Annotated in this window: 50 protein-coding genes (1 of these 50 running past the window's edge); 31 read left to right on the plus strand and 19 right to left on the minus strand. The window is 63.3% G+C overall.

Going from position 1 to position 57,671, the window contains the following annotated elements:
- From hpnI to U5768_RS03500, 3 genes are all read left to right on the plus strand, one after another.
- Positions 1-1,258 (plus strand): bacteriohopanetetrol glucosamine biosynthesis glycosyltransferase HpnI (hpnI, locus tag U5768_RS03490; protein WP_415913844.1); only part of this gene is annotated, 1,258 nt, incomplete at its 5' end.
- Between the two features lie 59 nt (positions 1,259-1,317).
- Positions 1,318-2,328 (plus strand): lysylphosphatidylglycerol synthase domain-containing protein, encoded by a 1,011-nt coding sequence (locus U5768_RS03495; protein ID WP_322029005.1) that lies wholly within the window; start codon positions 1,318-1,320, stop codon positions 2,326-2,328.
- A 93-nt stretch (positions 2,329-2,421) separates the two neighbouring features.
- The gene (locus U5768_RS03500) at positions 2,422-3,321 is read left to right on the plus strand and encodes a YopT-type cysteine protease domain-containing protein (RefSeq protein WP_322029006.1); all 900 of its coding nucleotides are present in this window, start codon (positions 2,422-2,424) and stop codon (positions 3,319-3,321) included.
- Between the two features lie 51 nt (positions 3,322-3,372).
- Here the strand turns inward: U5768_RS03500 and U5768_RS03505 are convergent, their stop codons facing one another.
- The 3 genes from U5768_RS03505 to U5768_RS03515 form a co-directional block, all read right to left on the minus strand.
- Entirely contained in the window at positions 3,373-3,732 is a 360-nt protein-coding gene (locus tag U5768_RS03505) for a BON domain-containing protein (protein WP_322029007.1), read from the minus strand.
- Positions 3,733-3,772: 40 nt separating this feature from the next.
- On the minus strand, positions 3,773-4,189 hold the full coding sequence (locus U5768_RS03510) for an organic hydroperoxide resistance protein (protein ID WP_322029008.1): 417 nt from the start codon (positions 4,187-4,189) through the stop codon (positions 3,773-3,775).
- Between the two features lie 194 nt (positions 4,190-4,383).
- Entirely contained in the window at positions 4,384-5,220 is an 837-nt protein-coding gene (locus tag U5768_RS03515) for a hypothetical protein (RefSeq protein WP_322029009.1), read from the minus strand.
- A gap of 42 nt (positions 5,221-5,262) precedes the next feature.
- Here U5768_RS03515 and tssA point away from each other — a divergent pair, with 42 nt between their 5' ends.
- Genes tssA through tagF form a run of 14 tightly spaced genes read left to right on the plus strand, consistent with a single transcriptional unit; the run spans position 5,263 to position 24,899 of the window.
- On the plus strand, positions 5,263-6,327 hold the full coding sequence (tssA, locus tag U5768_RS03520) for a type VI secretion system protein TssA (RefSeq protein ID WP_322029010.1): 1,065 nt from the start codon (positions 5,263-5,265) through the stop codon (positions 6,325-6,327).
- Positions 6,328-6,370: 43 nt separating this feature from the next.
- Positions 6,371-6,886 (plus strand): type VI secretion system contractile sheath small subunit, encoded by a 516-nt coding sequence (gene tssB, locus U5768_RS03525; protein WP_322029011.1) that lies wholly within the window; start codon positions 6,371-6,373, stop codon positions 6,884-6,886.
- A gap of 10 nt (positions 6,887-6,896) precedes the next feature.
- Positions 6,897-8,411, plus strand: coding sequence for a type VI secretion system contractile sheath large subunit (tssC, locus tag U5768_RS03530; RefSeq protein WP_322029012.1), 1,515 nt, complete (start codon positions 6,897-6,899; stop codon positions 8,409-8,411).
- Between the two features lie 50 nt (positions 8,412-8,461).
- The gene (locus U5768_RS03535; protein ID WP_322029013.1) at positions 8,462-8,953 is read left to right on the plus strand and encodes a type VI secretion system tube protein Hcp; all 492 of its coding nucleotides are present in this window, start codon (positions 8,462-8,464) and stop codon (positions 8,951-8,953) included.
- A 7-nt stretch (positions 8,954-8,960) separates the two neighbouring features.
- Complete coding sequence (tssE, locus tag U5768_RS03540; protein WP_322029014.1) at positions 8,961-9,470, plus strand: type VI secretion system baseplate subunit TssE; 510 nt, start codon at positions 8,961-8,963, stop codon at positions 9,468-9,470.
- The gene (tssF, locus tag U5768_RS03545) at positions 9,467-11,305 is read left to right on the plus strand and encodes a type VI secretion system baseplate subunit TssF (RefSeq protein ID WP_322029015.1); all 1,839 of its coding nucleotides are present in this window, start codon (positions 9,467-9,469) and stop codon (positions 11,303-11,305) included. The genes tssE and tssF overlap by 4 nt, the downstream gene beginning before the upstream one ends.
- Complete coding sequence (tssG, locus tag U5768_RS03550) at positions 11,290-12,306, plus strand: type VI secretion system baseplate subunit TssG (RefSeq protein WP_322029016.1); 1,017 nt, start codon at positions 11,290-11,292, stop codon at positions 12,304-12,306. Before tssF ends, tssG begins: the two co-directional genes overlap by 16 nt.
- Before the next feature lie 4 nt (positions 12,307-12,310).
- Positions 12,311-14,914, plus strand: a complete 2,604-nt coding sequence (gene tssH, locus U5768_RS03555) for a type VI secretion system ATPase TssH (RefSeq protein ID WP_322029017.1) — start codon at positions 12,311-12,313, stop codon at positions 14,912-14,914.
- Positions 14,901-16,886, plus strand: coding sequence for a type VI secretion system Vgr family protein (locus tag U5768_RS03560; RefSeq protein ID WP_322029018.1), 1,986 nt, complete (start codon positions 14,901-14,903; stop codon positions 16,884-16,886). Before tssH ends, U5768_RS03560 begins: the two co-directional genes overlap by 14 nt.
- Positions 16,883-18,226, plus strand: a complete 1,344-nt coding sequence (tagH, locus tag U5768_RS03565; protein WP_322029019.1) for a type VI secretion system-associated FHA domain protein TagH — start codon at positions 16,883-16,885, stop codon at positions 18,224-18,226. Before U5768_RS03560 ends, tagH begins: the two co-directional genes overlap by 4 nt.
- Positions 18,227-18,234: 8 nt before the next feature.
- Positions 18,235-19,569 (plus strand): type VI secretion system baseplate subunit TssK, encoded by a 1,335-nt coding sequence (tssK, locus tag U5768_RS03570; RefSeq protein ID WP_322029020.1) that lies wholly within the window; start codon positions 18,235-18,237, stop codon positions 19,567-19,569.
- A gap of 25 nt (positions 19,570-19,594) precedes the next feature.
- Positions 19,595-20,917 (plus strand): type VI secretion system protein TssL, long form, encoded by a 1,323-nt coding sequence (gene tssL, locus U5768_RS03575; RefSeq protein ID WP_322029021.1) that lies wholly within the window; start codon positions 19,595-19,597, stop codon positions 20,915-20,917.
- Complete coding sequence (gene tssM / locus U5768_RS03580) at positions 20,914-24,342, plus strand: type VI secretion system membrane subunit TssM (protein WP_322029022.1); 3,429 nt, start codon at positions 20,914-20,916, stop codon at positions 24,340-24,342. The genes tssL and tssM overlap by 4 nt, the downstream gene beginning before the upstream one ends.
- Complete coding sequence (tagF, locus tag U5768_RS03585) at positions 24,339-24,899, plus strand: type VI secretion system-associated protein TagF (RefSeq protein WP_322029023.1); 561 nt, start codon at positions 24,339-24,341, stop codon at positions 24,897-24,899. The genes tssM and tagF overlap by 4 nt, the downstream gene beginning before the upstream one ends.
- On the opposite strand, the gene U5768_RS03590 is transcribed toward tagF, so the two are convergent.
- The 6 genes from U5768_RS03590 to U5768_RS03615 all read right to left on the minus strand — a co-directional run bounded on the left by U5768_RS03590 (position 24,896) and on the right by U5768_RS03615 (position 30,749).
- A complete protein-coding gene (locus U5768_RS03590) occupies positions 24,896-26,233 on the minus strand; it encodes a serine/threonine-protein kinase (protein ID WP_322029024.1) in 1,338 nt (445 codons plus the stop codon). The genes tagF and U5768_RS03590 overlap by 4 nt on opposite strands.
- 11 nt (positions 26,234-26,244) lie before the next feature.
- On the minus strand, positions 26,245-27,057 hold the full coding sequence (locus U5768_RS03595; RefSeq protein ID WP_322029025.1) for a c-type heme family protein: 813 nt from the start codon (positions 27,055-27,057) through the stop codon (positions 26,245-26,247).
- Between the two features lie 100 nt (positions 27,058-27,157).
- Positions 27,158-27,994, minus strand: a complete 837-nt coding sequence (locus tag U5768_RS03600; protein WP_322029026.1) for a hypothetical protein — start codon at positions 27,992-27,994, stop codon at positions 27,158-27,160.
- A gap of 72 nt (positions 27,995-28,066) precedes the next feature.
- Positions 28,067-28,963, minus strand: coding sequence for an anti-sigma factor (locus U5768_RS03605; protein ID WP_322029027.1), 897 nt, complete (start codon positions 28,961-28,963; stop codon positions 28,067-28,069).
- Positions 28,960-29,505: an RNA polymerase sigma factor gene (locus U5768_RS03610; RefSeq protein ID WP_322029028.1), complete on the minus strand. Its 546-nt coding sequence runs from the start codon at positions 29,503-29,505 to the stop codon at positions 28,960-28,962. Before U5768_RS03610 ends, U5768_RS03605 begins: the two co-directional genes overlap by 4 nt.
- 152 nt (positions 29,506-29,657) lie before the next feature.
- Positions 29,658-30,749, minus strand: coding sequence for a catalase family peroxidase (locus U5768_RS03615; RefSeq protein ID WP_322029029.1), 1,092 nt, complete (start codon positions 30,747-30,749; stop codon positions 29,658-29,660).
- A gap of 420 nt (positions 30,750-31,169) precedes the next feature.
- Between U5768_RS03615 and U5768_RS03620 the strand changes: the two genes are divergently transcribed.
- From U5768_RS03620 to U5768_RS03650, 7 genes are all read left to right on the plus strand, one after another.
- Complete coding sequence (locus tag U5768_RS03620) at positions 31,170-31,553, plus strand: DUF3331 domain-containing protein (RefSeq protein ID WP_322029561.1); 384 nt, start codon at positions 31,170-31,172, stop codon at positions 31,551-31,553.
- Positions 31,554-31,883: 330 nt separating this feature from the next.
- Positions 31,884-32,540, plus strand: a complete 657-nt coding sequence (locus U5768_RS03625) for a response regulator transcription factor (protein WP_322029030.1) — start codon at positions 31,884-31,886, stop codon at positions 32,538-32,540.
- A 129-nt stretch (positions 32,541-32,669) separates the two neighbouring features.
- Positions 32,670-33,137, plus strand: a complete 468-nt coding sequence (locus U5768_RS03630; RefSeq protein ID WP_322029031.1) for a RidA family protein — start codon at positions 32,670-32,672, stop codon at positions 33,135-33,137.
- A 197-nt stretch (positions 33,138-33,334) separates the two neighbouring features.
- Positions 33,335-35,191, plus strand: coding sequence for a PAS domain-containing protein (locus U5768_RS03635; protein WP_322029032.1), 1,857 nt, complete (start codon positions 33,335-33,337; stop codon positions 35,189-35,191).
- Between the two features lie 246 nt (positions 35,192-35,437).
- Entirely contained in the window at positions 35,438-35,797 is a 360-nt protein-coding gene (locus tag U5768_RS03640; protein ID WP_322029562.1) for a response regulator, read from the plus strand.
- 38 nt (positions 35,798-35,835) lie between these two features.
- Positions 35,836-36,531 (plus strand): response regulator transcription factor, encoded by a 696-nt coding sequence (locus U5768_RS03645; RefSeq protein ID WP_322029033.1) that lies wholly within the window; start codon positions 35,836-35,838, stop codon positions 36,529-36,531.
- A 165-nt stretch (positions 36,532-36,696) separates the two neighbouring features.
- A complete protein-coding gene (locus tag U5768_RS03650) occupies positions 36,697-37,062 on the plus strand; it encodes a cupin domain-containing protein (protein WP_322029034.1) in 366 nt (121 codons plus the stop codon).
- A 34-nt stretch (positions 37,063-37,096) separates the two neighbouring features.
- On the opposite strand, the gene U5768_RS03655 is transcribed toward U5768_RS03650, so the two are convergent.
- The 5 genes from U5768_RS03655 to U5768_RS03675 form a co-directional block, all read right to left on the minus strand.
- On the minus strand, positions 37,097-38,299 hold the full coding sequence (locus U5768_RS03655; protein WP_322029035.1) for a cytochrome P450: 1,203 nt from the start codon (positions 38,297-38,299) through the stop codon (positions 37,097-37,099).
- A 15-nt stretch (positions 38,300-38,314) separates the two neighbouring features.
- Complete coding sequence (locus U5768_RS03660; RefSeq protein ID WP_322029563.1) at positions 38,315-39,220, minus strand: 2-dehydropantoate 2-reductase; 906 nt, start codon at positions 39,218-39,220, stop codon at positions 38,315-38,317.
- A 58-nt stretch (positions 39,221-39,278) separates the two neighbouring features.
- The gene (locus U5768_RS03665) at positions 39,279-40,256 is read right to left on the minus strand and encodes a quinone oxidoreductase (RefSeq protein WP_322029036.1); all 978 of its coding nucleotides are present in this window, start codon (positions 40,254-40,256) and stop codon (positions 39,279-39,281) included.
- Positions 40,257-40,315: 59 nt separating this feature from the next.
- Positions 40,316-40,645 (minus strand): DUF4148 domain-containing protein, encoded by a 330-nt coding sequence (locus U5768_RS03670; protein ID WP_322029037.1) that lies wholly within the window; start codon positions 40,643-40,645, stop codon positions 40,316-40,318.
- 209 nt (positions 40,646-40,854) lie between these two features.
- On the minus strand, positions 40,855-41,646 hold the full coding sequence (locus U5768_RS03675; protein ID WP_322029038.1) for a response regulator: 792 nt from the start codon (positions 41,644-41,646) through the stop codon (positions 40,855-40,857).
- 334 nt (positions 41,647-41,980) lie between these two features.
- Between U5768_RS03675 and U5768_RS03680 the strand changes: the two genes are divergently transcribed.
- Together U5768_RS03680 and U5768_RS03685 are read left to right on the plus strand one after the other, a co-directional pair.
- Entirely contained in the window at positions 41,981-43,261 is a 1,281-nt protein-coding gene (locus U5768_RS03680) for an epoxide hydrolase (RefSeq protein WP_322029039.1), read from the plus strand.
- Positions 43,262-43,502: 241 nt separating this feature from the next.
- On the plus strand, positions 43,503-44,546 hold the full coding sequence (locus U5768_RS03685) for a sensor histidine kinase (RefSeq protein ID WP_322029040.1): 1,044 nt from the start codon (positions 43,503-43,505) through the stop codon (positions 44,544-44,546).
- Between the two features lie 14 nt (positions 44,547-44,560).
- Here the strand turns inward: U5768_RS03685 and U5768_RS03690 are convergent, their stop codons facing one another.
- The 3 genes from U5768_RS03690 to U5768_RS03700 form a co-directional block, all read right to left on the minus strand.
- Positions 44,561-45,010, minus strand: a complete 450-nt coding sequence (locus U5768_RS03690; RefSeq protein WP_322029041.1) for a universal stress protein — start codon at positions 45,008-45,010, stop codon at positions 44,561-44,563.
- A 202-nt stretch (positions 45,011-45,212) separates the two neighbouring features.
- A complete protein-coding gene (locus U5768_RS03695; RefSeq protein WP_322029042.1) occupies positions 45,213-46,124 on the minus strand; it encodes an anti-sigma factor in 912 nt (303 codons plus the stop codon).
- On the minus strand, positions 46,121-46,672 hold the full coding sequence (locus U5768_RS03700; RefSeq protein ID WP_322029564.1) for an RNA polymerase sigma factor: 552 nt from the start codon (positions 46,670-46,672) through the stop codon (positions 46,121-46,123). Before U5768_RS03700 ends, U5768_RS03695 begins: the two co-directional genes overlap by 4 nt.
- A 345-nt stretch (positions 46,673-47,017) precedes the next feature.
- On the opposite strand from U5768_RS03700, the gene U5768_RS03705 reads away from it, so the two are divergent.
- Complete coding sequence (locus tag U5768_RS03705) at positions 47,018-48,286, plus strand: condensation domain-containing protein (protein ID WP_322029043.1); 1,269 nt, start codon at positions 47,018-47,020, stop codon at positions 48,284-48,286.
- A 50-nt stretch (positions 48,287-48,336) separates the two neighbouring features.
- Here the strand turns inward: U5768_RS03705 and U5768_RS03710 are convergent, their stop codons facing one another.
- Positions 48,337-48,699, minus strand: coding sequence for a BON domain-containing protein (locus U5768_RS03710; protein WP_322029044.1), 363 nt, complete (start codon positions 48,697-48,699; stop codon positions 48,337-48,339).
- 160 nt (positions 48,700-48,859) lie between these two features.
- Positions 48,860-49,207 (minus strand): response regulator, encoded by a 348-nt coding sequence (locus U5768_RS03715; protein WP_322029045.1) that lies wholly within the window; start codon positions 49,205-49,207, stop codon positions 48,860-48,862.
- Positions 49,208-49,512: 305 nt separating this feature from the next.
- Between U5768_RS03715 and U5768_RS03720 the strand changes: the two genes are divergently transcribed.
- The 4 genes in view from U5768_RS03720 to U5768_RS03735 are tightly spaced (at most 33 nt apart) and all read left to right on the plus strand, a layout consistent with a single transcriptional unit that may run on beyond the window.
- Positions 49,513-50,229: an XRE family transcriptional regulator gene (locus U5768_RS03720; protein WP_322029046.1), complete on the plus strand. Its 717-nt coding sequence runs from the start codon at positions 49,513-49,515 to the stop codon at positions 50,227-50,229.
- Entirely contained in the window at positions 50,226-50,939 is a 714-nt protein-coding gene (locus tag U5768_RS03725; RefSeq protein WP_322029047.1) for a response regulator transcription factor, read from the plus strand. The genes U5768_RS03720 and U5768_RS03725 overlap by 4 nt, the downstream gene beginning before the upstream one ends.
- A 25-nt stretch (positions 50,940-50,964) precedes the next feature.
- Complete coding sequence (locus tag U5768_RS03730) at positions 50,965-51,621, plus strand: response regulator transcription factor (RefSeq protein ID WP_322029048.1); 657 nt, start codon at positions 50,965-50,967, stop codon at positions 51,619-51,621.
- Between the two features lie 33 nt (positions 51,622-51,654).
- On the plus strand, positions 51,655-57,671 hold the 5' portion of the coding sequence (locus U5768_RS03735; RefSeq protein WP_322029049.1) for an AAA family ATPase. It continues 16 nt past the right edge of the window; only the first 6,017 of its 6,033 coding nucleotides appear in the window; its start codon is at positions 51,655-51,657; the stop codon falls past the right edge of the window.

Consider the following 57,671-nt stretch of genomic DNA (forward strand, 5'->3'; position numbering starts at 1 on the left):
CGGCCACGCGACGGGGCGAACGGGCGCCATCGTTGCGATGGCCGTGACGGCACTTGCCGTCGCTTCGGCGGCAATCGAAGTCATGCGCGCCGAATGGCCTGGATTCTTGCCCCTGCTTTTCGATTCGCTAGCAGTGCTAACCGGTCTTTGCGCCGTGATCGGCATTATCTATACCTGTGCAGCCAGCGCGTTGGTTGGCCGTTTCTTCGCGCGTGAGGTGGCAACGCCATTGCACTTTCCGGCAATTACGCTAATCAAGCCGTTGCACGGCGACGAATGGCATCTGGAAGAACACCTCGCCAGCTTTTTCGAGCAGGACTATCCCGCACAAGTCCAGTATCTCTTCGGTGTTCACGATGCGCGCGATGAAGCCCTCCGCGCCATCGAGCGGCTACGCGTGCGTTATCCCGATGCACACATCACGGTGGTCGCCGATCTGCGTCTGTACGGTCCCAATCGCAAGGTCGCCAATCTCGTGAACATGCTCGAACAGGCCGAGCACGACGTGCTGTGCTTTGCCGATAGCGACGTGTTCGTCGACCCGAACTATTTGCGCCAGGTAGTCGGGGCGCTGCAGCAGCCGGGCGTCGGCCTCGTGACCGTGGTGTATCGCGGCCTGTGCGCGCCTGGTTTCTGGCCTCGCGTGGCGTCGGCATTGACCAACTACCATTTCCTGCCCGGTGTGATTACGGGGCTCGCAATCGGGCGCGCGAGGCCTTGCTTCGGACAGTCCATCGCGATGACGCGCGAAATGCTCGAACGCATTGGCGGTCTCGCGCAATTCGCCCATCACCTCGCCGAGGATCATGCGATTGGTGAAGCCGTGCGCCGCGCCGGGGCGCAAGTGTCCATTCCGCCCATTCTTGTGCGGCACGCATGCGTGGAGAACACGTTCGCTCAACTCTTTGTGCATGAATTGCGCTGGAGCCGCACCGTACGCGCCGCCGACCGCGCGGGGCATCTGGGCGCAATACTGATGCATCCGTTCGCGCTCGCCATGCTTACCGCGGCATTGTCCACGGGAGCCGCGCCCGCATGGGTTCTGGCCGCGGTGGCGCTGTGCACGCGCGCGTGGCTGATCTGCCGCATCGATCGTGCGACCGGCGAGCGGTCCAGCGGACTGTTATGCTTACCCCTTTGGGAAATGGTCCAGTTCACGATCTATATTGCGAGCTTTTGCTCGTCTGGCGTCGTTTGGCGCGGCACGCGCTTTCGCGTCGACAGGAACGGCATGCTTTCGCCAGTCCACGAGACCTGAGCGTCATAGTAGATGGGGGAGACAATGAGACGGGAGCATCCACAAGCGAGCACCCGCAGATGAAGCACATGGGACGTATCGCAGCCCTGATCGGTCTTGCGATTGCCGTATGGCTCGTATGGCGCGAGCATCCCGCGACGGTGCTGCAACTGTTGCGCGGCGCGGGCATGGGCCTCGTGCTGGCGGCCGCTGTGCATATCTTCCCGATGTGCGCGAACGCCTGGGACTGGCGCACGCTCATTCGAGCGGCGCAGCGTCCGTCGTTTGCGGTAATGCTCAAAATCGTATGGATTCGCGAGTCGATCAACGGCTTGCTGCCCGTTGCGCGCGTGGGCGGGGAACTCGTTTCGTTCCGCCTGCTGGGCCGTGCGGGCGTGCGGCCGCCCGTGGCGGTCGCGAGCCTCGTCGCCGATATGCAACTTACGCTGATCAGCCAGGTTCTCTTTGCGCTGGTCGCCGCGGGCTACCTGCTCGAACATTCGTCTTCCGATACCGCGCGATTCGTTGGCCGCCTCGCATGGGGCCTTGCAGGCTTCATACCGCTGCTCGTGCTGTTCGCGCTCGTGCAGCACGCGCGGCCGTTCGAACGGGCGGCGCGCACGCTCAACCGCGTCACGAGCGGCAAGGTCGTGGATCTCGTGGGCAAGTCCGCGCGCGTCGACCTATCCCTCAAACTGATCTGGCGGCAGACCGGTGTGGTCGTGCGCTATGTGCTCATCTGGCAGACGCTTCAATGCCTCGGCTACGCGCTTGAAATCTGGATCGCGCTGCGCGTGCTGGGCACGGATGCGACCTTCATGCAGGCGTTCGTGATCGAAGCGCTGATCCAGATGTTGAGCAGCATCGCGTTTCTCGTCCCGGCCGGCCTCGGCGTGCAAGAGGGCGGTTTCGTCGTGATAGGCGGCGTGCTCGGGTTCGACGCCCCCACATGCCTGGCGCTCGCGGGCGCAAGGCGCGTACGCGATCTGTTGTTCTATTTGCCCGGGCTGCTCGCCTGGCAGGCAGCCGAATACGGCTGGCCGTTAAAGCGTCGCCCGGAACGCACCGCCGCGCGTGCCCGCACGGAATAATTCCCGGTAGTGACCTGTTATCGAATACAGGTCGCTTCACATTGCCTCGTTTTATACTGCCTTACTGTCGGCAAACTCCCGAAAGGACTCGACATGACAAGGGATTTCCGTGCGCTGAACAAGTATGCCCACCGGGAATATAAATTCGTTCAGCGCGAATCTTATAGCCAAGTCGAGGCGAATTACGGGAAAACGATGTCGAACGGGGTATGCATGGGCGTCGTATTGAATTGGGTGAAGGAAAAGTTGACCACGTCAAACGGGCTGCGTCGTTCGGACGGCCCCTTGTTAAATCCGGCCACCAGGCGGTTTTCGAATTCCCTGAATCCGCTTTCCCGCATCCGTAACGGAATCTCTCCGCCTACGCATTCTGTGCTGGGTAAATTAATGGGAAAGCAGCCGGACGAACCGCGCGGCAGGAAGAGCGGTCCGCGCAATGAAACGGCCATGCTGGAGGGCGCGCATACACAAAAGGATTACCGGCACAAAGCCTTTGATCAACTGGTGAGCGATCTCAAGCTCGTGCGGGGCGCCTATAAGCCGGACGAAAAAACGCGCCAGGTAGTGTACTCAGGAAAAAATGAACATACAGGCCGCCCCAACCGGCTATACCTCTCTGAGCGCGCGCACGACGAGATGATCGCAATGGCCGGGCATGATTTACCCAAGGGCAATGCGATTGTGCTCGACTTGAAGCAACAGGCGGAAGGACCGGGGCACGCGGTCGCGTTTTACAAAAGCCGGGGAGGGACGCTGTACTTTTTCGATCCCAATGCCGGCGTGTACGAGATATCTCGTCCGCACGGGAAGAACCTTTCAGGATTCGTGCAAGCGTGGCTGGAAGTGTATACGAACGATAGAGATGCGAACGGAAACGCAACCCCCAGACACTGGATGACAAGAGAGGGGGAACGCTGGTATTCCGTTTATATCCGTACCGGAGACAAACGTTCAGAAAATCAGGCCGAAGCCGACGCACGCGCCGGGAAATGAAAATTCGACAGATGCCGGCGCGTGCGCAAACACACAAGTCAGTACGCAATATCAGTGGGCTTCGTACACGGTCAGCTTGCTGGTGACCGACTGAACGCCCGGCACCTTCGCCGCGGCGTCCTGCGCGATCTGCTCCTGCGAGGCGTCCATGATCATTCCCGCGAGAATGACCTTGCCCGTACGCGCTTCGGAAAACACGGCGATATCCGTGTCTTCGAGACCCTTCGTCTTGTAGACGGCCTGCCAAACGGTTTTGGAGAAAGCCTTGTTCGCGGCCTTGTCAGCCTTCATTTGCGCGCGGACTTGGTCCTTGGTTGAAGCCGCCGGGGCGGACGCCGCGGTTTGCGCGAGAGCGGAGGAAGAAAGCAGCACGGCGAATACGCCCGTGAGCGCCTTGTTGCGAAGGGTCATGATGCACCTCTTGACATAGGGATTGGATAAAGCTGTTTCGTCAAACGACCGTGACGACGACGTCGATGTTGCCGCGCGTGGCCTTCGAGTAGGGGCAGGTCTGATGCGCCGCGTCCACAAGCGCCTGTGCGAGTTCGGCTTCGACGCCCGGCACGCTCACGTTCAGGCGCGCCTGCAGCGAATAGGCGCTGTCGGCTACGGCCAGATCGATCTCTGCGTCCACCGCCGTGTCGGGCGGCAGCGCCACTTTCATCTTCTGCGCGGCGAGACCCATTGCGCCAATGAAGCACGCCGACCAGCCGGCGGCCAGCATCTGCTCGGGATTGGTGCCGGGCGCGGCCGAGCCGGGCGCTGAGAGTTTCACGTCCAGACGGCCGTCGGCGCTACGTGCGGCGCCGTCGCGGCCGCCGGTGGTGTGAGTTTTGCCGGTGTACAGCACTTTTTTTTCCTGGCTCATGAGCGGTATCCGTTTGAACACGTTGAAGAATTGGCGTGGAATGCATTAGAACCGCGTGACGTATCGCGCATGTGTCCAGAGAAGCGGCCTGTGCAATCTTGCGTATCAAAAGCGGCCCCGTACACATTGGGATACAAATCAGCGATGGCTCGTACGTAGCTGAAAACGCCAACGTTCGAGATTCGAGTGTTCATTCATGGTCTCTTTCTCGATGTCGCCGCGAATGAGGTGATGAATCGTGAGCCGCCCCTGCTGCGTTTCCAGGATCTGCACGAGCCGCGCTCGCTCGCGTTGGCCTTCGAAGCCAAGATCGAAATAGACGACACGGCGCGCGTATCTCCGGTGACGAGGCTCAGGCCGCCCCCGCCGCCAGTTCCGGCAAGAATGCCCATTCGAGGCTTGTCCCGAATGTGGAGATTCCAGCTAAAGCCGTTACGCGCAATCCACTTCTTTGCGTCTTCCTCGCTCTTCATCGCCGCGAGTGCGGCGGGCGGACGGTTGGTCACGTCGGTCGCGATCATATAACGCGACCTTTGCCAGTTCCAGAAGGTTTGCGAGTCCCGATTGTGCGCGTACATGTTTCTCGCGATTTCGCCTGCGAACGCCCATTGCTGGTTCGAGGTGTCGAATCTGAACCATTCGATGCGTTCATTCCACTGGAGTTGAGGGCATTCGATGTCGTTGGCGACGAGGCGGCCGAGCACGGGCGCCTTCACCTCCACGCGAAACGTCAGGTCGAATTGATGACCTGCGGCGGTGGTGGAAAAGCGCCCGCCAACAGGTTTGATGCGCTCCAGTGGCACGGAAAGATTCGATATCGTCATGCGGGATTTCATGGCTGGCCTCAGTGCAATCGCGGATGCAGCCATAACAGCCTGGCGTTTCCCGCTATTCCACGCATCCAGGCGAAAAGCGGCCAGGCAAATGGAATAGTTCCTCGCGCCGGGCTGTTGTGGAAGGGCGGATCGAACTGGAGCGACGCGTTTGGCCAGGGAGAACCATTGAACGGCGGTTTCGCTGAAGCCATTCATTATCAATTGATATGGAATGCGAAATAAACTATCCGGCTTGCCATGACCATCGAATTCATCGCCTGTGAGGACTGGGCGGCGTGGCTCGAACCCCTCAGCCATGCGCAGCCTTGCGGGCCAGACCTTGAATATGACGCGCAATTCCGCGAACTCGAAGAGGCGGTACGCGGCCAGCCGGAAGCGGAGTACGGCGCTACGCTCGTGGCTGCGGTGCCGCCCGACTGGGAAGCTGCCGATGCGCTGGCCAGCGCGTTGATGACCCGCACGCGCGATCTTCGCGTGCTGATGCATCTGGCGCGAGCGCGCTGGGTTCGCGAGGGCGTCGCCGGTCTCGCGGACGGGCTCGTCCTGACCGCCGCGCTGCTGGAGCGCCATTGGGACTACGTGCATCCGCAACTCGACGCCAGCGAAGGCGACGACGAGATCGACGCCACGGCGCGCATCAACGCGCTTGCGGCGTGGACGGAGGCGGAGGGCGTGCTCGCAGCCCTCATGGACACCCCGCTACTGCAGGGCCTTTCCACGGTCACGCTGCGCGAGTGGTCGTACGCGAATGGCGAAGCCGTCGCACCGGCGGGACACGAGGTAATGAGCATCGCACAGATCGAAGCGTCGATCGCCATGTCGCCTGACGCGGCGCGGCGCGCGAAGAAAACATTCGATGCCGCGTATCACGGCGTGCGCGCAATCGAAGCGACGCTCGCCTCGCGTGTACGCGCAACGCAATCGCTCGATTTCGCCGCATTAAAGGCATTGCTGGCGCGCGCATCGTCGCTGCTCGAAACAGACGTGGGTGTGCATCGGGAGGAACCCGTGGGCGGGGCCGCTGCCGCAACACCTGCCGCTGCCGACGGCAATGTAACGCCCTACGCAACCAGCGCAACCAGCGCGATAGGCAGCCGCGCCGACGTAGCCGCGGCGCTCAACCGGATCTGTGCCTGGTACGCGAAACACGAGCCCGCGAGTCCGGTGCCGTTATTGCTCGAACGGGCGCGCGGTCTTGTCGACAAGTCCTTTGTCGATCTGTTGAAGGACCTTGCGCCAGAAGGGCTCGCGCAACTGACTCAGGTAGTCGGCGCGGCTGCCGTCGAAACGCCGGCGCAATGATCGAGCCGCACGGCAACGCAAACTCAACCAGGAGAACGGTCAAATGGCCAAGGAGAGCAGTCAGAAGTTCATTGCGCGCAACCGCGCGCCGCGTGTGCAGATCGAGTACGACGTCGAGGTGTACGGTTCTGAAAAGAAGGTCAGCCTGCCCTTCGTGATGGGCGTGCTGTCCGATCTCTCGGGGCAACCTCATGAAGCGCTGCCGCCTGTTGCGGAGCGCAAGTTTCTCGAGATCGACATCGACAACTTCGACGAACGGTTGCGCTCGATGAAGCCGCGTGTCGCGATGCAGGTAGACAACACACTGACCGGCGAAGGCAAGATCGGCGTTGACATAACCTTCGCGAGCATGGACGACTTCGAGCCGGCCGCGATTGCGCGCAACGTCGAACCGCTCGCGAGGCTGCTCGAAACACGCAGTCAGTTGCAGAACCTGTTGACCTATATGGACGGCAAGACCGACGCGGAAAAGCTCGTCGCCCGTCTGCTCGACGACCCCGCGCTGATGAACGCGCTTGCCGCCGCGCCGAAGCCCGTGGGCGCGGCCGCCTCCGAATAAAGGACTCCTGATGGCAGATACCCAACTCGACCCCGCCGCGCTCGCGCAACCGGCAACGCACGAAGCCGAAGCGGCGGATGCTTCCGGCGAGTTTCAGGCGCTCCTGCAGAAGGCATTCCGCCCGCGCACGGAGAAAGCGCGCGAAGCGGTGGAAGGTGCAGTACGCACGCTCGCCGAGCAAGCGCTGCTCGATACGCACCGTGTCTCCGACGACGCGCTCGCCACCATCGAAGCGTTGATCGCGCGCATCGACGAAAAGCTGAGCGCGCAGATCAACGTCATCCTGCACGCCGAGCCCTTTCAGCAGCTCGAAAGCGCGTGGCGCGGGCTCCATTACCTCGTCACCAACACCGAGAGCGACGAGAGTCTGAAACTGCGCGTGATGAATATTTCGAAGGTCGACCTGCACCGGTCGCTGCGCAAATACAAGGGCGTGGCATGGGATCAAAGCCCGCTTTTCAAGCGCCTTTACGAAGAAGAGTACGGTCAGTTCGGCGGCGAGCCCTACGGCGCACTGGTGGCCGATTACTACTTCGACAACAGCGGTCCCGACGTCGATTTCCTCACGCAGATGGCGAGGATTTCCGCGGCCGCGCACGCGCCGTTCATCGCGGGCGCGGACCCTGCCGTCATGCTGATGGACTCGTGGCAAGAACTTGCGAATCCGCGCGATCTCACGAAGATTTTCCAGACGCCCGAGCACGCGGCATGGCGCTCGCTGCGCGAATCCGAAGACTCGCGCTATATCGGTCTTGCCATGCCGCGCTTTCTCGCGCGCACACCCTATGGCGCGAAAACGAGCCCCGTAGAAGAATTCGATTTCGAGGAAGACACGGCGGCTGCGGACGCATCGAAGTATGCATGGGCCAACGCGGCCTATGCGATGGCGGTGAATATCAACCGTTCGTTCAAGACGTGGGGATGGTGCTCGCGCATTCGCGGCATCGAGTCGGGCGGGGTGGTGGAGAATCTGCCGGTCCACGCGTTTCCCACCGACGACGGCGGCGTCGACATGAAGTGCCCGACGGAGATCGCTATTAGCGATCGCCGTGAAGCCGAACTGGCGAAGAACGGTTTCATGCCGCTCGTGCACAAAAAGAACTCGGATGTCGCGGCTTTTATCGGCGCGCAGTCGCTCAACAAGCCAATCGAGTACGAAGACGCGGACGCTACGGCGAACGCGAACCTGGCCGCGCGCCTGCCTTATCTGTTCGCCTGCAGCCGCTTTGCGCACTACCTCAAGTGCATCGCGCGCGACAAGCTGGGAAGTTTCAAGGAGAAGGACGACATGCAGCGCTGGCTGCAGGACTGGATTCTCCAGTACGTGGACGGCGATCCCGCCAATTCGTCGGAGGAGACCAAGTCGCGCCGGCCGCTCGCGGCGGCGGAAGTCGTGGTCGAGGAAGTGGCGGGCAATCCGGGCTATTACACGTCGAAGTTCTATCTGCGTCCGCACTATCAGCTCGAAGGCCTAACGGTTTCTTTGCGGCTCGTTTCGCGGCTGCCGTCTGCAAAAGCCGCCTGAATTCGACCCGCCAGTTAAATTTGCACCAATTCGATCAATAAGGAATCCAAATGGCAGTCGATATATTTCTGAAGCTGGGTACGGTCACGGGCGAGTCGCTGGATTCGACGCACAAGGACGAAATCGACGTGCTTTCGTGGAGCTGGAGCATGGAACAGTCGGGCACGATGCACCTCGGAACGGGCGGTGGCGGCGGCAAGGTCGACGTGCACGATCTTTCGGTCACCAAGTACACGGATCATGCAACGCCGGCCATCATGACCGCCTGCGTGACGGGCAAGCACTTTCCCACCGGCAAACTTACCGTGCGCAAGGCGGGGGGCACCAAACCATTGGAGTACTACACGATCGATCTGGAAAAGGTGCTCGTCACGAACTATTCGACTGGCGGGTCGGACGGCGAAGACCGCTTCACCGAAACGGTCACGCTCAACTTCGAGAAGTTCCACGTGACCTATCAGCAGCAGGATCCGAATACCGGATCGGCGCTTGGCGGGGTGGTCGAGTGCAAGTGGAATATTCCGGCGGGCGCGCCGGCGTAAGCGGATCATGCGCACGAAAAACGCCGAACGCGTGCAGCCCTCGCTGCTGGAGCGGTTGACAGATCACGCGCCTGAAGCAACGAGCGAAGTCCGCGAGCAGCGCGCCAGTTCGACGCGCGCGCAACGCTTGAGCGTCATGCGCGATATCGGCTGGCTCCTCAATGCGCGAGGCATCGCTTCGGCGCAGGAGATCGCGCGCGATCCGTGGGTGGCGGCCTCGGTGCTGAACTTCGGCTTCGCGGACCTTGCGGGCAGGAGCGCGTCGGATGTGGAAGTCACGCGGATCGAACGGCTGATTGCCGAGGCCATCGGCGCGTTCGAACCGCGCATCGTGCGCGGCACCTTGCGCGTGCGCGCCATCCAGTCCGATGGCGCGGCTATCGCACACAACGCGCTGGCGTTTATCGTCGAGGGCGATTTGCATGCGCATCCGGTTCCCGAGCGGCTCTATTTGCGAACGGAACTCGATCTGGAAGCCGGCAAGGCAAACGTGTACGAGGAAAGTGCGCCAAGATGAACCCCGATTTTCTCCAGTATTACAGCCGCGAATTGCAGCACGTTCGCGAGATGGGCGACGAGTTCGCTAAAGCATTTCCGAAAATAGCGGGGCGCCTCGGGCTCGAAGGATTCGAATGCGCCGATCCCTATGTGGAACGCTTGCTTGAAGGTTTCGGCTTTCTCGCCGCGCGCGTGCAGATGAAAATCGAGGCGGAATTCCCGCGTTTTACGCAGCATCTCGCCGAACTGGTGTATCCGCACTATCTCGCGCCGACGCCTGCGATGACAGTCGTGCAACTTCAGCCCGATCCCGCTCACCCCGCGCTCGCCGATGGCGTGGCGGTGCCGCGCGGCACGGCGCTGCAGGGACGCTTCGACGGCGAGGGCGCCACACGCTGTGAATTTCGCACGGCGCACGCGCTCACGTTGTCGCCGCTTGAACTGGTGGAGGCGCGGCTCTTTACGCATACGGGCGCCGCCGCGACGCCGCGCGGCGTGAAAGCAGGGTTACGCCTCAAACTGCGCGCGCTCGGCGAGCGCACCATCGGCGATATCGCGATCGACCATCTGCCGATTTACGTGCGCGGCAGCGACGGCGTGGCGGCGAAGCTTCACGAGTTGCTGATCGGCTCGACGCTCGGCATTGCGACGCCCGGTGGCGTGCTGCCGCCTTCCTCGCTGCGCCCGCTCGGCTTTTCCGACGAAGAAGCGCTGCTGCCCGTAAGCGGGCAATCGTTTCCCGGCTATCGGCTGCTTCAGGAGTACTTCGCGTTTTCTCAGCGATTCATGTTCTTTGGAATCGATGGGTTGCGCCCGCATTTCGCTCGTTGTAACAGCAACGAAATCGAGCTTGTCATACTGCTTTCGAAGGGCGACACCGCACTCGAACAACGCATCGACCATGAGAATTTCGCGCTGCATTGCACCCCGGCGATCAATCTCTTTGCGCGCCGCGCCGATCGTATCGCCGTGACGGGCGAGCAGTTCGAGCATCACGTCGTGGTGGATCGCACACGTCCGCGCGACTTCGAAGTGTATCGGGTGCAGAGCGTGACGGGCTATCGTTCGGGCGGCAGCGCGCCAATCGAGTTTCAGCCCTTCTACCGGATGAACGATATTGGCGCAGGCGACGCCGATGCCGCGTTTTATCAGGTGCGGCGCGAAAAAAGGCTGCCGTCCGCCCGCGAGCCGGAGCGCGGCGCACGGTCGTCGTATGCGGGCAGCGAAACCTGGATCGCACTGGTGGACACGCGCGAAGCGCCATATCCCGGCGATCTGCATCAACTGGGCGTGAGCGTGCTGTGCTCCAACCGCGATCTTGCGCTGACGCTGCCGCTCGGCCGCGGCGAGACCGACTTTACGCTGGAACTGGAGGCACCGCTTTCGGGCGTGCGCTGTGTCGCCGGGCCGAGCCGTCCGTTGCCTTCCTATGCGCAAGGGGAAACCGCGTGGCGGCTTTTGAGCCACCTGTCGCTCAACTATGCGTCGCTCGTAGACGATGCAAATGGGGCAGGTGCGTGCGCCATGCGCGACCTGCTCACGCTCTACGCGCCCGAAGGCGACGGCGCGGCCATGCGGCAGATCGAAGGCTTGCGCTCCATTCGTTCGCGCGCGGTCACGCGACGCCTGCCTTCGCGTGGGCCAATCGTGTTCGGGCGTGGTCTGGCGCTCGATCTCCTGATCGACGAGACGGGCTTCGAAGGGGCGAGCGCATTTCTGTTTGGCGCGGTGCTCGCGCGTTTTTTTGAGCAATACGTGTCGATGAATTCGTTTACCGAAACCTGTGTGTCTTCCACCACACGCGGCGAAATCATGCGCTGGGCGCCGGCGAGCGGGCAATGCGGGACGCTGTGATGCTATTCGAGCGTTTCTCTGCCAATGCGAACCGCTTCGACTTCTTTCAGGCCGTGCGGCTGGTGGAATGCGCGCATCGCGGATTGCCGCGCGTGGGGGCGTCGCTGCGTCCGCGCGACGACGCGTTGCGATTCGGTCAGGAACCCGAATTAGTCTTTTTTCCAACCACGCTACGCCATTTTGCCGTCAAGCAGGATGCCCCGCCGAAGCTCGCCGTGAACTTCTTCGGATTGCTCGGCCCGAATGGTCCGATGCCAACCCATCTGACCGAATACGTGCGTCACCGCGCGCGTAACGCGGGCGACCCCACGTTCGCGCGTTTTCTCGACGTATTTCATCACCGCATGGTTTCGCTGTTCTATCGTGCGTGGGCCACGGCGCAACCGGTGGTGAGCCTCGATCGCGGCGACGACGACCGGTTTTCCGCTTATGTGGGCACCGTGTTCGGGCTCAACGAAGGCGCATTGCGAAACCGGGACACCGTGCCCGATTTCGCCAAGCTGCATTTCGCGGGACTGCTCGCGGGACCCACGCGCCATGCAGCGGGCCTGCGCATCGTGCTGTCGCGCTTTTTCGGCTTGCCCGTGGAAGTCCTGCAAAACGTCGGGCACTGGATGAAGCTGCCTGAATCTTCGCTCACGCGGCTCGGCTCGCGCGATGAAGACGCCCGCTTGGGTATCGGCACGATGCTCGGCGCCCGGGTGTTCGATCGGCAGCATAAATTCCGCGTCGTTCTTGGGCCGCTTTCACTGCGCGATTACGAGCGTTTCCTGCCGGGCGGCGCAAGCCTCGCGCGGCTCGCGGACTGGATTCGTCTGTACGTTCGCGATCCGCTCGAATGGGACGTGAACCTGCAATTGCAGCGCGCGCAGGTGCCGTTTCTTGCACTGGGCCGTAGGCAGCGCCTCGGCTATACGACCTGGCTGCACGCGCGCCCGGCGACGGCCGACGGGGCGCAACTCAGGCTTCGTCCGTTGGCCCCCTCTCACGCAAAGGACTAGTTCAATGGCAGACATCAGCCGCGCCGTCATGTTCGGCAAGCTCGATACGCTCAGCTTTGGCGCGATGGAGAGCGCGACCACGTTTTGCCGTTTGCGCGGCAACCCGTATGTGGAACTTGCGCACTGGCTGCATCAGTTGCTCCAGTTGCCCGACTCGGACCTGCATCGTGTGATCCGGCATGCCCGCATCGAGCCCGCTGCGCTTGCGCGCGACCTGACCGGCGCGCTCGATCGGCTGCCGCGCGGCGCGTCCTCCGTCAGCGATATTTCTTCGCAACTGGAGGAGGCCGTTGAACGCGGATGGGTCTATGCCTCGCTACTCTTCGACGCCAGGAAAGTGCGAAGCGCGCATGTGCTCGTCGGCGTGTTGCAAACGCCTGCGCTGCGCAACGTATTGCGCGGCATTTCACGTGAGTTCGACCGCGTGCGGCTCGATGATCTGGTTGCCAACTTCGCCGATGTTTTGGACGGTTCGCCGGAAACTTCGACGCAGGCTGCGATAATCACTCAGGATGTCGAATCAACCCGGCGCACGGACGACGCATTGCAGCGCTTCACCGTCGATCTCACAGCGCAAGCGCGTGCGGGCGAACTCGATCCCGTGGTGGGGCGCGACCCGGAAATTCGCCAGGTCGTCGATATCCTCATGCGGCGCAGGCAAAACAACCCGATCCTCACGGGCGAGGCGGGCGTCGGCAAAACGGCGGTGGTCGAAGGGTTTGCGCTGCGCATCGCAGCGGGCGACGTGCCGCCCGCACTGCGCGACGTGAGCCTGCGAGTGCTCGACGTCGCGCTCCTGCAGGCCGGTGCGGGCATGAAGGGGGAATTCGAAACGCGGTTGCGCCAGGTGCTGGAAGCCGTGCAATCCGCATCGCGTCCCGTCATGCTGTTCATCGACGAGGCGCACACGCTGATCGGCGCGGGCGGCGCGGCCGGCACCGGCGATGCGGCGAATCTGCTCAAGCCCGCGCTCGCGCGCGGCAGCGTGCGCATCATTGCCGCGACGACGTGGTCGGAGTATCGCAGGCACATCGAGAAAGACCCGGCGCTCACGCGGCGCTTTCAGGTGGTGCAGGTTCACGAGCCCGACGAGGCGCGCGCGGTGACGATGATGCGCGGACTCGCCGCCGCGCTGGAAGCGCATCACGGCGTGCAGGTGCTCGACGAGGCGATCGAGGCTGCGGTAAAGCTTTCGCAGCGCTATTTACCCGCGCGGCAGTTGCCGGATAAATCGGTGAGCCTGCTCGATACCGCTTGCGCACGCGTGGCGGTGAGCCAGCGCGCCACGCCGCCCGCCGTGGACGACGCGCAACGGCGCATCGATGCGCTCAACACCGAGCTGGAGGTGATTGCGCGCGAGGCGGCTATCGGCGTGGATACGGCGGCGCGTCGCGAAGCGGCTGCCGCAGCATTGCAGGCCGAAACCGCGCGCCTGGATGCGCTACGCGAACGCTGGCGCATCGAGCGGGAGATGGTCGAGGACATCCTTGCGCGCCGCAAGGCGCTGCGCGCCGACGCTCCGCACGCCGACCTCGCCGCATTGCGCGAACGACAAGCGCAACTCGCCGCCTGCCAGGACGATGCGCCGCTCGTGCTGCCAGGCGTGGACCGTCATGCGGTGGCGGCTGTCGTGCAGGACTGGACCGGCGTGCCTGTGCTCAACATGCTGAAGAACGAGATCGGCAATGTATTGCGACTTAACGAGGTGCTCGACCGCCGCATCGTCGGTCAGCAACACGCCACGCAAATGATCGCGCGGCGCGTGCAGACTTCGCGTGCCGGTCTTGACGATCCGGACAAACCCGTGGGCGTGTTTCTGCTCGCGGGCACCTCGGGCGTGGGCAAGACCGAGACGGCGCTCGCGCTCGCCGAGGCGCTCTATGGCGGCGAGCAGAATCTCATCACCGTCAACATGAGCGAATATCAGGAAGCGCACACGGTGTCGCTGCTCAAGGGGGCGCCGCCGGGATACGTGGGCTTCGGCGAAGGGGGCGTGTTGACCGAAGCGGTGCGCCGCCGGCCGCATAGCGTCGTGCTGCTCGACGAAGTAGAGAAAGCGCACCCCGACGTGCACGAGCTGTTTTTTCAGGTCTTCGATAAAGGCCGTATGGACGACAGCGAAGGCCGCTCCATCGACTTCCGCAATACGCTTGTTTTGCTCACGACCAACGCGGGCGCGGAATGCATTGCAGACTTGTGCCGCGACGCGCGCGCTTGCGCGCCGATGGAAGTCATCGAGCGGGAACTCCATGCGCAGTTGCTGGACACCTTCCCGCCCGCGTTGCTTGGGCGCATGGTTAGCATTCCCTATTACCCGCTTTCACCCGAAATGCTTGGCGACATTATCCGGCTGCAACTCGACCGCGTTGCCGAACGCGTGACGGCGACGCACGACGTGCCGTTCACGTATGACGAGAGCGTGGTGACGCAAATCGCGTCGCGCTGCACGCGCATGGAAAGCGGCGGCCGCATGATCGACGCCATTCTCACCAATAGCGTATTGCCGCGCATCAGCACGGAGTTTCTCTCGCGCGTGATGGACGGAAAAACGCTGGCACGCGTACACGTGAGCGTGGAGGGCGAGGAGTTCACCTATGCCTTCGACTAATAGGCATGTGCGTCTGACCTGTGCGGCGCTCGGCGACGATGCGGTGTTTCTGCGCATGTCGGCGAGCGAGGCGTTAGGACGCTTGAGCCGCTTCGAGATCGCATTTCTTAGCCTGCGCAACGATATCGATCCCGGCGCGGTGATCGGGCAGAATATTTCTGTCACGCTCGATTATCCGGCGGGTGGATCGCGCGAGTTCAACGGCATCGTGACGACGCTGCGTTTGCTCGCCCCCGGCGATACCACGAAAAACCGCATGGCGCGCTATGAGGCGATCGTCCATCCGCGACTGTGGCTGCTCACGCGCGCCTCGCATCGGCGCTTTTTTCATCTGCGCACGGCGCCGCAAATCGTCGCGCAGGTCGTGGAGGCGTATGACATCGATTTTCGCAATGCGTGTACGGCGAGTTATCCGCCGCTCGACCATTGTGTGCAATACCGCGAGACGGACTTCGACTTCGTCAGCCGCCTGATGGAGCGCGAAGGTATGCATTATTTTTTCGAGCACGCGGGCGGCAAGCATACGCTCGTGCTGGCCGATTCCGGTGCCGCGCACCGGCCTGTTGCGCGCTACGAATCGGTGCCGTTTCAGGGCTGGGACACGCCGCGACCCGACGAAGAATGCGTGTACCGCTGGCATGCGGGCGCGACGCTCGAAACGGGGCGCTACGAAGTCAACGATTACGACTTCGAAAAGGCTTCGGTGAGCAATAGCGAAGGGCTCGTCTCTCGCGCCACACGCAGCGCGCCCTACGACACCGCGCGGTACTTGATGCAGGAGCATTTGAGTGGACACGTGAACGCGAGTGACGGCGAACGGCTTGCGCGCGTCAACGTGGAGATCCATCAGACGCAAAACGACGCCATGGAAGGGCGCACTACCGCGCGCGGCATCGCGGCGGGCGGCTTGTTCCGGCTGCGCGATCATCCGGGAAGCGCGCAGAACCGGCAGTATCTGGTGATCGAGAATCAGGCGGAAATCGTATCGGACGCCTATGTATCCACGAGCGACCCCACGCAGCCGCTATTCGATTGCCATTTCAAGGCGATTCGCAGCGACAACACATTCCGTTCGCCGCGCGTCACGCCCGTTCCCCGCACGGCGGGCCCCCAGACCGCGGTCGTGATCGGGCCGCCCGGCGAAGAGATACTCACTGACAAGTACGGGCGCGTGAAAGTGCAGTTCCACTGGGAACAGCTATCGCAAACGAGCGGCGCGAACCGGCTCGATCGCTGCTGGGTGCGCGTGGCGCAGGGCTGGGCGAACCGGCGCTGGGGTGCGATGTGCCTGCCGCGCGTCGGTCAGGAGGTGCTGGTGGAATTCATCGAAGGCGACCCGGACCGGCCCGTGATTGTGGGCGCCGTCTACAACTCGACCAACATGCCGCCGTACGAGTTGCCCGCGCACAGCGCGGTGTCGACGCTCAGGAGCCAGTCGACGAAGGGCGGCAACGGCTTCAACGAAGTCCGTTTCGACGACCGCAAAGGCGCCGAGCAGATGTTCTTTCACGCCGAACGCGATCACGAAACATGGATCAAGCACGACGCGCTGACGAACGTCGCGGGCGAGAAGCATCTGCGCATTGGCGGGAGTGAGTTTAGCGAGACACGCGGCGCGCGCAACGATTCGGTGCTCGGCGGCAGCACCTTGCGCGTAGGGGGCCCCGTCTCGGCGGCCAGCATGACCACGCACGAGCAGTTCGTGGGCGAGGCGTATTCGCTGGATGCGGGCGCGGCAGTGCGCATCAAGGCGGGCGCTGCGGTGGAAATCGAGGCAGGGGCAACCATCGCGCTGCGCGCGGGGGCGTCGTACATCCTGATCGGACCCGAGACGATCGAGATGTCGAGCTTCCCGATTCCGCTGGGCCCGGGCGTGCCCCCAGTGCCGCTTTCGGTGCCGCCCGCGCCGCCCAGGCCGCCCCGCGACGCCGACGACGGCGCGCGCAAGACTCGCAACCAGGAGGCCCCGTGACATTGACGCTGACTGTAAAGGGCGGCGAAACGCCCGCGCCACACGCAATCGAAATTGATGATCGCGCAACGATTGGCCGCGCGCCGGAAAGCACGGTAGTACTAACGGACACGCAGCGAGGTATTTCGCGCGTGCAGGCAAGCATCGAGCGCCGCGGCGACGCGTACGTGCTAATCGACGCGGGCAGCAACCCGACACTGCTGAACGGCGAGGTGCTGACGGGCGCGCGCGAGGCGCTTTTGTCCAGCGGCGACCGGATCGGAATTGGCGCTTATACGCTCGCCGTTTCGATCAAAACGAGCGCGGCGCCGTTCGATCAAACGCTGATGACGCAGCCTGCACCGCCCGCTCAGCCATTTGCCGCGAGCCTGCCGGATACGCTGGAGTTCGAGGCGCGGCCTTCCGCCCCGCTCATTCCCGACGACTGGGACGCGCCGCGCGATTCCCGCGATCAGCAGCCCAGACGCGACGACGCGCCATTCACGCCCGATCCGCTCGCGGCGACGCCCCTGCTGCACGACGCGGGCCATTTCGGCGGCGACGCGAATCAGGCGCTGATGGACGCGTTGGGCTGCGCCGACCCATTGCGTGACGATCAAGCGCAAGTGACGCGCGAGCCTGCCGCGCCGTCGCGGAGTTTGGAGCACGTGTCGCCGGAGAAGGTGTTCGTCGCCATACCGTCGCAAGAGGTGGAGGTTTCGCACTCCGTATCGACCGTGCCTCGCGACACCGCCCCGCATACGGCCGATTCCGCCGTGCTCGATGCATTGCTGGATGGCCTCGGCATCTCGCCTGCCGACGTCGCTCACCTGAGCGCACAGGAAGTCGCGCGCCTGACTGGTGCGCTGCTGCGCGAAGCGACGCAAGGCACGATGAGCGTGTTGCGCTCGCGTGCCATGGCGCGGCGCGAGGCTCGCATGGCGATGACGATGATCGAGGCGCGCGACAACAACCCACTCAAATTTTTTCCCGACGCGGACCGCGCCCTGACGCAAATGCTCGGCGCGCGCGGGCGCGGCTATCTCGCGCCGGACGAAGCCTTGCGCGCCGCCTACCGGGATATCCAGGCGCACGAACTCGCGCTCGTCGCGGGCATGCGCGCCGCGTTTGACGACGCGATGTCGCGCATCGACCCCGCCGCGATCGAACGCTCGCTCGATGCGCCCGCGGGCCTCGAAGCGCTGGTCGGCAATCGCCGGGCGCGTCTGTGGCAACGCTTCGTGAAGACGTGGGAGCAGGTATCGCGCGACGCGGGCGACGAATTCAAGCAGCGCTTTGGCGAACCGTTCGGCCGCGCCTATCAGGCGCAGCTCGACGCGCTGCAATTTCCGAAGGATTGAGTCACAGCATGCACTGGAACAACAAAGTGATCTGGTCGGAGGGCATGTTCCTTCAGCCGCAGCATCTCCAGCAGCACGACCGCTATGTCGAAACGCTCGTCGCGGGCCGCGTGAACGGCCTGCGCGGCTACGGCTGGGGCTTTACGGCGCTGGAGATCGACGAGGCGCTGCTCAAGCTCGGAAAACTGGCGTTGCGCGCGGCGGCGGGCGTGTTGCCCGACGGCACGCCGTTCAACCTGCCCGCCGACGACGATTTACCCGAACCGCTCGATATTCCCGAAAACGCCGCGAGCGTCACGGTGATGCTCGCGCTGCCGGTGCGTCGTGCCGGTGCGCCGGAATCGGGTGTCGAGGAGCACGCCGACAATCTTGCGCGTTACGGCGCGAGTGACTTCGAAGTGCACGACAGCAACGACGCAGATGCGCCCAGCACGCTCGTTCAGGTGGGCAAGCTGCGATTGCGCCTTGCGCTCGCAGCCGAGGTTGCAAACGCACATGCCTGCGCGGGCGTGGCGCGTGTCGTCGAACGGCGCAGCGACGGCCGCGTCGTGCTCGACGACGACTACTGCCCGCCGTGCCTGGACTATCGCGTCGCGGGGCGCCTTGCGCGCTTCTCAGCCGAACTGGGCGGTCTGCTTCAGCAGCGCGGCGAAGCGCTCGCGGGGCGTCTCGCGCAACCCGACGGCGCGGGCATGGCCGAGATCGCCGATTTCCTGTTGCTGCAGATCGTTAATCGAGCGCAGCCACTCGTCGCTCACCTCAATGCAATGGATGGTTTGCATCCCGAATCGTTTTATCAATCGTGCCTTGCGTTGGCGGGCGAACTTGCCACGTTCAGCCAGACCTCAAGGCGGCCGCCCACGTTTGCCGCGTACCGGCACGATCGGCTGAAGGAGACTTTCGAGCCCGTGATCGACGCACTGCGGCTCGCGCTTTCGCGCGTTGCCGATCCGCAGGTCGTGTCGATTTCGCTCGAAGAACGCAAATATGGCTTGCATGTGGCGCGAGTCGCGGACCGGACGCTCTTTGCCGGCGCGACGTTCGTGCTCGCGGTGCGCGCGCAGGTGGCCGCCGGTACGCTGCTCTCCGCGTTCGCAAGCCAGGTGAAGATCGGCAGCATCGAGAAGATTCGCGATCTCGTGAACCTGCAACTGCCGGGCATCGCGTTGCGCGCGCTGGCTGTGGCGCCGCGCCAGTTGCCGTTCCATGCGGGTTACAGCTATTTTGAACTCGATGAGCAGAACGAAGCGTGGCCGACGCTCGCTTCTTCCGCGGGCATGGCGCTGCACGTGGCGGGCGAATTCCCCGGCCTCGCGATGGAGCTTTGGGCCATCCGTCATTGAAGTCATGAAATCAGGATTCCTTTCCATGGCCGATAACCCGAATGCGCCACTCGGCGATACGGAATTTCTCGACGCGGCGCGCACCATCCGCATGCCAACGCCGGGCCGCAGGCGCGAACGCCCGGCCGGCACCGAAGCGGAACGCACGACGCTCGCTCCGCTCGACACCTCCATCGCCGGGCGCAACCCCTTGCTCAGAGCGGCCAATCCTTTGCTTGAACTCGCGCTGCCGCTGCGCCGCCTGCCGGGACACCCTGATCTCGACACGTTGCGCGTGCAACTGATCCAGATGGTGCGCCGCTTCGAAGCCGATGGCCGCGCGTTCGGCGTGCCCGACACGCAGCTCGGGCCCGCGCGCTATTGTCTGTGCACGTTCATCGACGAAGCCATCGCGGCAACGCCGTGGGGCGCGGGGGTGTGGGGCCGCAGGAGCCTCCTCGTGACGTTTCACAACGAGGCTTCGGGCGGCGAACGGCTTTTTGTCATCCTCCAGCGGCTCGCGCAAACGCCCGCCGCCGACATCGACCTGCTCGAACTGATCTACGTGATTCTCGCGCTGGGCTTCGATGGGCGATACCGGCTGATCGAAGGCGGCAAGCGGCAACTCGACGAGATTCGTGAACGGCTCGAACAGATGATCCGCGCGCAACGCGGGCCGGTCGAGCGCGCGCTGTCGCTGCATTGGCAACCGGCGGAGCCCGCGCGTGAACGCACGCTCGGCTTCGTGCCCCTATGGGTCGCGCTGGCGTTCGCGGCGCTCGTGCTGATGACGTCGAGCCTCGTGTTCGGGCTGCGCATCAACGCGTTCTCCGACCCCGTGTTCGCGGCGATGCGCGGCATTCGTGTGGCGCCCGCGCCCGTGCTCGCGGCCAAGATGCAGGCCGCGCCGAAGTTCGCCTCGGCGCTCGATGGCTTTCTCGCGCCGGAAATTGCACAAGGGCTCGTCGCAGTCGGCGAAACGGCGGACCGCACGACCGTGACCATCAACAATAGCGCAGAAGGCACGCAGATTTTTGCATCAGGCAGCGCCGAACTCGCCCCGCGTTTCGAGCCGCTCGTTCAGCGTATCGGGGAGGCGTTGGCGGATAAGCCGGGCAATGTCGTCGTGATCGGGCATACGGACGACCGGCGTATTGTGTCGGCGCGTTTTCCGTCGAACGTTGCGCTTTCGCAGGCTCGCGCGGATACGGTGCGCGCGATTCTCGCTGCGCATCTCGCGGACCCGGCACGCGTGAGCGCCGAAGGCCGGGGCGATACCGAGCCGGTTGCATCGAACGACACCGCCGCAGGCCGCGCGCGAAACCGCCGCGTGACCATTGCCATTCTTGCGCCGGGAGCCGCGCCATGAAGTGGATACATGCGTTGAAAAGCGCCGCTTTCGTAACGTTCGCGGGCGTGCTGGCGCTATGCGCGCTGGTCTGGTTCGAAGGGCCGCTCATGGCGTTCAATGGCGCGGCGCCGCTCGAAACGCGCGCCCGGCGTTGGGCGCTGATGGTGTTCATTCTGGCGTGCTGGGCGCTGTACTGGGGCGTGCGATTTGCAAAAGCGCGTATCGCCAGTTCCAGGTTCGTGCAAAGCCTCGTTGCCGATGCGCTCGATCCCGCGAAGCGCGCGCCGGACCCCGCGCGCCAGGCTGCCGACGCCGACGTCGCGGCACTGCGCACGCGCTTCGAAGCCGCGCTGAAAACACTGCGCGATACGCGCGCGCCAGGAAGCGACGCGCGGCGCGGATTGGCGTGCCTCGCCCCACACCGCAAAACGCTCTACGACTTGCCGTGGTATCTCTTCGTCGGCGCGCCGGGCGCGGGCAAGACCACCGCGCTTGCGCATTCGGGGCTGCGCTTTCCGCTCGCGGACCGGCTCGGCGCGCAGGCGGTGGGTGGCGTGGGCGGCACGCGCCATTGCGACTGGTGGTTCACCGACCAGGCCGTGCTGCTCGACACGGCGGGCCGCTTCACCACGCAGGATAGCCACGAACAGGCCGATCGTGGCGCATGGCTCGGCTTTCTCGGGCTGCTGCGCAAGTACCGGCCGCGTCGTCCGCTCGACGGCGTGATGGCCGTGGTCTCGGCCGCCGATCTGCTGCAGCAGTCCGACGCCGCGCGCACGACCTATGCCACGGCAATCCGCGCGCGTCTTTCCGAACTGAATCAACAACTCGGCGTACATCTGCCCGTATACGTAGTCGTGACGAAAACCGACATGCTCGCAGGCTTCTCCGAGTATTTCGACGATTTCGGACGCGAAGAGCGCGAGCAGGTGTGGGGCATGACGGTCCCGCTCGACGAAGGCGGTGCGCCGCTTGCCTGGTTCTCCGAAGAGTTTCGCTTGTTGCACGCGCAACTGCAAGGCGGCGTGTTCCTGCGCATGCAGCAGGAAACCGATGCGCGGCGGCGTGCGCTGATCTACGCGTTCCCGCAGCAGTTCGCGGGTATCGAGCGTGCGTTGCGGCGGTTTCTCGAAGACGCGTTCGGCGAATCGCGCTTCGCGCGTGCGCCGTTACTACGCGGCGTGTACTTTACGAGCGGCACGCAGAGTGGGCGCCCGCTCGACCGCATGATGAGCGCCATGGCGGCGTCGCTTGGCTTGAGCCGCGAAGGGGTGATGGCGGACGCATCGAACGGACGCGCCTATTTCGTCAAGCGGCTGCTGCGCGACGTGATTTTCGCCGAACAGGGTCTTGCGGGCATCGACGTGCGCGCGGTGCGGCGACGCGCGCGCATTCAGCATGCGGCGATCGCAGGCGTCGGCGTATTGCTGGTGGCGGGGCTGATCGCGCTGTTCGTGAGCGATCGCGCGAACCGCCGCTTCGTCGACGAAAGCCGTCAGCAGATCGCCGTGCTTGCGGGTCTCGCGAAAGAGACGAGCGCGGGCGACAGCCCGCTCGCGGTCCTGCCGCTGCTCGACGCCGCGCGCGATTTGCCCGGCGGCGAAGCGGAGCGCGCCGCGGGCGACGCGCCGTGGTGGTCAAGCCTCGGTCTCGATCAACGCCAGAAGCTGGGCCTCGAAGCGCAGCGCGTGTACCAGCGCCTGCTGCGCCAAACCCTGCTGCCCATCGTCGTGCAGCGCATGGAGGACCAGCTTCGCCACGGCAGCGCGGAAGATCCCGCCACGCTCTACGAAGCGCTGCGTGCGTACCTGATGCTGGGCGACCCCACGCATTTCGATCCGGACGCGCTGCAGGTCTGGGCGCTGCGCACCTGGCGAACGGGCTCGATGAAAAATGCGAGCGACGCGCAGCGCGCGGACATCGAGCGGCATTTGCAAGCGCTGTTTCTGCGCGGGCAGTTCGATTCGAACCTGCCGCTCGACCAGAACCTCATCGCGCAGGCGCGCGCCGTGCTGAATCGAGTGCCCGTCGCCCAGCGGCTCAACGGACGTATCGACCAGCAGCTTGCGCAACTGCGTTTGCCGGAATTTACCGTGGCGAAAGCAGCCGGGCCGAGCGGGCAGATCGTGTTCGTGAGAAAGAGCGGCGCGCCGCTCACGCAAGGTATAGAAGGCGCATTCACGCGAGCGGGCTTCGATGCGTTCGTGCGTTTGCGTGAAAACGCGCTCGCCAATCTCTCGAAGGACGACTGGGTACTCGGTGCGGGGCAGACGCATACGGACGCGCAAAGTTCGGATGCCTTGCGCGCGGCGCTCACGCGGCTGTATAGCGACGAGGCGATTCGCCAATGGGACGCGTTGCTTGCCGATATTCGCGTGGTGCCGTTCAGCACGCCGGATGAGGGCGCGCGCATTGCGAATCTGCTGGGCTCGGCGAATTCTCCGTTGCGCGCGCTGATTCAGGCCGTTGCGCGCGAAACGACTTTCGCACCGCCGCCAACGCCTGTCGATGCGCATTTTCAGGCGTTGCATGACCTCGCTGGCGCGGCGCTCGACGAATATGTCAACGCGCTGAAGGACGCCGCCGCGACCCTTCAGGCCCAGGACACGGCGCGCAAACAATCGTTGCCGCCGCCCGCCACGGGGCCGCTCGACCGCCTGAAGCTGCTCTCGCAGAACGCCCCCGCGCCGCTCGCGGCAGCGCTGCAAGGCGTGGCGGGCAATGCGGATACCGTGCAGATCCAGAGCCAACGCGCGCAATTGCAGACGCTCTGGGCCACGACCGTCGCGCCCGCGTGCAGACAGGCGCTCGATGGCCGCTACCCGCTCGTGAGGACCTCCACGCGCGACGCCGCGCCCGACGACTTCGCGCGGGTGCTGGCGCCTGGCGGCTTGATCGATGCGTTCTTCCAGAGCAACCTGCAGAATCGGGTGGATACGTCCGGTGCGGTGTGGAAGTGGCGCCCCGAGGCGAAAGCGCTTGGCATTCCTGACGATGTGCCCGTGGCGTTCCAGCGCGCGGCGATGTTGCGCGACGCGTTGTTCCGCGAGGGCGGCCGCGACGTGTCCGTGCGCTTCTCGGCAAAAGTCGTCAAGCTCGATCCTTCGTTGAAGCGCTTCGTGCTCGATATCGACGGCACGCAGCTAAGCGCGACGAGCGAGGCGCCCAACGCGACGGCCGCGTTCCAGTGGCCGAGCGGCAAGGGCACAGGACAGGCGCATGTCGAACTCGATCCCGCGAATACGCCACCGCCTCGCGCGGAGGGACCGTGGGCGCTGTTTCATCTGCTCGACGCCGCGCGCATCGATCAGGCCGGGCAGCCCGACCACTTCAACGCCGTGTTCGACGGCGGTAAAGTCAAAATCGCGCTCGTGGCCAGCAGCGTGAACAATCCGTTGCGCGCGGGCGTGCTCGACGGCTTTCGTTGCCCCGCATCGCTATGAAAGCGGAAGATCGAATTGGCGCGGGCTTTTACGGAAAGGTCCGCACGCACGGAGATTTCGTCGGGCGCGGCCTTTCCGCGGCTTTCGTTGGCCGTTGGGACGCGTGGCTGCAACGCGGCCTGCTCGCCGCACGCGAGCGCCACGCGGGCGGTTGGCTCGAGCGCTATCTGGAGATGCCTGTATGGCGCTTTTCGGCTGCGCCTTTCGTCGTCGACGACTGCGCATGCACCGGCGTCCTCATTCCCGGTATCGATGCGGTGGGGCGTTATTTCCCGTTCGTCATCGCGCGGCAGATGGAAGGCGGCGCGTGCGCCGTCGATTCGCAGTGGCACGAAGCAGCATGCGCACTGGCGTTGTCTACGCTGACGCCCTCGTTTTCGCTGAAAGCGTTCGAGTCGGAAATCGCGCGGCTGGACGATGAGCCGGTCGCGTCGGCGTCGTGCGATGGCGTCAGCACGTGGTGGGCCGAAGCGGAACGCGTGGCGCATCGACACGAGGGAGTGCTCGATACGCGCCTGTTCCTGCATTTGCTCGAAGCGCGCGACCGCGCGGGCTAGTCGACTTCGACGCCCCATTCGCGCCGCAGCGCTTCGCGGTGCCGTTCCGGCACGGCGTCGAGCAACTGTGCATAAAAGGAGCGCAGATCGGCGGCGCGCGCGGCGGCGCGGCGCGCCACGATGCGGGCGATAGGGCCCAGAAGCGTCGTGAGGCGCGTGGCGGCTGCATTCACGTTTTCAGCGCTGATTGTCTGCGCGCCGATTACACGTGGCATGCCTGCACCTGCCGGCAACATCAGTGAGTCGAAGTCGCGACGTGCTTCGTCGTTGGGCAAGTGGGCGCTCAGGCGTTCGCGCAGCGTATCGATGTTTGCCGCGCCCGCGCACGCGCGCCGTATCAAAAGCGATGCCACAGGCCCCACATGGCTTGCCAGACGCCTCTCCAGGTGCGCGATCAGTTCGGGGTCGAGCTGGGTTTGCGGTGACGGCGTAGCGATTGGCGAACTCACTCGCTCATGCGAAAGCACAGTTCGTTCGGTATCCTCATTTGAATCGGCAGCGAGGAGGGAAATCAGCTTATCGCGCCATTCACGCGCGCAACCGTAGCGCTCCTGCGGATGTTTCTCCATGCCTTTCATCACCAGTTCATCCACATACGCGGGCAAAGCTGGCACGACGGAGGAAGGAGGCGGCGGCGTGTCATCGAGAATCTTGCGCATCACGCTCCCTGGCGTTCCCGTGAACGGGCATACGCCGCTGAGCATTTCATAGAGCACGACAGCGCCGCTAAAAAGATCGGAACGGGCATCCACGGCCTCGCCCGTAAATTGCTCCGGGGACATGTAAGCCGGCGTGCCGAGCAGCGTGCCGGTTTGCGTGAGCGTGGACGCGTCGAGTTGCGCGATGCCGAAGTCCGCGACCTTGCATTCGCCGCGCGGCGAGATCAGCAGATTGGCGGGCTTGATGTCGCGATGCACGATACCCGATCCGTGCGCGTAGTCGAGCGCATCGAGAAGTTGTGCGAACCAGCGCAACGCGGCGAGCGGGTTCATGCGCGTGCCGGCGCGCGCATGCTGCGCGAGATGCGCGGCGAGCGTTTCGCCGCGCACGTATTCCATCGTGATGAAAGCGGTGTCGCCCGTTTCGCCGTAGTCGTATACCGCGACGATGTGCGGATGCGCGAGACGTCCCGCCGCGCGCGCTTCATTCAGGAAGCGCGCGGTGAGTTCATGATCGTTTTTTCCACCGGCGGGTTGCTGGAGGGTCTTGAGCGCGACGTGACGCTCGATACGCGGATCGAACGCCAGATACACCACGCCCATTGCGCCGCGCCCGAGCACGCGCTCGATGACATAGCGGTCGAACGTCGCGGGGAGTTCGGTGTCGCGCCGCATCGCCAGGATCCTCAGGATTGCTCTTCGTCGAGAATGTGAAACGCTTCGACGAGGCTGGTTTGCATACGCCCGAACGACACCGCGAGCGACGCGATTTCGTCCGATCCGCCCGTTGGCAGCGTGGTCGCGTCGAGTTTGCCGAGGCTCATTTCGTCGGCGGCGCGCGAGAGCGCGCGAATGGGCCGCGTGACGAGCATGTGCATCATCACGTTCATCACGATCAGCACGACCGCGAACACGGCGGCGAGCGAGAGCATGAACGTGCGCCATACGGCGCGGCCGCGCGCAATAGGCTGCGCCATCGGCACGGAAACGAATTCCGCGCCGATCACCTCGTTCATGGTCCAGCCGAAGCCGTTCGACGTGCCGTACTTGTCGATCATCGTCGCGGGCGCGGCGTTTGGCGTGCTGTGGCATTGCATGCAGGCGGTGTCGGTAATGCTGGTCGGGCGCGCAAGGAAGAACGAACGGCCGCCCGGCGCGTCGCGCTGGCCGGTCAGTTCCTTGAGTTCTGGATGATCGTGCAGATGGCGAATGACGTCGGTTTCCCAGTCGGTGGGGCGGTCGCGCGGGTTAGTGGGGTTGAGCATGGTCGCGTTGTAGGAGAAGCTCGGAAAGTCCTTTTCCAGCAGCTTTAGCATCTCGATTGCCGAAAACGCGGGAATCGACTCCGGCACGAAACTGTACTTGATCTGCGTGGCGAGCAGCGGCGTGACGTGTGCCGCAGTATAGCTCTGCATCGACGCCGCCGCGCTCGCGAGGATGTTGGCGTCGTGCGCGGTTTCTTCGAGCGCCTGCTTTTGCAGCAAGCGGTCGGAGACCACGCCGATCGCCACCAGTGCGACTGCGAATATGATTAGGAATACAAAATTAAATTTGACACTGAGCGAGAGTCCTGACTTCATGGCGGTGATGGATCGAGCCTTAGGGATAGCGTACTTTGTGAACACCTGCGCGCTCGGGCGGATAGAGCAGGGCGCGCCAGTCGGGCAGCGTGTTCAGATGCACCTGAATCTCCTCGCGAAATCCCCGGTCGGCCAGCCGCGAGCGAAAGCGCGCGGGAAAGGCCTTGCGCTCGGGTAGTTTGCTGTTCAGCCACGGCGCGATGTCGTCGTAGGCGGCGGCACGCGAGGGAGGGGCGACCCGCGCGGGATTGGCGGCGACGAGCGGCTGCAACGCGTCGCGAAACGCGACCGGCATGCGCGCGACGAACGCTTCCGTGGGCCGCGCAAAAGGCTGCACGTGCCCACGGTTGTCGATGATCGCGAAGCGGCCGGCGGGTATCGGCGTCGGTGGTTTTGCTGCGAATGTCTGCGTGCCGGTTTCGCTAAACACGTCGAGCGTTTGCGTGTTTTCAGGCGCTGCGACGATCGCCGCCGCGCCCGGTCCAACCTCGATCGTTCCGGCTTCCGTATCCACGCGCACTGGCTCGCAGCGCGCGGATTCGCATGCGGCAGAGGCGATCTTCAGCGAGCCGCTGAGCAACGCGACATGCGCGGCGGCCGTGAGCATCGCGCGCGTTTGCGGACCGAGCGCGGCGAGCGTGCCGTGCTCGTCCTGTAGATGCGCAACGCCGTCGCGCGATTCGAGCAGGTCGCCGTCGCGCAGGATGTCGCCTGCCGCCGCGAGCATCACGTTCGCGCCGCGCACGACGACGATGGGCGCATCGGTGCTCGCGAGCCGCCAGGCGGCATGCGCGGGCGATGCGAGTCCCGCCGCGATGACGAGGCCGGCCGCCCAGATGTGCAATCGATGAATCATGCCGAGCTATGGGTCGAGGGTTCCTCAACACAACAGCCGGGCGGCATAAATATTCCCCGCGGACTTTAGCGCTTATCCGTCATGCGACGGTACGGCATCCTGAGCATCCGTGAATAACGCAGCCGTATCGAGGTTGGAGATGCGCTTGCCGATCGCCGCCAGATCGACATCGCCGGCTTGCCCGATCAGCGCATAGGTCAGCTCGTTTTGCCGCCAGGTGGTGATGCCCATCGAATCGACGGTGCGCGAGGCGAGCGCTTCGTCCGGCCGCGCGTCCTTCATCACGCACAACGCGACGGGCGGCCCGCTGCGCGGCAAATAAACGATCTGCACGAGCGGCTTGTTATGAAAGCGCAGACGCTGCACCGATTTGAAAGTCAGTCCGGCGCTGCTCAGGTCGGGCACGCGCAGCGCGAGGCGGTCGTCGCGGCGAATGTCTTCCACGACCTTCGCGGCGAGCGCCGGATCGCCCTGCATATAGGCGACGGTCTCGCGTGTATAGAGTTTCTGGTAGCCGACGGCCGCCTTCACCCACGGCGACATGTCCGATGCGCTCGCCAGTTGCGCGCCCTGGCTACCCGACCCGAAAAGCGCGTCGAAACGCACGCATTGGCCGGCCACGAACGCGCCCACCACGCAAGCTGCCGCGAGCCAGACCGGCACGCGACGCAAGCGCGATCTCACGGGCGCGGAGGGTGATTGCGCCGAGGCTGGCATCGCGGCGTCGTTCGCGCCCGCAGAAGGTTGCGCGCGCACCATTTCCTCGATGCCGAGCCGCAGCGATTCCGGCACGGGCGGCAGCGTTTGCTGGCCGAACGCACCGGCGAAATCGACCTGCGAAGCGCGCAGCAGCGAAACCTTCTTGCGCGCCTCGGCGGACTCGCGCAACCAGGCTTCGATCGAGGCGCGCTCGTCGGGCGACAGGTGGCCGTCCATATAGGCGAGTAACTGGGCGTCGTCGGCAATCATGCGATTGAGTCCTTGTGCTGCGGCGCGGGCGGCGCCTTCGGCGCTGCGCCGCTGAACATGGCGCCGACCGATTGCCGCGCTCGCGAGAGCCGGCTCATCACGGTGCCAATGGGGACCTTGAGCACGTCGGCGGCCTGCTGATACGTCATGCCTTCGACCGCGACGAGCAGCATCACGACGCGCTGGGCTTCGGGCAGGCGCTCGACCGCCTCGATGATCTGGCTGTGCATGAGCTGCGTTTCAGGGCCATTATCGACGGGATCGGGAAGATTTTCGAGGAAATCGTCGTCCCACTCGAAGCTCGCGCGCTTGCGCACGCTGCGGGCTCGCAACTCGTTGATCCACGTGGAATGCATGATGGAATACATCCAGCTCAGCGCAGCGGTGCCGGGTTGAAGCTGGTGCGCGCGTTCGAGCCCGCGCAGGCAGGCGCGCTGCACGAGATCCTCGGCATCGTGCTGGTCGCCGGAGAGGCGCAGCGCAAACGCCCATAGCCGCGGAATCATGGTGGGAAGCATGCCCGGTAAGTCTGTACCGCTCATCGAAGGGTTTTCTCCACGATCCCCGTTCAATCCGGACTGGCGCGCTTCGCGGTCGTGTGCGACCGTCTGGTTCAAGCGCGCGGCTCGAGCTATTTTGGTGAACTTGAGACGAAACACCTGGCTAGTGCGTTTTATTCCATCTCTGCCGGCTTTCAGCGAGGTTTCACGCCCGCGTGCACTTCCTCGCGCGTGCGCCGGTCGAACGACACCGCGTAGGCGGCGGCGCGCGCAGCGAGCAGTGGGTCGTCAGAGGGCGCGATGCCCGCCGGTAGCACTGTCGGGTCGAAATTAACGTCGCGGCAGGGGCCGTCGATCTGCGATTGCGCTTGCTCGATGACGATCGTACCCGCGTCGATGCGATGCCGTTCGCGCTCCGCAGGCCACGCGCGCGTGGCGTCGTCCACGGGATCGCCCGCGCCCGCGGGCGTCAGCATGAGATGCCAGCGCACCGGCCCCGATTGCAGTCGCACCCTCAGGCTGTGCGCGAGAAAGTCGGGGTCGCCCGATTTCGAATCCGCAGTGTCTTTCGGTGCATATGGTGCGTATGGCGCGTATGGCGTATCGGGCACGACGCTCCAGCGCACGAATCGCGTTGCGCCGCGTGCGTTCGTGAAGCGAAACGCATTGATGCTGTAGTAACTCGCGTTGTAGAACGCGGATGCCGGCGCATGCGCGGCGAGCCAGTCGCGCAGCGAGCGGCTTTCCGGGTGCTGCGCGAAGAACGCATCGAGTCGCGCGGGGTCGGGGCGGCCCGTGCGTTTGTCGTGCGCCATCGCCTCCTGCAATTCATAAACCGCTTGCGGCGTGCGCACCGCGAATACGGGCGCGGAATTCATGCCGGTGCGCCATTGCTCGCCGTCGCGCATCGTAAAGCGCAGTGCAAAGCTGCGCACGGTCGTATTCGCGTCGTCTTCGGCGGGATTGCCGCCGGGCGCGGAAAAGCGGCCAAGCAGCGGTGTGCGGCCGCGTTCGAATACGCTCGCGCGAGAAAGCGCCGCGCCGTTGCCGTTGCTGTCGAAATAGCCGCTTACGCAAATGCCTTTCGCATGATTGCGACGAAAGCCGGGGTGCTTGCCCGCGCTGCGTTCGAATGCGTCGACGAGCCGGTTGGGCGTAAGTACGGCACGCGCGCCGGGCCAGTGTATCCAGCCCGCGGTCCACGCGAACGCCGCGGCCAGCGCCGCGAGCGTGAGCGCAATGACTGCGTAACGGACAAGACGTTGCGAATGCGAAAGACGGGACATAAATCAGCGCAGGGGCCTCGCGCAGCCGTCGATGAATTGAAAGGCCCTCTATGAATTCCGTACGTTGCCGCCGTGCGGCGAGGCCATTATGGTAATCCGCTAGCCGCTATTCAGTGTGTATTGAACGTTGAATGTATACCAACGTATAGGGGCGCCATCCAAAAGCGTCAGTCAGTTTATGCGCCGGAGGAATACCTGGTAGCCGCACTTTTTCTTAAGCTTTAGTCATTCGAAATCAGTGGGCGCAATACACAAAATGTTGCGGCGTCGAATACGCGACGCGCGTGACAGTCACGCTCATCCAGAACATGGGAGTTTGCCGTGGTGAGATTGGATTCGTGGAGGCCGACCTACGCGGGAAGCGCACTCGACGGCGGCGGCGCCGCGACGCCGGACTGCGCGCGCAATCCGTGGGCGCACGTGGTTTCGGGCCTGCTTGGTTCGCCGGCTTCGAGAACGAGCGTTTCGCGCCGCGCGCCCGCGACGCGCACGCGTAGCGACCTGCGGCCCGCGGACGACAATACGTACGGAAGCTGCACGGTCACGATAGAGGAGCGATTGGCTAATTCCGCATTCACGCTTTCGTGGAGCGACCCCACGCGCTGCAGCTATCGCGAACAGGTCTGGAAACGCGCAATCGCGAGAAAAGCGGGCGTTTGCGTGCTTTCGGGAGAGCGGATCAAGCGCGGCGACGCCGTTTTTCGGCCCTTGGCGCGGCGCTACACAATCCCTTTGAACTCGGGAGCGATGATACTAGCCGAGTCGCTCGAGGCATGGGGCGCCCGGCTGGCCGACCCCGAATAACCCGGCGTGTCGCCATAAAAACATGAGAAAAGGGCGCACAAAACTCATTATCTGGGATTTTCCGGTCCCTTTCCTTCTCCCGCAAACGTCCGGGCTGCTTCAACGCGGCCGGACCGTCCAATACCAAAGTACTACAGCTTCCCTTAAACGTGCGATGTAAGCTTCTGGCTTGAGGCTGCATGGGTGGGGCGACTCGATGGCCGCGAGCCCCGCAGCCGGCGCTTCAACGGGTGAATCAGGATTGGCGTCCCTGGGGTATCGGGAAGCGCCTATGATGGTTCAATTCGCACAACGTAACACTGCAGAATCCTATCGCAGATGCTAAACATCATGACCGACCGGTCGGTTGCCCGTTGCGCCAACACCGCTGCCGGAGTCGTCTATATCGTGGACGACGACGATTCGGTCCGTGACGCACTGGCGAGCCTGCTGCGCTCGATCGACCTGGAAGTCCACGCTTTTCACTCCGCCGAAGCGTTCCTCGCGGCGCCCAAAGACCCGGGGCCGTCGTGCCTCGTGCTCGACGTCCGCTTGCGCGGTCAAAGCGGCCTGGCGCTGCAGAAGTCGCTTCTTTCTCAGGAGCGCTCGCCCATGCCGGTCGTTTTCATGACGGGCTACGGCGACATTGCCATGACGGTCGAGGCGATGAAGGCGGGCGCAATCGACTTCCTCACCAAGCCCTTTCGCGATCAGGACATGATCGACGCCGTGGTCGCCGCGCTGCAGCGCGACGCGCGGCGTCTCGAAGCGGACAGCTCGCTCGTGGAGGCGCGCGAATGCTGGAACGCGTTGACGCCGCGCGAGCGCGAAGTGCTCGTCAACGTGGCGGCGGGGCTGATGAACAAGCAGATTGCTTCGAGAATGTGCATTGCGGAAGTCACGGTCAAGATTCACCGTGGGCAAGCGATGCGCAAAATGAATGTGCGCTCCGTTGCCGAGTTGGTGCGTAAAACCGTGGCGCTCGGGGTCGAACCGGCGGTGCGGTAAATTCATACCAGAGTTCAGTTTCCCCAATCTTTCGTATGTACTCGTAACCCGATGATCTAGCGCTTGTTTCAAGCCTTTGCGGTTATCTTTTGCACTCCACCATGGAATTACCCAATTGGAGAGAGTGCGATGGAAAAGCGTGACGTCTACGAAACGATCAGGACAATGGGCATCGAGTTGCCGCAGGTCAGTTCGCCGGCCGCGGCCTACACCATGAGTGTTCGCAGCGGAGGCACGGTCTATCTGGCGGGCCATCTTCCCCGCGACGCCGGCGCGGTCGTGACCGGCAAACTGGGCGCCACGCTGAGCACCGAAGAGGGCCGCGAGGCCGCGCGCAAGATCGCCGTCGATTTGCTCGCCACGCTTCACGCCAAAATCGGCAATCTCAATCGCGTCAGGCAGATCGTGAAACTCACGAGCTTCGTCAATTCGGCGGCGGGATTTTCCGAGCAGCATCTCGTGACGAACGGCGCTTCGGAGTTGCTCGCGAACGTGTTCGGCGAGGCGGGCGTGCACGCGCGCTCGGCGGTGGGCGTCGCGGAGTTGCCGCTCAATGCCTGCGTCGAGATCGAATTGATCGTCGACGTTGCCGACTGAGTGCCCGCCGAGTGCCGACCGAGCGCCGGCTGGGCAATCCGGCCATTCCCGGTTTGCGCGGTTGCGATGCCGGTTTTCGCATGCAATAATCCCAAAATTCGCTGATCAGACCGGAAGACGCGCTAAAAATGCATCGGAGCGCGGGCTTTTGCGCATATCTGAAACTCTGACGCCTGCTCGCAAATATCAGAAAAATGATGGGATCGGCCCTTGATCCCGGCCTCGTGCTGGACGCGCTCTCTGTTATCGCATGGACCGCGCTGCCCGACGGCCGGGTCGACTTCGTCAACCGGAAATGGTCCGAATACACGGGCCATGACCTCGCGGCATCTTCCGGCTCGCAGTGGCAGGGCGCGGTAAGTGCCGACGACCTGCCCGAACTGGTCGAGCGTCGCCGCGCTATTTTCGCTGCGGGCGAACCCGGAGGAATCGCGGCGCGTTTGCGTCGCTTCGACGGTGCGCAGCGTTGGTTCGACATTCAAATCAGTCCGATTCGCGACGCTTCCGGGGAAATTGTCCGCTGGTTTTTCCTGTGCATCGATATCGAAGACAGGAAGCGGGACGAAATTACGCTCGCGGAGAGCGAGCGCCATCTCAACGAGACCATCAATGCGTTGCCTGCCCTCATCTGGTCGGCGCGCCCGGACGGGACCGGTGAGTTTTATAACCAGTACTACCTCGACTATCTCGGCCGCACGCTCTCGCAGGTGCGGGACTACGAGTGGACCAAAGCGGTTCATCCCGATGACCTGCCGGGGCTGCTGGCCGCGTGGTCCGAGATCATGGCGAGCCGCATGCCGGGCGCCGCGGAAGCGCGCATGCAGCGCTACGACGGCCAGTACCGATGGTTTCTGTTTCGCACGAGCCCGTTGCGGGACCAGGATGGAAACGTCGTCAAATGGTATGGCATCAATATCGACATCGACGATCGCAAGCGCGCCGAAGAAGAACTGCGTCGCAGCGAGGCGTTTCTCGCCGAAGGTCAGGCGCTCGCCAGAATGGGCAATTTCACGTGGGACGCCGATACGGATGAGATCGCCTGGTCGGAGCAGATTTATCACATCTTCGACTTCGAGCCGGGCACGCCCGTGTCGCTCGAACGTATCGCCGAACGCTCTCACCCGGAGGATATGGGCTTTATCGCGCAGTTCATCGAGCAGGGGCGGCGCGGCGAAAGCGATATCGAATGCCAGCACCGGCTATTGATGCCGGATCAGAGCGTCAAGCATCTGCATCTGATCGCGCACCGCGCGACCGACCGTCCGGACCGCAACGAGTATCGCGGCACGACGCTCGATATCAGCCAGCGCCGCAGTTCGGAAGAAGCGCTCGACAGGGCGCGCGCGGAGCTATCGCATGTCGCGAGAGTAATGAGCCTGGGCGCGTTGACGGCTTCGATCGCGCATGAAGTCAATCAGCCGCTCGCGGGCATTGTGACGAACGCGAGCACCTGCCTGCGCATGCTGGCGGCCGAGCCACCCAATATCGAAGGCGCGCAGGAAACGGCGCGGCGTACGATTCGCGACGGTAATCGTGCGGCCGACGTCATCGCGCGCCTGCGCACGCTTTTCACCAAGCGCAGCGCCACGATCGAACCCGTCGATCTCGCACACACGGCGCGCGACATCATTGCGCTCATGCAGAGCGACCTCGACCGAGCGCGTGTCGTCATGCGCATGGAGTTCGCGGAGGGCCTGCCGTTTGCGGGCTGCGACCGCGTGCAGGTGCAGCAGGTCATCATGAATTTGCTGCGCAACGCCGCGGACGCCATGAGCACGGTGAACGACCGGCCCCGGCGCGTAACGGTCAAGACCGAAGCCGGGTCGAACGAGACGGTCCGCCTGAGCGTGCGCGACTCGGGCATTGGCTTCGATCCGCAAGACGCGCAACGGCTTTTCGATGCTTTTTACACGACCCGGCGCGACGGCATGGGCATTGGTCTCGCGATTAGCCGATCGATCATCGAGAGCCAGAACGGACGTCTTTGGGCCGAACTTCCGGCGGACGGACCCGGCGCGATTTTCTCGTTTTCGCTTCCCGTTTATGGCGCTTGAGTGACTCAGGCATCCTTTGGCAACGCGGCGCGCGGGCGCGTATACATACCTCCGTATGATGGACGCGTGCGATGCGATGGGGCATCGTGCGTTGTTTGCTCCACGAGTATCCGGCGCCTTTGCGTACGCTTTACGCCTATACCGGCGACGAGAGCGATACCAGGGTATCGTAGATTCTTCACTTGGCTTTCGTGCATCCTCGGGGAGCGGGGTAGCAGTCTCAACGAGACTTGATTGCGGGCAATCATGCTGGTAACGTTGGTCGATGATGACGAAGCAGTGCGGGAGTCGCTTCCGGATCTGGTGAGAATGTTCGGATATGCCGTGAGCGTGTTCGCATCCGCGGAGTCTTTTCTTGCGTCCGAAGTTGTCGATCAAACTCATTGTCTGGTCCTCGACATCAATATGCCGGGTATGGGCGGGCTGGGGCTTTTTCGCGAGTTGAAGCGTCTTGGCAAGAACGTGCCGGTTGTTTTCATTACCGCTCACGAAGACGCCGCCGTTCGCGATCGTCTGATCGCGCAGGGCGCGTGCGATTGCCTGTTCAAGCCCTTTAGCGATACCGCGCTTCTCGCGGCGCTCAACGTTGCGCTGGGGGAGAACTGAACGCGTTTCAGTGCTTCGGGGCGATAAAGAGGAAAAGCGTGCCTCAAGGTAAAGCAGATGGAACGGGTCAGGGCGCCACGCCGTCGAGCGGTTTGCAAGCCGAGCCCATTGTATTTGTCATCGACGACGATATTTCCGTGCGCGAATCGCTGGAATTGTTGTTGCGCAGCGCGGGTCTGCGAGCGCAGCTATTCGCCAGCGCCGAAGATTTTCTTGCTCATCCGCGCGTTTTCACACCCACGTGCCTCGTGCTCGACGTGTCGCTTCCGCAGGTCAACGGGCTGGAACTGCAGCAGCGTATTGCCGCCGACCGGCCCGACATGCCGATCATCTTTATCACCGGATATGGGGACGTGCCCATGACCGTGAAAGCCATGAAGGCCGGCGCGGTCGAATTCCTGACCAAGCCGTTCAACGGCGAGACTTTGCTCCAGGCCATTTGCGACGCCATCAATCGCAGCCGTGAAGCCCTCGAAAGCCACATGGCGTTGCGCGCGCTTCACGACAGCTATGCCACGCTTACGCCGCGTGAGCGCGAAGTCATGGTGCTCGTGGTTTCGGGTTTGTTGAACAAGCAGATAGGCGGCGAACTCGGCATCAGCGAAATTACCGTAAAGATGCACCGCGGGAAGGTCATGCAAAAGATGAATGCGGATTCGCTGCCGGAACTGGTCAATATGGCGGCGAAACTCGGCTTGCCGCCGCCGCGCGATCGCAAGCATAGCCAGCATTAGCCAGCATTCGCCAGCGGCTGCAAAAACTTCAAGACATCTCACGCGAACGTTATTAAGGCAATTATTGCAATGGCCCAGGCTCGTACATTGTCCCTCCCCGTGCTCCTCGCGGTTTGCGCGCTGGCGTGCGGTTGCGCGCAGGCATACGCCGAAACGATAAAGCCAGTGAAGCTTTCGAAAGCCGATCTCGGCGGCGCCGTCTTCAAGCGCAAGGATGCGCAAAAGTCCGTTGAGGGTGGAACGCAGATGATCGACGTGACGGGTTTTACGTCGCCTGACAAGGCTTATCAAACCGGCGTGTTCAAGTCGGGGCCTTCGCACGAAGTCATTAAAGGACCCAAAGGGCTCGCGTACACCGAGTTTCTATATTTTCTTTCGGGCGGAGTGAAACTCACGTCGTCGGATGGTTCGGTGCTGACCGTGGGCACGGGCGAGGCCGTGACGCTCCCACAAGGATGGACCGGCGTATTCGACACGCAAGGCTATACGAAGCTATACGTGACGTATAGCCCCGACGACGCGAAGCGATAGCGAACCGCGATACCCCGGAGCGGGGCGACTTTGCTCAAAGGCAGGTCACGCGCAGCGACTCCACGCCGCGTAAGTTATTGCGCCGATGCCAGACCAGTCCGTCCAGATCCACCGGGCGGATTCCGGGGAAACGCGCCAGCAGCGAACGCATGGCGACTTCGAGTTCCAGCGCGGCGAGCCGCGCACCCAGACAATAATGAATGCCCGCGCCGAACGCGAGGGAGGGCGTGCTCGCGCTGCGCGCGAAGTCCAGCGTGTCCGGCGCGGGAAATACGGATGGATCGCGGTTGGCCGAGCCGATCAGCATGAACACGACCGAGCCGCGCGCGAGCGAGATATTGCCAGGCGCGATGTCTTCGAGCGCGGTGCGCACCAGCATCTGCACCGCGCCGTCGTAACGCATGCACTCCCCGATCGCACGCGGCAACAACGCCGGGTCGAGCTTCAACGCCTCCATTTGTTGAGGATGACGAAAGAGCGCGATCGACATATTGCCGATCATGTTCGACGTGGTTTCGTGTCCGGCAATGAATAGCAGCACGGCGTTCGACACCACTTCTTCGTCCGTTAGCCTCGCACCTTCGTCCTCCACGCCGAGCATCGCGGAAATCAGGTCGTCGCCGGGTTGCGCGCGGCGTTGCCCGATCACGCCATGAAAGTAACGCTCGAGCGTGAGTGCGGCTTCGTCGGCTGCGCGCAACCCGTGTTCGTCGAGCGGCGCGAGATCGAATGCCGCGACGAGCCGGCTTGCCGCGCCGCCTAGTGCGGTTGCGTGCTCAACGGGTACGTCGAGCAGCCGGCAGATGATCTGTACCGGCAAGGGGAGCGCGTAGTCGTTGACCAGGTCGAACTCGGCGCGCGAGCCCTGGCATTCGAGCAGTTCATGCGTCGTCGCCTCGACAATCGAAGTCAGCTTCCCGATACCGCGCGCGTTGAACGTCTTCATCAGCAGCGCGCGCAGTCGCGTATGCGCGGGCGGGTTCATCATCAGCAACGTGCGGTTCAGCGACTGGAACACCGGTTGCGCCGTCGCCTGCGCGCCATAACGCGCGACTACGCTCTGTAGATAGGTTTTGCCCATGCGCGGGTCGCGCAGCAGGGCGTCGATAATTTCGAAGCGTCCGGTCACGAACGATTGCGGCCCGACCGGCAGAATCGGCCCTGCCGCGCGAATCTTTTCGTACAACGGATAAGGATTGGCGAAAAAGGCAGGCGAGGAAAAATCGGAGAATTGCATGAGCGTGAGATGCGGTCAGCCGTGAGCGGCGGGTTTTTCTTCCAGCACCTTGACGAGCGTGTGGAGCGTGCGGTTGGCCGGCGTCGCGATGCCCGCGATCACACCGCGCCGCACGATCGCGCCGTTGAGAAAGTCTATTTCGCTGTGTTTGCCACGCGCGAGATCCTGCGCGGTGGACGAATACTGGCCGCCTGGAATCGTGGCTTCGATTCTCTCGACCATGCGCGCGGCGTCGTCCTCGAAATGCACGCCCTCGGCGGCGGCGACCGCGAGACATTCGGCGACCACGTCGCGCATGGTTTCGCGCAGCGCGTCGCGATGCGCCATGCCGCCGAGCGGCAACTGAACGATGGCCGACACCGCGTTATACGCGCAGTTGAGAATGAGCTTTTGCCAAAGCGTCGCGTGCACGTCCGCGGCGATCTGGGTGGGAATATTCGCTGCGCGCAGCACGCTTGCCAGCGCTTCGCTGTGCGGCGACGCCTCGATGGCGAGATCGCCACGGCCGTGGTGCAGGAGGTGGCCGGGACCGGCCATTTCGCTCGCGACATACACGGCCGCGCAGATCACGGGCTGCGCGATGCCGGCGCGCAGAAGCGCGGCGTTGTCCACGCCGTTTTGCAGACTCACTACGATAGCGCCCGGCGCGAGCACGCGACCGAGCATGCGCGCGGCTTCGGCGGTATCGGTCGATTTCACGCACACGAACACGATGTCGGCGCCCGCGGCCGCCTCGATCTGCGTCGCGGCGCGTACGGGCACGTGCACGTCGAATGCTTGCGACTGAATGCGCAGGCCGTCCTGGTTCATCGCCGCAACGTGCGGGGGACGGCCGATAAAGACGACGTCGTGGCCGTGGCGCGCGAGCATGCCACCGTAATAGCAGCCGACCGCGCCGGCGCCGAGAACCGCAAACCGCATCATTCCTCCCATTGCGCATGAATGCGCCGATCTCCCAGGAACACCCGGGACCCGGCATTTATTCCGTGCGTGGAATCAGCAGCAACTTGCCCGTCGTGCTGCGGCTTTCCATGTCGGCATGCGCGCGCGCGGCCTGTTCCAGCGGATACAGACCGCCGATCCTGATGTCGATTGCACCCGCGATGATCCAGTCGAACAGTTGTTTCGCACGCTCGCGCAGCAGCGCCGGCGTGGGGATATGGTCGGTGAATACCGCGTAGCCGAGCTTGATGCTGCGCGGCAGGCTCGTAATGCGCAAGGGCCCGGAGTCGCCGAGCACGGGGCCGTACCAGCAAAACGTGCCGCAGCGGCGCAGCGAAGCCATCGAGGCTTCGAACGTCGTGGGCCCGGAGCCGTCGAAGACGACGTGAACGCCTTCGCCGCCGGTGAGGCGCAGAACCTCGTCGGCGAATGCGCCCTTCGTGTCGACAATCACATGGTCGGCGCCCGCCTGTCGCGCGATGTCGCCCTTGCTCGCGCTCGAAACGCGGCCGATGACCTTGCCGCCGCGCATCTTGATGATTTGCGTGAGCAGCAACCCAACGCCGCCCGCTGCCGCATGCACGAGCGCAATGTCGCCGGACTGCACGGGATAGAAGTCCGTGGCGAAGTGGCTGGCGGTGAGCCCTTGCATCATCAGCGCGGCAGCGGTGCGATGATCGATTTCGTCGGGCACGGGCACCAGCGAAGCGGTCGGAAGGGCGATGCGTTGCGCGTAGCTGCCCGGTGCGTAGACCCACGCAACGCGTTGCCCCGGATGAAAGTCCTTTACGTTGTGGCCCACCGCGAGTATGCGCCCCGCGCCTTCGACACCTAGCGGCTTGGGATTGCCCGTTTCGGTCCAGAAGTTGCCTTGCCGCACGCCAATATCCATGAAGTTGACGCCCGCAGCTTCCACTTCGACCAGCGCGTCGTTGGGGCCCGGCTCGGGCTCGCCGCGCTCGACAAGGCGCAGCACGTCCGGGCCGCCCGGGCCTTCCATCACGATTGCTTTCATAGGGTGGGGTTCCGTATTGTTAGTGTGCCGCGCGCAGCGAGCGCTGCGCGCGATATTGATCAGGAATGCGAATAGATCGGTTCAAGGCCGACAACGTCTTGCTGCGGCGCCGGCGTTTGTGCCGTTTCGTTGCGCGAGCCCGATGCCGCGCCGTTGACGGGCGCGCCGCCGTATGCCGCGTTTTGCTGCGCGTTCAGGCGCGTCTGGGCGGCCTCGATGTTCTTCGGGTATTGGGTGGTGTCGCTAGCCGGGTTGTAGCCGGCCTGCTGCAACTGCACCAGCTCGGCGCGAACCGACGCGCGCGTGACCGGGGTATTCGGCGATTGTGCGAATGCGAGTGCGGGGGCGGCGACGAGAGCCGAGACGAACAGGGCGTGAACGAGCTTCATGACGTTTCTCCACGAGATCAGGGTGTCAGGGAAAATCCAGGCAGCGGTTTTTTTGAATCGCCGTTGCATGGAGTCATTAGAAGCCCGCCACGTATCGGGCTTGTTTCTGGAAACGGGCGGTTTGTAAGCCGTTGTTTCATCGCGCACGCGCGATACATTGCGCTACAAAAAATCGCCCAGGGCGAAGGCGCCCGGCGCGGTTTGGCCCGCTAAAAGCAGAGCGCTTCGCTTTCCGCGCAGGCACGGCTGGCGGGGGCAGTGTCACGCGCGTCGTGGTGAACCGTCACGGGCGTGGAAAGAATGTAGCCTTCGTTGCGCAGCGTCTTGATGTAGCGGGCCGCGCGCGCCGTATCGTTCAACTTTTGCCGCAGCCGGCTCACCAGCAAATCGATCGAGCGATCGAATGGATCGGCATTGCGGCGCTGCGTGAGATTGAGCAACTGGTCGCGCGTCAATACGCGTTGCGCATGATCGAGAAACACACGCAGCAAGCGATATTCAGCGCCGCTGAGCGTGACGACGGTGTCGTCGGATTCGAGCAGATGGCGCGCGGTGGTGTCGAGGCGCCAGTCTCCGAAGCCGAGAACCGGCGTGTCGTCCACGGGCTGCAGATCGGGCGGCAGCATGCGCGTACGGCGCAGCACGGCGCGGATGCGAGCGAGTAATTCGCGTGCCTGAAATGGCTTGGCCATATAGTCGTCCGCGCCCATTTCGAGCCCGACAATGCGATCGGTGACGTCGCAGCGCGCAGTCAGCATGACGACGGGCAGGGCGCGATGGCGACTTTCGCGCAAACCGCGGTAGAGCGCGAGACCGTCTTCGCCCGGCAGAATCAGGTCGAGCAGAACGAGATCGGGCGTCTGCCTGCCCAGATACTCATGCATCTCCCTGCCGTTGCACACGGTCGCGACCAGCATGCCGTTGCGCTGGAGATAGCCGGCGACCAGTTCACGTATGCCGCGGTCGTCGTCGACAACCAGTATGTGATCGATTTTTTCCATGATCGTCATAAGCAGTGCAGCGGCGCATTTCTACCGCTGCCCGCAGAGTAATCGGATGCGGACGATCGGACCATTCCATTCTGGATTGAGTCGACAGACGATTAGGGATAGGTGGACTTATACCTTCGTATAGGGTTTTTTCGGCCTTATGAAGAATATAACCGTGCAGGCGTGTTTATGCGCAGCTTACGAAAGATTACATTGCCGACATACACGAGATACATTGCCTGTTTTTAATGAGGGGCGACTTTTCATAAACGATTGTCAGCATGGAAATCATGCGTGCGGTGTCGCCGGGTCAAATTGACTATTTCTTTTGAACAGGATGCCAACGATGTCTTCGAATGAATTTTCCCCGATGCGACGCACCCTGCTTGCCGCATCGGCGGCGGCCGGCGCGTTTGCGCTCTTTCCCAAAGCGATTTATGCCGACACTGACAACGCGAGAATTCGTCCATTCAAGGCGAATATTCCGGACGCCGCGCTGGTCGATTTGCGGCGGCGTCTTGCGAATACGCGCTGGCCACCAAAGGAAACCGTTGCCGACGAATCGCAAGGCGTTCGCCTCGCGCGCATGCAGCAACTCGTCCAGTATTGGGGCACCGATTATGACTGGCGCAAGGGCGAGGCGAAACTCAATGAGTTTCCCATGTTCGTGACGGAAATAGACGGGCTGGACATTCAGTTCATTCACGTGCGCTCACGCCACGAAAATGCGCTGCCGATGATCATGACGCACGGTTGGCCTGGCTCGATACTCGAACTGACCAAGGCCATCAAGCCGCTAACCGATCCCACGGCGTATGGCGGGAGCGCCGACGACGCTTTTCACGTGGTCGTGCCGTCCTTGCCCGGTTTCGGCTTTTCGGGCAAGCCGACCGCCCCGGGCTGGGGCTCCGATCATATCGCGCGGGCCTGGGGGGAACTGATGGCGCGCCTGGGCTACGCACGTTTCGTTTCCCAGGGCGGCGATTGCGGCTCGGTGGTCTCGCACCGCATGGCCATGCAGCATGTGAAAGGCCTGATCGGCATTCACGTGAACATGCCCGCGACCGTGCCGCCCGATATTGCGCGCCTGCTTGCGCTGAGCGAGCCCGCGCCCGCGAACCTCGCGCCGGACGAGAAACGTGCATATGAAAAGCTGAGCGTTTTCTATCGCGACAACTGCGGCTATTCGGCCATGATGGTGACGCGCCCGCAGACCGTGGGCTACGCGCTGGCCGATTCGCCCGTGGGCCAGGCGGCATGGATGTACGACAAAATCTCCCAATGGACCTATAGCGGCGGGGTTCCCGAACGTTCGTTAACCCGCGACGAGATTCTGGACGATATTTCGCTCTACTGGCTCACCAATAGCGCGACATCGTCGGCGCAGATTTACTGGGAAGATCACTCGAATAACTTCAACGCAGTGGATATCGGTTTGCCTGCGGCCATTACTGTGTTTCCGGGCGAGATTTACCAGGCGCCGCGCAGTTGGGCGCAACGCAGTTATCACGATCTCGTCTATTTCAACACGGTCGACAAGGGCGGCCATTTCGCCGCCTGGGAAGAACCGCTATTGTTCGCTCAGGAAGTTCGCGCGGGATTCAGGCCGATGCGCAAGTTCGCGTAACAATCGTCGTGTCCCGCACGCTCGATAGCCGGCGTGCGGGATACCAAACGCGTAATTTACCCATCCGTAGGTTCGACCATATACGTTCATATAATGGCGCCGTGCGCGTGAAGTGACCTATTCTGGCGCTGCCGGGCAGGGCGTACCACGAAGCAGATGTTTCCGGGCAAGGTGCCGGCTGTCTGTCAAATTCGCATTCCCCTGTGGTGCAAGTCGGTCCGGCCAGTACAGGAGAACGGATATGAGCGCGCATGCTATCGACCCATCGAATACCCCTAACGCCTCCATGCGCGCCGCCGTCGCGCGCACTTCGTCGCGTGGCGGTTCGCGGCGGTCCCTCGATGCATGGTCACGGCCCTTATGGGTGCTGCTTGCCGCGGCCTGCGCGTACGCCTCGTATGCAGCGCACGCAGCGCCGTGGCAGGCGCTCGTGCGCTTCGGCCTGCCCTACGTGCTGCCCGCCGTGCTTCTGGCGGCGCTCGCGGCGCTGAAGTTCTTCGAGTGGCACGTCTGTATTCGTCGCATGGAAGCCGCCGTCGAGCGTAGCCTCGGCGAAGGTGCGCAGGCGCTTGCGCCTGAAGACGCGGGCCCCGCTGCCATTGCGCGTCTGGCTCGTGCGTTCAATGCATGCGCGCGCCACCGTGCGCGCCGCCAGGCCGAGTTGCTTCACGTGCTTGCCGCTTATGCGCACGATTTGCGCACGCCGCTCACGCGCATGACCATGCGCGCGGAACTCGTGGAGGAAGCGCAGTTGAGAGACGCGCTTGCGCGCGATCTCGCGGAGATGACCGAACTGGTCGAAGGCAGTCTTTCCTGCGCGCGCATGCAATGCAGCGCCCAGGAGCCCATGCGTTCCGTCGATGCGGACAGCTTGCTCGGCGCGCTGATTGCCGACTACCGGGACGCCGGGCGCAGCGTCGAACTCGAAGGGAGGGTGGGGATTCCCGTGGTGACGTGTCCCCATGCGCTGCGCCGCGTGCTCGTGAATCTCATCGACAATGCGCTGCGTTACGGCGTGGATGTCCGGCTTAGCGTGAGGGTCGAGGCGCAGCGTTTGGTGCTGGCCGTGCTCGATTCGGGACCCGGCATCGTTCCCGCGCGCCTCGAAGCGGTTTTCGCCGCGTGGTACCGCGCCCCCGAAACGGCGGCGTCGGCGTCGGGCTCGGGTCTCGGGCTGGCGATTGCGCGACGCCTCACGCTCGCCATGCGCGGCGAACTCGAACTCGAAAACCGGCGCACCGGTGGCCTCGAAGCGCGCCTTACGCTGCCGCTGCAAGCTGCGTGAAGTGCTATGCATGACTAAGCAGACGCCAGGGTGACGGTCACGATGGTGGTTCCACTCAAACGCTCGGCGAGATCGACATGCGCGGGACGCTCGCGCCACCACCGCGAGCGTTTTGTTCGCACACGGTGACCCAGCACGATGAGGTCGGGATTGAACGTTTGTGCATGACGCGCCACGACGTCGGCGATACGACCGTATTTCACGTAGCCGTTCGCGGTAATGCCGATATTGGCCAACTGCGTAACGGCATCGCTGAGCGTGTGGCGAGCCATTTCCTCGAGGTGGGTATACGCAACGTCGGTAAGCAGCCCGCCGCAGCTCGCGTTCACACCTTCGGCATCGACGACGGCAACGACGTCGACGGGCGCCGACAAGGCGAGCGAGAGCTGCGAGCAGCGTTGCAGAGCGGCTTGGGCCTCGCTCGTGCCGTCATACACGAGCAGCATGCGGGAAAAAGAAGACATGGTGTGTCGATAACGTAACGGAGCCGCTGGCGGCGCCTGACTGAACATGAGGGTCGGCCAGCACATTCGCCCCGGAGGAGGCGCGCTGTCTGGCCGCGCAATCAGAACAGTCCGCTATCGATGTTTATTCCCGGCGGGTTCCGCGCGTGATAGACGCCGATATAATTCGGAATACGGAATATTTGGGAAAGCGTGCAATCGCTCAACTCGCGGCGTTAGAAAGTGGCGCAAACTGGCCCACAGTCTCGTCAGTCTGGCCTTGGGCAATCTGCTTTCCGATTTCGAGCAGCCGGTCGTCGTCGAGCGAAGCAATCAATGCATAGCTGAGATTGGCGCGCCGCCACGTCAGGACATTCATGCTTTCGACACGTTCATGCGTCATGCTTGCGTCCGGCTTTTCATCCTTCATTACACACAGGGCGACGGGCAAACCCGTTTTGGGCAGGTACACGATCTGCACGAGCGGTCTGTTGTGAAAGCGCAGCCGTTGAATGCGCGTGAACGTGAGCCCCGCAGGACGCAGGTCCGGTACGCGTATCGGTACGCCGTCGTCGCTGTGAATCTGCGCGATCACCTGCGAGGCTACTTCGGGCGTGAGCGCGTCGAAGGCCACGGTGTCGCGCGTATAAAGCTGTTGATAGTTCACCGCCGCGGCGACCCACGGCGAGATTCTCGCGGCCGCGGTGTGCAATGCGCCGGCGTCGTTGCGGGCCGAGTCGGTCGCAAAGCGCAGCACCAGCGCGCAGCTTAGCGCGCCCGCCGCGAAAGTCATGGCGAGCCCCGGCAGCGATAGGTTCAGCGGAAAGCGAAAGGGCAAGCGCGATAAAAGCCGCGAAAGCCACGAAAGCCTCACGGCGTTCGCGCTGCCTGCTGACTGCGTCGTGCCGGAATACGCACGGCTGAGTTGCTCGATCTTGAGTGCCAGCCTTTCGGGAACCGGCGGCAGCTTCTGATGCGCAAACGCGTGCTGATACCGCAGCGCCGACGCCGCGTATAGCGCAACGCGCTCCGCGATTTCGGGCGACGCGCCGATTGTCTTCTCCACGTCCTCGCGCTCACGCGGCGTCAGTTCGCCGTCGATATAAGCCATGAGCAGGATGTCATCCATAGTCATGCCCCAATTTCCTTGCTGTTCGCCGCGCTTTTTGCGCGTTTTTCTTTTTTCTGGTCGTTGAACAGGGCGCCGATCGCCTGGCGGGCCCGCGAAAGCCGGCTCATGATGGTCCCAATCGGCACATCGAGCACCTCGGCGGCTTCGCTGTAGCTTAACCCCTCCACCGCGACGAGCAGCATGACAATGCGCTGCGCCTCGGGTAACTGCTGAACGGCGCGAATGATCTGTCCGTTCATGACCTGTTCTTCCGGCGTTCTCGCAGAAGGATCGGGAACGGTTTCGAGAAACCCGTCATCCCATTCCATGCCCGAACGGTTGCGCACATTGCGGGCACGCAGTTCGTTGAGCCACGTGGACTGCACAATGGAGAACATCCAGCTAAGCGGCGCGGTTCCGGGTTCGAGTTGATGCGCGCGTTCGAGCGCGCGCACGCACGCGCGCTGCACGAGGTCTTCGGCATCGTGCTGATCGCCCGAAATGCGCAGCGCGAATGCCCACAATCGTGGAAGCATCGATGGCAGAAGCGCCGACAAATCGGCGACAGTCATCGTCTCGGTAGATTTCATTTTTCGACGATAGGGTTAAACGGCGAAACCGTCGCCGTGACCAGAACACCCGGCGGGCGAACGAAATTCCATACGCGCCGGATGTTGCGGGTGCCTGGCGGGCAGGAGACATGACGGATTAGAACCAGAGAAGGTATCTGTCATATGTCCGGCTAATTGATTATTGAAAATTTTTGTATCAATGCCGCAAGCCGTACACAGTGCGACACAAATCGTGGTGCTCCATGACGAATTCATCGTGGAATGCCGGGCTCCCCCCGCGTGTTCTGCATAAGGAAGCGATTGGCATTCGCCGTTCCCCTCCCTTTCGAAGAACACGGAATTCAGATGCGAAATCAGCAAGCAGATATCGAAAACACCACGACGCAGGGGGCCGACCGGGTCCGGGAGCTTGGCAGTACGGAGCATTTGTTCTGGCTGATCGACCTCAATCGCCCGATTCATTTCGTGCTGGTCGCGGAAATCGACCGCATCTTCGAGCCCGGTGCATGGCATGCGGCGTTGCTTGCGCTCCAGCAGCGTCATCCCTTGCTCTCTACGCGTATCGTCGTCGAAGGTGACGCGGTTCCTGCCTTCGTTCGAGACCCCGATGCGCGAATCCCGCTGCGCGTGGTGGAGAATGCACGAGCTTCGTGGCAAGTCGAGGCCGCGCGGGAAATGAATACGCCTTTCGACTGGTCGAGTGCACCGCTTGTGCGCGCAACCGTGCTCCAGGGCGAAGGCGGCTCGACCCTCATTCTGGCCGCCCATCATTCAGTGCTCGACGGCATGGGCGGCGCGTATGTGATCGAGGACCTGCTGGGCGCGCTCGCGGGCGGCTCGCTTATGAGCCTGCCTCTCGTGCAGCCGCTGGAAAGCCTCACGAGAGCGCAAATGGCCACGGCCGCCATTCCCGACGCGATGGCGCCGGCGCCCGAACCGAAGAGGTTCCGCCCGGCTTCGGGCGCGCGCGCCGAAGTCGCTGCGCTCTCGCTGGGCGCGCCGCTCACGCGGGCTGTCGTGAATCGTTCGCGCATCGAGCGCACCACGGTCCATGGCGCGGTCGCGGCGGCGGTGAACGAAGCGGGGCGGCGTTTGTCGCGCTCGTGGCGCGAGCGGCCCTTGCGTACCGTGTCGCCGATCGACGTGCGCCGAACCGTGGGCGGCATGGGCCAGGCCAACGGCGTGTACATCGCGCAGACCGTGACCGTCGACGGCCGTGCGCTCGGCGCACCGTTCTGGGATGCGGCGCGCGAGGTCAAGGCATTACTCGCGCCGGCGCAAACGCTCGCCGCTGTTGTGCGGGAAACGAAAGCGCTGCATGCGTTCATGTCGTCGAATCCGTCCATTGAAGACGCAGCGGGTTTTCTTTCGCACATGCTGGCATTCGACGTGCTGCTTTCGAACCTCGGCCGCGAGCCAGTTGCTTCGGTATACGAAGGATTTACGCTGAAGGCGCTATGGGGGCCGATGGTGAGTTCGGGCTTCGCGGACGATCAGGTAGTGGGCGTCTGTACGCTAGGGGGCGTGCTGCGTCTTACGCTGGCGAGCTACACCGCCATGCCGGGACTGCTCGAAGAAGTGAGCGCCGTATTGAGCGAGGCAACGGCCGCATGACGTGCGCCGGACACCGCCGGCGCACGCCGCTTACGGTGAAACCGCGAGCATCAGGGCGCTGCGTAAAGCGTCAGCTTGGTCGCCACCTGCTGCACGCCCGGCACTCTCGATGCAACGTCCTGAGCGACCTGGTCCTGCGATTCGTCGAGAATCGTGCCCGCCAGGATGACCTTGCCCGTGCGCGTATTGGCGAATACGGCGATGTCCGTATCGTTCAGTTCGTGGTCTTTGTAGAGCGCGTCGCGAACCTTCTTCGCCAACGCGTGGTTGGCGGCGCGGTCGGCGTGCATTTGCGCGCGGATCTGCTGTTTGGTGAGCGCCGGCGCGTCGTCGGTCGTCGTGGTTTGGGCGAGGGCGGCGGAAGAGAGCATCAGGGCGAGCGCGGCGGTAAGCGCCTTGGAGCGGAGCGTCATGGAGTCACCTGTCGACGTTGAGTATGAAGGAGGAGTTGTCAATGCGGGTCTTGCCCGTCAGGAAGCATAGAACGCGGGCCGTCCTGGCTCTATCAGACCTTAGGTGACTCGACCTATACCAATGTCAACTGCGCCAATGTCAACTGCGCCAATGTCAACTTCAGCTAGCGGCTGCTGCTGCGGCGACGGCAGCGGCGAGGTCCTTGGCCCTGACCGGTTTGATGAGGAATGCGCTCGCGCCATTGTCCAGCGCCAGGCTCTGGAGTTCGGGCATGGGGTAGGCCGTGACGAAAATCGTGGGTATGCGAATCCCGGCGCCAATCAGGCGCAAAAACATGTCGACGCCGGTCATGCCGGGCATCTGGACATCCGAAATGATGCAGCGCGGGTGCCTGGCGCCCACGGCGGCCAGCAGATCCATGCCGGATTCGAATGTGACGACATCGTAATCGAGCGAGCGTAGCAAGCTGGAGAGGCCAGAGCGGACCGAAGGGTCGTCGTCAACCACCCAGATTACTTGTGGCGTACACAATGAACATCTCCCGTGGCGTGCTGGAAGGCAGGATAGCTGTGATTCTTCGCGTGTACGCGGCCTAAGCTTACAGGAGACCTTAGGCCGCCGAAATCATACGGAGGTATAGATAGGGTTTGCCGTGATCCATAGGTAAGATGCCAGGGGGATATGAGGGTTCACCCACCGCACGATCCCTCGCCTGGCGCACAACGCTTACAAATAATTTGCGCAATCGCGTGCTTCGCGCGCGGTATTCCGTTTGGATTGACGCCTGAAATCAGCAACCGGTGGAGTTCGGCATGTACCAGATCGAGAGCGAACGTGGCGAATTCGGGTCCGTGGATGCGAGCCATGGTGCGCCGCATGGCGAACAGTCCCGCGTTGAAAGCGGCGGTCAAAACTGGTCGGATTATGCGATCGCGCTGGAGGAGGCGAAGATCTGCGCGCGGCTAAAGGCGTTGCGGCTTTCGCGTCGCATCGATCTGAAGACGCTGGCGGCGCTGTCCGGATTCACCGAGGCGCAGCTATTGAGCATGGAAAGCGATGTAAAGGCGCCCCCATTCGCTTCGCTTGCGCGTCTCGGACGCTGCCTTGGCGTGGAACTGGGCTATTTCTTCGCGGAGCGCGCGCCTCTGGACGAACATGCCGCGGACCCTCGCATTTCCGTCGTGCGTCACGGCCAGCGCAAGCCGCTGGCCAAAAGCGACGCGACGGGCGGCATCGAATACGCGGAACTTGCGCACCCGATGGGGCGCAAAAGCATGGAGCCGTTGCTATTCAGTTTTTCGGCGCACGCCCAGCACGATAATTTCTTCGAGCATTCGGGCGAAGAATTCGTGTACGTGCTGGAGGGCGAACTCGATTTCGAAATTGTGATTGACGGAAGCGTAAAGAAGTTCTCTCTAGGCGCGGGCGACAGTTTCTATTTCGAAGCGGCGCTGCCGCATCGCTATTTTTCCACGGCTACCGAGGCAAAGGCGCTCATGATCGTAGCGAATCAGGACCGCGGCCGATGAGCAGCAGCGCGAATGAATCGTCGTCGCCGTTCGACGCGCCGAAGCGCGCGAGCCATACGAACAATGCGAACAGCGCGAACCGGCCCGGCGCGGAACCTGCCGTATCGAAAGTTTTTGTCGTCGACGACGACGAAAAGCTGAGGGAAGGGCTCAAAAGCCTGCTCGAATCGGTCGGGTTTCACGTCGAGACCTTTCCGTCCACGGCGCTATTTTGCGAGCGCGTGCAGGCCGATGTGCCGAGTTGCCTGATTCTCGACGTGCGATTGAAAGGCGAGAGCGGTCTCGAGTTTCAGGAATGGGCGGCGGAAAACGAAATCGTCATGCCGATTATTTTCATGAGCGGATATGGCGACATCGAAATGTCGGTTCGCGCGATGAAAGGGGGCGCCGTCAACTTTCTGACGAAGCCGTTTCGCGAGCAGGACATGATCGAGTCCGTGACCGAGGCATTGCAGCGCGACGCGGCGCGTTTGATGAAGCTGAGTCAGTCGAGCATGCTCAGGGAGCAATTCTCGACCTTGACGCCGCGAGAGCGCGACATCGCCATGCTCGTTGCGGCGGGTTATATGAACAAGGCGGCCGCGAGCAAGCTGGAACTCAGTGAGATGACCGTGAAGATTTACCGCGCGAGAGCGATGAAGAAACTCGCCGCGCGCACGACGGCGGACCTGGTGAGAAAAATCCGGACGCTGCAGATCGAGGGCGACTAACGTGCATGCCTGCAGGGGAACGGTAATGGAGAAAAACGCAGTTTGTATGGCGCCAGGGGTGGAAGGTGCGGTGGTCTACGTGATCGACGACGACGAGTCGGTTTGCGCGGCGCTTTCCAGCCTCTTGCGCTCCTCCGGTTTCGCGACCCGCACGTTCACGCGCATCGACGAATTCCTGCTCGCGCAGAAAGAGGACGTGCCGGGCTGTTTGCTGCTCGACGTGCGCCTGCGCGGCGAGAGCGGCCTGACGTTTCAGCAGAGCGCGCACCGTTACGAAGTGGACATGCCCATTATCTTCATGACCGCGCACGGCGACATCGAAATGTCGGTGCGGGCCATGAAGGCGGGCGCGATCGACTTTCTCACCAAGCCCGTTCGCGACCAACGCGTGATCGACGCCGTGACGACTGCCATCGCGCGCCATGCGGCCTGGCGCGAACGCGCCCGCTCGGAAGCGGCGCTGCGCGCGCGCTACGAGCAGTTGACCGCGCGCGAGCGGGAAGTCGTGTCGTATGTAGTGGAGGGCTTTCTGAACAAGCAGATTGCGGGCGAACTGAAGCTCAGCGAAATCACGATCAAGATTCACCGCAGTTCCGCCATGCGCAAACTCGAAGCGCAGTCAGTCGCCGATCTCGTGAGGAAGATGGAGGTCATCGGCGCAGCGGGGCACGCGCGCAGTTAATGGCGCGCCGGCACGACATGGATGGGGAAACGTATGGGAGTTAGTGCGGGTCGGCAAACGATTGCTGATATCCCGGGTTGGGAGGCCACAGGCGCCGCGGAAATTCACGGGCGCATCACCAGCGCGCAACGGCTCCATCGCGAAGACGATCTGGTGATGTACCGCGTGAGCACCGACGCGAGCGACCGGCCGCTCATCGTGAAAGCGCCGATCGAGGCGCGCGCGTCGCGTGAACTCCTCGCTTCGTTCGAAAAGGAATACGGCCTGCGCGAGTTGATCGACGCCCAATGGGGCGTTCGTCCGCGCGAATTGTTTCGCTCGGGCGGCCAGTTTCTCCTCACGCTGCACAATTGCGAAGGGGTGCCGCTCAGCAGCGATATTACGCATGGCCGTTCGCTGCGGCGCTTTCTTTCGCTCGCGGTGTCGCTCGCCGCTGCGCTCAAGGGCATGCATGCGCATGGGCTCGTTCATCACAACCTGAGCCCCGCCAACCTGATCGTGGATTGGGAACAGCGTGTGTGGATCACGGGCTTCGGTAGCGCTTGCGGCATCGAGGGAAGCTATGGTGGAAACTACGCGGGCGGCGAAATCGGCCTCGTGCCCCTGAACCAGCTACCGTATCTTGCGCCCGAGCGCACCAGCGCGTCGGGCCAGCGTCACGATCCGCGCAGCGACCTGTATTCGCTCGGCGTGCTGCTCTATCAATTGCTCTCCGGGCAAATGCCGTACGAGGCGCGCGAGCGCGAGGAATGGGTTTATTCGCATCTCGTGAGCACGCCGCGGCCGCTCGGCAATCTCGTTGCCGAAATGCGTCCCGAGATCGAATTCGTCATCAACAAGCTGCTGGCGAAAGCGGCGGACGACCGCTATCAGAGCGCTGCGGGCGTCGAGGCCGACCTGCAGCTTTGTCTCGACGAATTGACCCACGGCGCAGAAGTCTCGCCCGCGTTGCTTGGCCGGAGCGACCGTCAATCGCAGCCGGTGTTTCCCGTGCGCACGTATGGGCGGCAGCGCGAACTCGAGCAGTTGCACGGCGCGCTGGAACGGGTGCGCCAGACGGGCGACGCCATGGCGGTGATCGTCGAGGGCGAGCCTGGCGTAGGCAAGACGTTTTTTATCGAGGAGTTCAAGCGCAATATCGGGTCGGCCGGCGTTCATTTCACGCTCGGCAAATTCGATCAGTACAACGACAATGTGCCTTACGCGGCTTTTGTTCAGGTGCTGCGCGGGCTCGTGCGTCCGCTCCTGAGAAAGACGGGCCCGGAAATCGCGCTATGGAAAGCGCGTTTCGAGGACGCCGTGGGCAGAGGCGGCCAACTGATCGTCAACCTGGCGCCGGAGATAGGCGCCATCGTGGGGCCGCAGCCCGCAATCGAAACGCTGCCGCCGCAGGAGGCGACCAACCGTTTCCTGCTGGTCGTCAAGCGCTTTCTCACGCTGTTTTCGGACAAGCAACGCCCGCTCGTGCTCTTTCTGGACGACGTGCAATGGCTCGATTCGGGCACGCTGGAAATCATCGACGGACTTGCTTCGGACGCCGAACTGAAAAACCTGTTGCTCGTGCTTGCGCACCGCAGCATCGATCTGGGCCGCTCGCGCGTGGCAAGCGAACGGCTCAACGGCATTCTGTTCGGCCGGAAGGTGACTGAAAAAATCGGTCTTTTGCCGCTTACGCTCGCGGATGTCGTGACGCTCATCGCCGAGGCGCTGGTCGAGCCGCCCGAAGCCGTCGCGCCGCTCGCTTCGGCGATCTTCAAGAGGACGGGCGGCAATCCGTTCTTCACGATCGAATTTCTGCGCGAGCTGATCCAGGACCGCCTCGTCGTGCCGGACTCGTACAGCGTGGGCTGGACGTGGGACATCGACAAGATTCGCGACAAGGGCTACACCGACAATGTGGTCGATCTGCTCACGCTGCGTCTCACGCGCCTGAGCGACGAAACGAAGCACGTCCTGGCGGTTTTCGCGTGTGTGGGCGGCACGGCGCGCGTGGGCGCGCTGGCTCGCGTGCTGGGCACCGACAGCCGCCGCGTGCTGGCGACAATGCGTGAAGCGGAGACGGCGGGCCTGGTGTCGCGCAAGGGCGAGGCCTACCGCTTCGCGCACGATCGTGTACAAGAGGCCGCCTATGCGATGCTCGGCGAAACCGCGCGTGAACTCGCGCACGCGCAGATCGGGACCAACCTGCTCGTCGCCATGCCAACGGCGCCGAGCACGGCCGAAGTGTTCGAGGTGGTCGGTCATTTGAACCGCTCGCAGCGTATTCTTTCACAGGCGGATCGCACGCGCCTCGCCGAACTCGACGTGCTCGCGGGCAACGCGGCCAGGTCCGCGGCTGCGTGGAGTTCCGCGCGCGAGTATTTCACCCAGGCGGAAAAGCTCATCGTGCAGTACGGCGTGAGCGAGGCGCGCATCGACGTATACCGGCTGCTGCTCGACATGGCGGAGTGCGCGTACCTCACGGGCGATTTCCGCCATGCGCTCGAAACGGCGCGCAACGCGTGCAATCGCGCGGGCGGTTTGCTCAAACGCGCCGCCGCATTGCGCATGGAAATCCGCATTCATCAGGCGTCGGGCGACTACCGGCTCGCGGTCGAAACGACGCTCAAGGCGCTTTCGCTGCTAAACGTGGAAGTGCAGGGCGAAGGCATCGACGACGTGCTGATCGCACGAAAGCTCGCGGCGTTGCGCGAATTGTGCCCGCCGCAGCAGGTGCCCGCGCTCCTCACGCGCGGCTGCCTCGACGATCCCATGCACGAGGCCGTGATCGGTCTTATCATCGATGCGATTCCGAGTGCGTATATCGGCGTGCAGAAGCTGTTTCCGATTCTCGTGCTCAAGGCTGCCGAATTGTGTCTCACGCACGGCAACACGCGGCTGGCAGGGTATGTCTATGCGATCTACGCGCTGCTGCTGGTGGGAACCACGCGCGACTTCGATCTCGCACTGCACTTTTCAGAGCTTGCGCTCGCCGTGAACGAGCGTTATGGCGAACCGCGTTTGACCGGCACGCTGCTGCATCTGCACGGCGACCACATCCTGATCTGGCGGCGGCCATTTCGTGCGGCGATTCCCGTGCTGGGCCGCGCGATGAGCCAGTGCGTGGAAGCAGGCGACTTCATTTACGCCGGCTATATCGCGTTCGAGAGCATCTGGCAGGCCTATGAGCGTGGCGAACACCTCAACGAAGTCATCAACCTCTGCCGCGAGAATCTGCGCTTTGCGAACGAATTGCGCAACAAGACCATCAGCGTCACGATCGAACTCGAATTGATGTTCCTGCTGCGTTTGCAGGGCGTCGATGCGGCGGACCTCGGTATGGCGTCCACGCATGAAGCACGAGTCGCGTTCGTGCGCGAGAGTCAGTTTGGCTGCGGTATCGCGTACGCGGCAATCATGGAAATGAAGCTGGATTTTCTGCATGGCCGCTTCGCCGCCACGATTGCGCGCGCGAGAGAGATCGAACCGCTGCTGGGCGCGGTAATGGCCATGCCGATCGAGGTGACGTATTACTTCCTGCGCTCACTCGCGCTCGTGCGCGGGATCGACGAGGTGAGGCAGGAAGCGGGACAGGAGGCCGCGCACGAATTGATGGAGCGCGAACTCATCGACGCCGTCGAGCGGCTCAAGTCGTGGGCGCAAAGCGCACCCGAGAACTTCGGCAGCCGCTGCGCGCTCGTCGCGGCCGAATATGCGCGGCTCGTGGGCGACTACGTCCAGGCGGAACAGGAATACGAGCATGCCATCGAACTGGCGCGCGAGAATGGGCAGCCGCATTACGAAGCCATGGCGCGTGAATGCTCGGCACACTTTTACCTGCAACGCGGGTTGACCTCGGTGTCCCGTGCGTGCCTGCGCTCGGCGCGGGACGCTTACGCGCGCTGGGGCGCCGACGCCAAGGTGCGCAGTCTGGAGCAGGCGTTTCACCATCTGCGTGACTCCGCGCCCGCCGCGCGCGGTTCAGTTCATGCGGCGCCTCAGGGCACGGTCGATGTCGCCGCGATGGTTCAGTTGTCGCAGGCGGTTTCCAGCGAGATCGATCTCGACAGGCTCGTGCAGGCGTTCATGCAAATTGCCGTGCGCCACAGCGGCGCGCAGCGTGCGCTGCTCATTCTCTGGTCGGGTGAGAGCTTTCGTATAGTTGCCCAGGCCGGTTCCAGGGAAAACGGCATTATCGTCGAAGCAAGCGATCTGGGCCTGTGCGAGTCCCTGGTACCCCTTACCGTTATTCGGCACGTCATGCGGGTGCACGAGACGGTTGTTATCGACGACGGTGCGGAGCCGAACGACTTCCGCGACGACCGCTATCTCGGCACGGGCCGCTGTCGCTCGTTGCTCTGCCTGCCCTTGTTGCGGCATACGGGGCTCGTTGGCGTGCTTTATATGGAGAACGGCGTCACGCCCTATGTGTTCGACGTCGCGCGCATCAACCTCATGAATATGCTGGCCGCTCAGGCCGCCATTTCCATCGAGAACGCGCGACTCTATTCCGCGCTCAAGCGCGAAAACGTCGAGCGCCGCCAGACCGAAGCGCGGCTCAGGCGCAGCGAGGCATTTCTCGAAGAGGGCCAGCGCATCAGCAAGACGGGCACCTGGATCTGGAATACGAACTCGGGGCAATTGCTGTGGTCGCGTGAGAATTACGAGCTGTGGGGTGTGGAATTTACATGCGAGCGGCCGACCATCGAAATGTGCCTCGAGCGAGTAGTGGAAGAGGACCGCCTGCGTTTCAAGGAAGTCTTCGTCAATGCAATTTGCGAAGACGGCATGCATAGCCACGAATTCTCGACAGTGCAGCGCGACGGCAGTGTGCGCCGCCTGCAGGTGATCTTCCGTCCCTGGTCGAGCGACGAGAGCGGCGCGCGCGAATATATCGGCTCGACGATCGACGTCACGGACCGGCGCGCTTTCGAAGACGCCTTGCGGCGCGGCGAGATGTATCTCTCCGAAGCGCAGCGGCTCAGCAATATCGGCAGTATTGGCTGGAATGTCGAGTCGCGCGACATGACGTGCTCGGCGCAAACCTACCGCATCCTCGAAATGGACGAACCCGCGCGGCCGCACATGGATCTCATGCTGGAGCGCATTCATCCCGACGATGTCGATCAGGTGAGGCGCGCGTTGCGCGAGGCGGAGGAAGGCGCTTCGATCATCGAGGCCGAGTATCGCGTGCGCGTGAAAACGGGCGCGGTGAAATACCTGCGCATGGTTGCGAGGCCGATCGAATCCACTAGCCGGGCCGCGGAATATGTCGGCGCCCTTGCCGATATGACCGAGATTCACCAGGCGCAAAACGCGCTGTTGCGTGCGCAAGCGGAACTCACGCACGTCACGCGGGTTTCGACGCTGGGCGAATTGACGGCGTCGCTCGCGCACGACCTCAAGCAGCCGCTCATGGCGATCATCACGCATGGCGAGGCCGGTATGCGCTGGCTGGACCGCGCGGCGCCCTCGGTTGCCGAGGCGCGCAACAATCTCGCGCGCATCGTGAGCGATGCGGACCGCGCGAGCGAGGTGATCAACCGCCTGCGCGCGCTCGCGAGAAAAGAACGCCCGAATCGCGCCGCCATCGATTTGACGCAAACCGTTACCGAAGTGGTGGCGCTCGTTCGACAGGAAATGGAAAAGAACGCGATTCGCCTGCGTGTCGTGGCAGAAGACGGTTTGCCGAAAGTGGCCGCCGACAAGATCCAGATTCAGCAGGTGATCATGAACCTGATCTTCAATGGCATGCATTCGATCCTGAAGTGCGCGGGCAGCACGCGGGTGCTGAAGATATCTGCCGAACTCGTCGGCGCGGAGTCCGTGCGCGTGTGTGTCTGCGATTCGGGCACGGGCATCGCGGCCGATATTGTCGACCGCCTCTTCGAGCCGTTCTTCACGACGAAGTCGGACGGCATGGGACTTGGCCTTTCCATTTGCCGCTCGATCATCGAGGAGCATCGCGGGTCGATCTGGGCGGTCAACAATCAGGACGCAGGCGCGACGTTCTGCTTCGAACTTTGCGCAGCGGGAAGCCGCGTAGAAAGCGCTGTCGCGGCGCATGCGAA

The sequence above is a fragment of the Paraburkholderia sp. J76 genome (assembly GCF_905220295.1).
GTDB lineage: Bacteria > Pseudomonadota > Gammaproteobacteria > Burkholderiales > Burkholderiaceae > Paraburkholderia.

Excerpts from the sequence above, each read along its gene's own strand:
- U5768_RS03665 (WP_322029036.1), bottom strand. The coding sequence starts at position 40,256 with ATGAAAGCAATCGTGATGGAAGGCCCGGGCGGCCCGGACGTGCTGCGC.
- U5768_RS03630 (WP_322029031.1), top strand. The coding sequence starts at position 32,670 with ATGGAAAAGCGTGACGTCTACGAAACGATCAGGACAATGGGCATCGAG.
- tssC (WP_322029012.1), top strand. The coding sequence starts at position 6,897 with ATGGCAGATACCCAACTCGACCCCGCCGCGCTCGCGCAACCGGCAACG.
- tssB (WP_322029011.1), top strand. The coding sequence starts at position 6,371 with ATGGCCAAGGAGAGCAGTCAGAAGTTCATTGCGCGCAACCGCGCGCCG.
- U5768_RS03705 (WP_322029043.1), top strand. The coding sequence starts at position 47,018 with ATGCGAAATCAGCAAGCAGATATCGAAAACACCACGACGCAGGGGGCC.
- U5768_RS03500 (WP_322029006.1), top strand. The coding sequence starts at position 2,422 with ATGACAAGGGATTTCCGTGCGCTGAACAAGTATGCCCACCGGGAATAT.
- tssF (WP_322029015.1), top strand. The coding sequence starts at position 9,467 with ATGAACCCCGATTTTCTCCAGTATTACAGCCGCGAATTGCAGCACGTT.
- U5768_RS03700 (WP_322029564.1), bottom strand. The coding sequence starts at position 46,672 with ATGACTGTCGCCGATTTGTCGGCGCTTCTGCCATCGATGCTTCCACGA.
- tssA (WP_322029010.1), top strand. The coding sequence starts at position 5,263 with ATGACCATCGAATTCATCGCCTGTGAGGACTGGGCGGCGTGGCTCGAA.
- U5768_RS03590 (WP_322029024.1), bottom strand. The coding sequence starts at position 26,233 with ATGCGGCGCGACACCGAACTCCCCGCGACGTTCGACCGCTATGTCATC.
- U5768_RS03720 (WP_322029046.1), top strand. The coding sequence starts at position 49,513 with ATGTACCAGATCGAGAGCGAACGTGGCGAATTCGGGTCCGTGGATGCG.
- tagF (WP_322029023.1), top strand. The coding sequence starts at position 24,339 with ATGAAAGCGGAAGATCGAATTGGCGCGGGCTTTTACGGAAAGGTCCGC.
- U5768_RS03655 (WP_322029035.1), bottom strand. The coding sequence starts at position 38,299 with ATGCAATTCTCCGATTTTTCCTCGCCTGCCTTTTTCGCCAATCCTTAT.
- U5768_RS03640 (WP_322029562.1), top strand. The coding sequence starts at position 35,438 with ATGCTGGTAACGTTGGTCGATGATGACGAAGCAGTGCGGGAGTCGCTT.
- tssE (WP_322029014.1), top strand. The coding sequence starts at position 8,961 with ATGCGCACGAAAAACGCCGAACGCGTGCAGCCCTCGCTGCTGGAGCGG.
- tssM (WP_322029022.1), top strand. The coding sequence starts at position 20,914 with ATGAAGTGGATACATGCGTTGAAAAGCGCCGCTTTCGTAACGTTCGCG.
- U5768_RS03605 (WP_322029027.1), bottom strand. The coding sequence starts at position 28,963 with ATGATTGCCGACGACGCCCAGTTACTCGCCTATATGGACGGCCACCTG.
- U5768_RS03685 (WP_322029040.1), top strand. The coding sequence starts at position 43,503 with ATGAGCGCGCATGCTATCGACCCATCGAATACCCCTAACGCCTCCATG.
- U5768_RS03730 (WP_322029048.1), top strand. The coding sequence starts at position 50,965 with ATGGAGAAAAACGCAGTTTGTATGGCGCCAGGGGTGGAAGGTGCGGTG.
- U5768_RS03690 (WP_322029041.1), bottom strand. The coding sequence starts at position 45,010 with ATGTCTTCTTTTTCCCGCATGCTGCTCGTGTATGACGGCACGAGCGAG.
- U5768_RS03505 (WP_322029007.1), bottom strand. The coding sequence starts at position 3,732 with ATGACCCTTCGCAACAAGGCGCTCACGGGCGTATTCGCCGTGCTGCTT.
- U5768_RS03660 (WP_322029563.1), bottom strand. The coding sequence starts at position 39,220 with ATGCGGTTTGCGGTTCTCGGCGCCGGCGCGGTCGGCTGCTATTACGGT.
- U5768_RS03510 (WP_322029008.1), bottom strand. The coding sequence starts at position 4,189 with ATGAGCCAGGAAAAAAAAGTGCTGTACACCGGCAAAACTCACACCACC.
- U5768_RS03600 (WP_322029026.1), bottom strand. The coding sequence starts at position 27,994 with ATGATTCATCGATTGCACATCTGGGCGGCCGGCCTCGTCATCGCGGCG.
- tssG (WP_322029016.1), top strand. The coding sequence starts at position 11,290 with ATGCGGGACGCTGTGATGCTATTCGAGCGTTTCTCTGCCAATGCGAAC.
- U5768_RS03625 (WP_322029030.1), top strand. The coding sequence starts at position 31,884 with ATGACCGACCGGTCGGTTGCCCGTTGCGCCAACACCGCTGCCGGAGTC.
- tssK (WP_322029020.1), top strand. The coding sequence starts at position 18,235 with ATGCACTGGAACAACAAAGTGATCTGGTCGGAGGGCATGTTCCTTCAG.
- U5768_RS03515 (WP_322029009.1), bottom strand. The coding sequence starts at position 5,220 with ATGAATGGCTTCAGCGAAACCGCCGTTCAATGGTTCTCCCTGGCCAAA.
- U5768_RS03710 (WP_322029044.1), bottom strand. The coding sequence starts at position 48,699 with ATGACGCTCCGCTCCAAGGCGCTTACCGCCGCGCTCGCCCTGATGCTC.
- tssL (WP_322029021.1), top strand. The coding sequence starts at position 19,595 with ATGGCCGATAACCCGAATGCGCCACTCGGCGATACGGAATTTCTCGAC.
- U5768_RS03535 (WP_322029013.1), top strand. The coding sequence starts at position 8,462 with ATGGCAGTCGATATATTTCTGAAGCTGGGTACGGTCACGGGCGAGTCG.
- U5768_RS03615 (WP_322029029.1), bottom strand. The coding sequence starts at position 30,749 with ATGTCCCGTCTTTCGCATTCGCAACGTCTTGTCCGTTACGCAGTCATT.
- U5768_RS03725 (WP_322029047.1), top strand. The coding sequence starts at position 50,226 with ATGAGCAGCAGCGCGAATGAATCGTCGTCGCCGTTCGACGCGCCGAAG.
- U5768_RS03610 (WP_322029028.1), bottom strand. The coding sequence starts at position 29,505 with ATGAGCGGTACAGACTTACCGGGCATGCTTCCCACCATGATTCCGCGG.
- U5768_RS03675 (WP_322029038.1), bottom strand. The coding sequence starts at position 41,646 with ATGGAAAAAATCGATCACATACTGGTTGTCGACGACGACCGCGGCATA.
- U5768_RS03635 (WP_322029032.1), top strand. The coding sequence starts at position 33,335 with ATGGGATCGGCCCTTGATCCCGGCCTCGTGCTGGACGCGCTCTCTGTT.
- U5768_RS03560 (WP_322029018.1), top strand. The coding sequence starts at position 14,901 with ATGCCTTCGACTAATAGGCATGTGCGTCTGACCTGTGCGGCGCTCGGC.
- U5768_RS03670 (WP_322029037.1), bottom strand. The coding sequence starts at position 40,645 with ATGAAGCTCGTTCACGCCCTGTTCGTCTCGGCTCTCGTCGCCGCCCCC.
- U5768_RS03680 (WP_322029039.1), top strand. The coding sequence starts at position 41,981 with ATGTCTTCGAATGAATTTTCCCCGATGCGACGCACCCTGCTTGCCGCA.
- U5768_RS03695 (WP_322029042.1), bottom strand. The coding sequence starts at position 46,124 with ATGACTATGGATGACATCCTGCTCATGGCTTATATCGACGGCGAACTG.
- tssH (WP_322029017.1), top strand. The coding sequence starts at position 12,311 with ATGGCAGACATCAGCCGCGCCGTCATGTTCGGCAAGCTCGATACGCTC.
- U5768_RS03495 (WP_322029005.1), top strand. The coding sequence starts at position 1,318 with ATGAAGCACATGGGACGTATCGCAGCCCTGATCGGTCTTGCGATTGCC.